Genomic DNA, 57671 nt, shown 5'->3' on the forward strand with positions numbered 1-57671 from the left:
AAACCAGTAGCTACTTTGTATATAGGTTTAATAACTACCTTACCTTCTCTATTTATATATCCAAATGGACCATTAAAGGAATTAGCAAAAACCATTACCCCGTCCCCATATTGACTTACATACCCATAATTATAAGTATTTAAAAGCTTTCCCTCTTTATTAATCAATCCATAAACATCATCTTTCACCTTAACTAGAGCCACATCATCATTAAATTCATTTGCCTCAAGTAGTTTTGGAGGAATTATCTCATTCCCTTCTCTATCAATGTATCCATAGGTATAAGAACCATCTTGATTACTAACACCTATAATAGCCCTTCCCCCAGTATAATCGCTAATAAAGCTATAGGATTTCTTGGTGATTATATTTCCTACTTCATCTATAACCCCCATAGTGCCATTTAATACATATATTGCGCGTCCTTCTTTATATGGATTGATACTATCATAAATAGGTTTTATAACATACTCTCCCTTTGTATTTATACCACCCATTAGTTTATTTTCCTGAACTATTCCTATACCTGACCCATTAAAGTCATAGGCAATTTGGTATTTAGGCTTTATAACAAAATTCCCTTTAGAATCAATATATCCATAGATAGCTCCATCTTTCTCATTCCTTAGTGCTGGATATAGTTTAATTGATTCTATTCTGATTTTATCAATATCCTTACTCTTTTGTTTTTTCCTTTGCCTTTTTTCTCTACCTTTTCTTGAACTCATTAAAATACCATCCTATTAAATTCATGATATTTTATAATATTCAAGTTAAATAAAGAGTGTGTAAAACTAAATTAAATTAGTCTTACACACTCCTTATTTAACTATTAGTTATGCAGTAGTACATACACCTTATGGTTTAAGAATTACTTTAATACATCCATCGCTTTTCGTATCAAAAATTTCGTATCCATGTGGGGCATCATCAAGATTTAGCTTGTGAGTAATAATATCACTTGGATCAACCTTTCCTTCAGAAAGAAGTTTATAAAGGGTTGGCATATAAGGAATTACAGGCGCCTGACCTGTTCTTAGATTTATATTACGGCTAAATATATCTCCAAATGGAAATGCGTTATATAAACTGCCATAAACCCCTGTTACTTGAATGGTTCCACATTTTCTCACCGCCTGAGTTGCTATAGTTATTCCACTCATAGCTCCCCCTTGAAGTTTTAGGTTTGATGCTATTTTCTCAATTGTATTAGTCTTTCCGTCCATACCTACACAATCAATAACAACATCTGCGCCACCCTTTGTTATCTCCTTTATGTATTCTCCTGTTTCTTTATATTCTTCAAAGTTAACAATCTCTACATTATTATGCTTTTTAGCATGTTCTAAACGATAACCTATGTAATCTACAGCTATAACCCTTTTAGCTCCAAAAAGCCATGCAAACTTTTGTGCTAAAAGTCCTACTGGTCCACAGCCTAGTACAACAACCGTATCACCTTTTTTAACCCCTGCATTATCTACGCTCCAATAAGCAGTAGCCATAGCATCTGACATAAGTAATAGCTTCTCATCCTCTACTTCACAGTTTTCTGGAATTTTAAAAGGAGTAAAGTTACCATATGGTACTCTCATATATTCAGCCTGACCTCCAGGATACCCACCAAATGTGTCAGAATACCCAAAGAATCCACCAACCTCACCATGTGGATTAGAGTTATCACATTGAGATGTTAAATCATGCTTACAAAAAAAGCATTCCCCACAACTTACATTGAAGGGAACTATAACCCTATCACCTTTTTTAAGCCTTGTTACCTCAGGACCTACTTCCTCTACAATCCCCATAGGTTCATGTCCTATAATATAATTATGAGGAAGATTAGGTATCATGTTATGAATTAGATGTAAGTCTGATCCACATATAGCGGTACTTGTTACTTTGATTATAATATCATCAGATTTATGAATCTTTGGTGCTTCAACATCTTTAACTTCTACATTTCTCTTTCCTTGATAAGTTACAGCCTTCATTAATATACCTCCTAAATTTTATAACATCTAAATTCTTCCCATAAGAAAGCCTCATAATACAAAAATTCCCTAGAATTAAATCTAGGGAATTTAAAATACATTTTGAAATTATTCCTTTACTCCTCCTGATGTAAGACCCTTTACAAGATACTTTTGTATAAATATAAAAATAGCAAATACAGGTATAACAGAGATTACAGATGCAGCCATCATCTTATGCCAAAATGTTTCGAATACTGATTTATATGTAGTTAAGGCAACAGATAAAGTTCTAAGTTCTGGCTTTGTTATAAAGGTCTGGGCAAATAATAAATCATTCCAAGAAACTATAAAGGCAAAAAGTCCTGCTGTTATTATTCCTGGAGCAAGTAGTGGCATAAGTACCTTTCTTATAGCTTGAAGTCTCGTACAGCCATCTATCATAGCTGCTTCCTCTAGGCTTTTAGGTATTCCCTCCATATAACCATACAAAAGCCACACAGTCATTGGAAGAGCAAATGCAGTATTAGGTATAATTAGAGCTATGTAAGTATTTAAAAGACCAAGTTGCCTAATTATTACATACATTGGTCCAATTAAAATAACAGCTGAAAACATTTGAGTTATTATTATTAAAAATAAAAATGCCTTTTTTCCAAAGAAATTAAATCTTGATACAATATATGCAGCAAGTGAACCTAAAGCTGTGCATAATATCATAGTACTTGTTGAAACTATAATACTATTTATAAATGCTTTTTTTATATTTCCATCCTTTCCCCAAACAGCAAAATAATTAGAAAAATCTAATACCTTTGGTATAAAGCTTGGAGGCCATTTTGTAACCTGCTCAAATGATTTAAATGAAGTTGATAACATTATAAAAAATGGAGCTATCATAAAAGCAATAATTATAATGACCATTATACTTTTTATAACTTTAGATATAGTTGATTTTTTTATATTTTTCATACTTTATTCATCCCTACTTATTTGTTTCCAATAAAACATACTTAGTATTGTTAAAATAACAAAAACTATAACAGATAGTGTTGCACCTACCCCAAGATTGTACTTCCCAAAGTTTTCATTATATATCTTTATCATCATAGTCTCAGTTGCACCCATAGGACCACCACTTGTTAAAACATAAATAACATTAAAGGTATTAAATGTCCAAATAGTCGTTAATGTTAATGCTATTAAAATTACTTTTTTCATACCTGGCAATGTTATATATATAAACCTTTGAATAGAATTTGCTCCATCTACCTTTGCAGCTTCATATAATGAGTCATCAATTGAACCAAGCCCTGATAAAAACATCATAGTTATGAAGGGTATCCCTATCCATGCATCTACAAATGATGTTGATATAAATGCTAGGGTAGGCTCAGACAGCCAAGGTATAACTTTATTTGCTATACCTATTTCTTGCAAATAGTAATTCAAATAACCGTAATCACCATTTAATATCCAAGACCATAATATTCCTACTACAACCTGAGGTATAGCCCATGGTATTAACATTAAAAATGTAAGTGTCTTCTTTAGATATATTTTCCCATTTAAAAACATTGCCATTATAAATCCTATACACATCTTTAAAAACACTGTTAAAATAGTCCACTTAAAGGTTAAGATTAATGTTCCGTAAAGCTTTGAATCTAATAATACATTTTTGTAATTTTCAAGTCCTACGAAGGTGTTATTAGATCCTATTAAGGATACCTGCTGAAATGAGTATTTAAATGTTAAAATAAGGGGGTATCCATATGTAACAATCATAAATATAAGTACCGGGGCTATAAGTGCATAGGGTGTTAGCTTTTGTTTATTAATATTAACCATAAGTCCTCCTTAAATAGATTTCTATTAAAAGAAGGTAGCTAAACAGCTACCTTCTTTTATTACTTTGTAGTTAATTCTTTTTCAGCACTTTCTAAGGCTTCTTTAGCTCCTGTTTTTCCAGTCATAACCTTTTGAACAGCTGTTACAAATTCCTTATTAAATGTATCCCAAACTGGAACTTGTGGTTCCCCTATTCCATATTGAATCATTTCTTTAAATGGTTTTAAGAATTCATTATTATATCTTTCTTCCTTTTCTTCCGCCTTAAGTATTGGGAAGAATCCTATTGCTTCGTCATAAGCATTTTGATATTCAAACTTACCCATGTAATTTATAAGCTTCCAAGCAATATCTTTGTTCTTGCTAGCTGATGATATTGAGAAAGAGTCCGTTACTAAAGTTTCTGCTTTGCTTGCTCCAGCTGGCAATACTGCTACCCCATAAGGAGCTTTTTCTTTACCTGCCTCTACCTTCTTTTTCTCCCATGGTCCTGAGATAAACATTGCAAGCTTACCATTTTGGAACATTTGAGCTTGATCTGATCTTTTTGTTGCAACTGGGTCTGGTATTAACTTAGCATCATTAAACTTCTTTAAAAACTCTAATGTTTTTATATTTTCAGTTGTAGCTAACTTAATGTTTCCATCTTTATCTGTTGCAGATCCACCGTTTTGATAAATGAAGTTAAATATCTCATCTGTACCTGATGCCATATCTGTAGGTACTGCAAAGCCATACATATCTGACTTCTCCTTCTTAACCTTTTCAGCAGTAGAATATAATTCATCCCATGTTTTAGGTGGTGTTTTTATTAGATCTGTTCTATAGTATAATGCCCTTGATGAAAATGCTAATGGAATTCCATATTGAACTCCCTTAATATTTGCTGTTTTTAAAACATTTTCAACACGTTCTTTTTTAAAGTCCTCTGTTATGTAATTATCTAATTTTTCTATTGCACCAAGTTCAGCAAATTGTCTAAGTGATCTTGAACCTGTAATAATAACATCTGGTGATTCATTTGCTTGTATTAGTGATATTAACTTGCTATTAGCTTCCTCCCAACCTGCTGGTACAACTTGTACATCTACATTTGGATTTTCCTTTTTGAAGCCATTAATACCTGAATCATATAATCCCTTAAATAGTTCATCTTCATAACCAGGTATGAATATTTTTATAGTCTTTTTTTCATTTGTCGCCTGTTGTTTTTCCTCTTTTTTATTAGTGCTACTACAAGAAGCTAGTAAACCTGTAACTAGTGTAGCAATAACTAAAAAAGACAACATACGAAAACCTTTATGTTTTCTTTTCATTTTCTCTCCCCCTTCAAACTATATTTACTATATTTTTTAACATATTCCTATTTGATTATACAAAAGGAGAATTATTATTACTAATATATAAAGTATATACAAAATAAGTTTATTATAGAAAATATCTATAATAACTCTAATTATTATATCTAAATATTAATCCCAAGTAGGGAAACTAAATTTTCCTACTTGGGACTTTAAATCTTACTTAACTTCTTCTATTAAAAATGTTTTTTCATTTTGCTTTTCAAAACGTAAGTTTGTTTTCTTAAGCATTCCTCTTATTAAACATTCTCTAATATCATGATAAACATCTACAGGAATTCCATAACTCCAAAATTCTTCATGAACATCAATACGTCTTTTCCAAAGAACTCTACCTTCTTCACTTTCCATAATCTCACTTACTCTATCACATGGCATACCATCTAGTAAGCTTGCCTCGATTATTTCATAGGCATCCTTTGGAGTTTGTAAATCACTAGTAGAGATTCTCTCTCCTATACTTTCAACCAAGCTGAAAATATCATCCTTACGTGATTTATCATCAAGTAACAAATGACTTACAACATAGGCTAATCTTTTTTCAGCAACACGTATTTGTTCTGAAAGCCAACCATGTATATTGCTAGTATCAATTACTTTATCTAATTTATCATTCTCAACTGTTCCAATATTATTATCTACTTCATCTTTCATATTGCTATTCCATGATTTGCTCTTAGCAAGCTCTAATATCTCCTGAGTAATATTTTCTAGCCTTTGAATTTTATCATATACTCTAAAGTGGATAGGTGCTAAAAATGCACTCATTTACTTCACCCTCTTACATAATTATTTTTCTTATCTTTTATTTTTAGTAATTTTAAATTATTTATTCTTAACTATCTTACTTTTTTGTATTCCATGATAATAGTCTTTGACTTCCTGTTAAACTTCTAATGTGAGTTACATCCTGCATCATTTCAAGTACCCCTCTAAAGTTTCCATTATCATCTCTTACTGCATTATAAATTATGTATATAAACCTTCCATTAATCTCAAGCCAAAATTCAGCCATGTCCTGCTCTCCAGACTTAAAGGCTTTAATAATCTCCTCAACAGTATCTACACTTTCTCTTGGGTGGCAGTTTTGAACCATTCTCCCAATAACTCCTGGACTTCTTGGGAATACTCTATGCTTGGTATCACTATAGAATTTGACAATTTCATCTTCATCTACAAAGGATAAATCTACCTGAAGATGTTTGAAGATAAGATTAATCTGTTCAAGTGTTAACTTTCCTTGAGCAACATCTAGTACTTCATTATTCGGTGAAGTGTTAAGCACACCGTGTTTTTGAAGTACACTAGCTAAATCCTTTAATAATTCATTGTTTGAGGCATTCTCTTTCTCCTTCTTTGCTTCTCCAAACTCAGGCGGAGTATCAATTAGACAATAACCAATTTCATCATCTCCTTGCCTCATTTTTACAAAGTCCTCATGGGAAAGAATGTCTATTGAAGTTGGAAATAGGATTTCTTCTTCCTTTACCATCATATCCTCAACCATTTCTATTACTTCATCTTGAAGCTTTAAAAATTCAATATCCTCATCATTTTCTAAGTGTATCTTCGCCTTTTTAATTATGTCTTTAATATCGTTGTCAAGTGTCCACATTACCTTTGAAGGTTTATCAAAGCCCTTATTTTCTAGCGCTGCAAATAACTGATTTTGTTTTCTTGCAAAATGAATATTGATTTCACCTAATTTATCATAAACCTCTGCCCATTGATTTTTTATAAATTTTTTATCTTGCATTCCCTTCATTTCACTAAGAACTTTTCTTATAGCCTTTACTTCATTTAAGTAGGTTTTAATTGGATGTCCAGGTGGAAATTCTAATCTTTCACCTACTAGTACTCCATCAAAGATTTCTAGGATTTCATCCATTCTTTCAGCTAATACATCATCTGAAATACCATACTGTTCAAGATATTGTTCACAAAGGGCAAATTCTTGTGCTGTCACCTTATCAAATGATACTCTCAGCTCATTTTTTGCTTCTTCTAATGAGATGTTACCTCTTAAATAATCAACTTTAATAGCGATAATTCCCTTAATTTTCTTATCATCAAGGTTTAAGTATTCGCTTATCTTCATGGTCTCTAATTCAGGCTTAGGTGTAAAGTATACATGGAACTCTTCATCACTTACTTTTTCTACCCTTTTATCAAAACCCTTTTCTTCCATCATTTTGTACATAGGAAAGGGCTCAAAATCCTTAATTATATGTATTCCTTGATTAGGCTTTAAGTCTTGAATTGCTTTAGTAATGCAATCTCGAAAAGACTCATGTTCTCCACGTCCATCTATAGTTATGTATTCAATTTCTCTTTTCATACTTTCTCTCCATTCTATATTTAAATAGTCAGTATAAAACCTTATCTTTTCTTTATCTATAGTAGGGAATTTAATTCTTATATATATACTACAATAATCTTTTATTTTGAAATATGATTTTAATCACACATATGAAAAAAATTCTCAACTATACATAAATTATAAACACGTAATCTAAAACATATACCTTTAACATACATAAAAAAGACAGCAAGCATAAGCTTACTGTCTTCTAATAACTATTTTATTTAATAAGTATATTCTAGGTTTTCTTTTATATTGAAAAAATCTGAGTAATCTATTTTAAATAATGGCTTTTTAACCTTAGAAATATCTATTTCTTCCTTAATTAATTGTGTTAATATTCCTGTATATGATAAGTCTCCTTGAATTATAGCACCATAGATTTTACCATCTTTGTGTATTATCTTTTTATAGTTATTTCCTTCTATTTGTATTTCTTCTTTATAGCTTTCATCAGGTGCATTAATCATTCCAACAGACATTGTAGGAAGTCCAAAAAAGTTCATGGTGTTTTTACTTCCAAAGAAGTCAGTCATAACAGTGTTAATCCCAGCCATGTTGCTAGCAGCTATAATTCCTTCCTTTACAGCAGTTGGCCAAATAGGATTTCTTCCTGTTACATCACCTGCGCCATAAATGTCTTTTATATTTGTTTCTCCCCTCTCATCTATAATAAGGCCAAACTTATCAACTTCTACTCCACTTCCCTCTAAAAAGGCTATATTTGCCCTAACTCCAGTAGCTACAACTACAAGTTCACAGGGAATCTTCTCTCCTGTACTTATAAGAAGCTGCTTTGGATTATTATTTTCATCAACAATAAGCTTTTCAACTTTAATGCTAAGTTTTAAGTCTACCCCTTTTTCTTTAAATAGTTCTTGGTATTTTGAAGCTGCATACTCATCAAGTTGAATACCTAAAATTCTATCATTTGCTTCAGCTAGGGTAATTTTAACACCACTATCCATAAGTCCTGAGATTGCATCAATTCCTACAAGCCCTGCACCAATTACCACTACATTTTCTACATTGCTTGCTATTTCCTTTATTCTTACTGCATCATCTAGGTTTCTAAGTCCTATAACATTATTAGCTTCTCTTAGGTTTTCGATTGGTGGTATAAAGGCTGAAGCACCACTTGAAATAAGTACTTTATCGTAATTTATCATTCTTCCATCTGAAAGATGAATTTCATGCTTTTTAGCATATAATCTTACTACTTCTACACACTTTATACACTTTATATTGTATTTTTCAAAGTAATTTTTATCGGAAAAGTTTAAATCCTCTACATCTCTATGCCCACTAATATAATGATGTAGTATACATCTTGAATAGACATATTCATCCTTTGAAATTAGTATTATTTCTGCATTTTTATCAATTTCCCTAAGAGTTTTTGCTCCATTTATTCCTGATGCTGATGCCCCTATTACAACATATCTCATCTATTCCACCTCTTCTAATGTAAGTGCTCCCATTGGACACCTAGCTACACATTGGGGAGTACCCTTTTTTGTAGAGCTACACATATCACATTTCATAATTTCCTTGTGACTTTCTTTATCAGCTTTTAATACTCCATAGGGACAAGACATTATACACATAAAACAGCTTGCACAGCGTGATTTATCATATTCCACAATACCTGTTTGTGGATTCTTTTTCATGGCACCTGCCATACAGGTATATACGCATTCAGGCTTATCACAGTGTCTGCAAAATATCGGAGCATATTTTTCATCACTGGTTATGGTAACTCTACTTCTACTATCTGATGAACCGTGGGAAGAAGTACATGCAACAGTACATGTAAGGCATCCTACACATTTACTTCTATCTATATTTATTCTTTTCAAGTAACCTCCCCCTTAGCTTTAAATCCTTTGAATATTCACTGTTACATACTTATATGATGGTTCCTTAGAGTAAGTATCAAAAACATATGGTGTTAATATATTTGTGTTGAAATAATGCATTGGTGCAAATAATTGATTCTTTTTAACACTATCACTTATTTTAGCAATAAAATTTGCACTTTCTCCATTTGAGGATGTTATTAATACCTTTTCGTTGTCCTTTATATTTAAATCCCTAGCTAATTCACTATTCATAAATACATGGGAACTTAAAAAAGTTATATCCTCAACTGTAGGGATTTCTCTAGTTCTTGTTTGTGTATGCCATTGCCCTACTGTTCCTCTTCCTGAATTTAATATATAAGGAAATTCAGGTCTTGGAATCTCTGGATAATCTACTACATCCTCATACACGAATCTTATCTTACCACTTTCAGTAAAGAATCTATTATCCTCATATAATCTTCTCTCGTTATCCTCTAATTTATCTCCTTCTCTAAATGGCCATTGGACTCCAGTAGAGTTTACTAACATATCATAATCTACACCGGTTATATCACATGGCATGCCACTACTAAATTGCTTTATTATTTCAAAGGCATGTTTTGGTGTTTTCCATTTATCTAATGCTTTTCCTACCCCAAGTGCCCTTCCTATTCCAAGGAAAATTTCATAATCAGTTAATTCTCCCTCTTCCTTTGAAAGAATCGGAACAACAGCTGATAGCCTACGTTCTGTATTTATTAAAAATCCTTCTTTCTTTAGTGATGATACAGAGGGCAAGCATAAATCACAAAGCTTTGCACTATCTGTATCACTATATAGGTCTTGAACAACAAAGAACTCTAGGTTTTTAACTACTTCTTTAAATTCCTTATTATTAACCCAGGAATCCGCTGGATTAGTTCCAACTACCCAAAGTGCTTTAATCTCTCCGCTTTTTATTCTCTTTATAATTTCATCATATGGGATTGTTGGCTTTGTTGGGATTTTATCTTCTTCAATATCTAAAATATTAGCAACATATTCTCTGTGATTTTCATTATTGTAATCCCTTCCAGCATATAGCGTTGTAGTATTGCTATACATTCTTGAACCCATAGCATTACTTTGTCCTGTTAAGGAATTAGCACCTGTTCCTTCTCTTCCTATGTTCCCAGTTATTACAGCAAGATTTATTATTGCCTGTGCTGTTCTAACTGCTTGAAACCCTTGGTTAACACCCATGGTCCACCAAAAAGAGACTCTTTTTCCTTTGTGAATCATCTCAGCTAGTTCTAGTACACGCTTAATTGAGATTCCCGTTTGCTCCTCAACATTTTCTAAGGTGTATTTTTTAACATGATTTTTAAAGCCATCGAAGCCCTCTGAGTAGTTCTTTATATAATCTTTATCAATCCATTCGTTTTCAATTAACACATTAGCTAAAGTATATAGCAGTACAATATCTGACTTTGGTTTAATGTCTATCCATATATCTGAATTAAGTACTGTTTCTGATTTTCTTGGATCTATAGTGATTACTTTTGCATCTTTGTTTCCCTTTACTCGATCCCAGGCTATAGGATGAGCTATTACTGGATTAGCTCCAATAAATATAATAGTATCTGAAAGTTCTAAATCCTTTAATGTGTATGGAGGTGCATCAAATCCAAAGCTTTGCTTATGAGCTACAATAGAGGTTGCCATGCAAAGTCTTGTGTTTCCATCACCATTTATCCCCATATGAATTCTTCCTACAAAACCTAGTAGTGCCACTTCCTCAGTAGTTATTTGACCTGTACTTAAAAAAGCTACACTTTCCTTACCATATCTTTCTTGAATTTCTTTCATCCTAGTAGCAAAGGTTTTAAAGGCTTTATCCCATGGTATTTCACCCATTTCACCTTTTTCATTTCTTAAAAGAGGTTTTTTATGGGGTTCATGCTTAGTTTGTTGTTTATCTAAATTTAGTCCCTTTATACAGCAAAATCCATTATTTACAGGATAATCACTAGTAGGTTCAACCCTCTTTATTTCATTGTTTTCAACATAAAAATTTAGATTACATCCAACTGAACAATAACTACAAACTGATTGCTTTATATCCAATACAATCATCTCCATTTCGCTTTAGTTTTCTTACAATAACCTTATATTTCTCTATAGCTAAGGATTTAATACTTATATACTATGATATAATAAGCCTTTGTTTTAAGGTGTGATTTAAATCACATATATAAAAACCTTTAAGTTAATTAACTTGAAAGCATAAAATAGCCTAGAGGCATTTACACCTCTAGGCTATTTTTTAAATTATATTAAGTCATTTAACTTATTAAAATCGTTAATATTACTTTGCTTTTAATCTATGTCTTACTTCAATTACTATTCCTACAATACCAAGCGTTATAAAAGCTGTAATTAAAACAGTTGAAAATGGGAATGCTTGAGCTTTAGCTACATTAGATTGATTAGATTGGGCCTTATCATATGTTCTTGTTAATGCGCTAGCACCAACATCTTTCAGAATATCTGATCCAGTAACTCTTCCTTGACCAAGTACAAGGTCTACATTTGTAATGCCTTGTCCACCTAAGTTTATTGATTTATTACCTTCACGATCTTCAACGTGCCAACCTAGAACTTCACCATTTTTAATATCGTCTACAGCTATTTTGAAGTATCCTTCTGGACCCTTAGCACTTTCCCCTACTGGTATAGTTATTGGTTCCTTATTAGTCCACATAATACCAAAGTTGTGTCCTGAAGGACATCCAACAGGCCAAACTGAGAATCTTTTATCGTCCTTATAATCCTCACCGTATTTGATATCAAATGTGTCCCCATAAATCTTAAGCTGTACCTTACCATCTTTAAAAGAATCCTTTGGTACTATAAATCCTGCTACATCTTTATATTCAAAAAGTATCGCTTTACGAGCAACTTCATCTTCTATAAGTCTATCTTTAAGAAGTGGTCCTAATGTCTTCTCAAAAACAACACTACCACCTTCAAGTACTTCTATCTTAGCTGTTCCCGCCTTTTCATCAATATTAGATAGACGAATTGTACGATTGCCTACCTTCCATTCTTGACCTTTACTTGCAAAACCGCTAAATACTTTTTTATTAGCCATTAGCATACGGTCAGTACGAACTCCTGAAATCCAATTGAATACTAACTTCTCCTTTGAAGCCTCACGAACTACCCCTTGATTGTATAACTGGTTGAAATGTTTTCCTTGCCACCAGTTAGTTTGTGTCTCTGAAAATACAGGCTTACCGAAAGCCCACTCCCAATCAGTACCAGCAATAGTTTTAACATCTAATGTATGATTGCTTGTAGTTCCATGACCAACAGAAGCGTAGTAATAATAAACTTGTCCACCTACAACAACACTACTTTTTGCAGGTATTGTAACATCTTTCTTAACATCTATAGTCATATCATATTCAATATATGTAGGTTGTTTACCTAGGTAGTAAATTGGCTCACCTTGAAGTGCAACTTCTCCACCCATTGTATCTTCTAAGTAAACAAGTCCTCCAGCAGGAATGACAACCTTGCCATTCTCTACCTTACTTTGGCGAATTATTATACCATCATTTTTCTTTCTTGGCTTTCCGTAATCATCCTTAACAACCTTTCCTTGTACAAGACCTGGAAGACCTGGAACATAGGCTGGGTTTACAGGTTGATCCTTTACTAGAGAAAGTGGAGGTGCAGCAACCTCCTTAGTATTTATTTTATGAGCTATTGGTAATCCCGGGCGAGCAGGGGTAAGCAATGCTGCTGCTTCAGCATCAGTTATATTAGAAGCAGCTAACCCTTTAGAAGAAAATCCAAAGCTTGCTATTATCGAAAGAGCTACAGCCCTTTTAATTGATTTTTTAAAATTCATTATACTTTATCTCCTTAATTTGATTTTGCCTGTGATTGACATATGGTTACTGGACAACATTTAGTTTTTCTAGATAGATACATAAATCCATACATAATTAAAATAAAATTACTTAGAGTTACAACCCACTTTGGTATCTCTCCCATTGCAAGTCCTAGATTCGCAAAGAATCCAATACCAACTGTTGCGAGTACTGGGGCTAAACAACTAAATGAAAGTGTAAGTCCAACTAGTAGTCCCCCACCAACTACACCACCTGTTGCAGCTTTTGCTCCTATTTGACGTATCTTTATTAAAGCAAAACCTGCAAATGTAATTGCTAAAGCAAATGAAAAACTAGATAAGTATTCCTGTTTACGTGTGAAACTTGTCCACCATGCCTCATTTACTGAATATTTAAGATGACCAGATTCATTAAAATCATTTGAAGTAAACTCACAAACTGCCCCTACAGTTGGATTTTCAGGCACCTTAAATGTTATACGATCCATGGCAACAAAACCAAGGAATCCCATAATAAAAAGAATTACGAGAAATAAATTTGCTTTTTTCATATAATACCTTTTTCCCCCTAGCTAAGCTTTAATGATAAGCCTTTACCTCATAATTAATCTCTGGATAAGGACTTTTAAGAATGCTGTTAATAACTCCTTTAACATAGAATTTATCAAGATTATTTCTAGGTAAACAATAGTTTTAGTAGGAAATAGCACATGAATTATCTATGTAACTTTAATATAAGTGTTAATAATATGCTTCCTAATCATTAATAGCTTAATTATTTTGTTAATCTTCCTCCTTCACTATTCTTAAATAAGATTAGTGTTACTTATAAAACCCCATCTGCTTTAGTATAAATTTTCAGACAAAATTCCTAAGTTATTATAGCAAAAGCTTAAATATATATGAAATAGATTTTTCCTTTAGTTACTTATTTTTACATAGATTTTATCAATACAAAGTAAAATCCACTTATAAATCTACATAAAAAATTCCCTCAAATATAAATTTGAAGGAATTAAAACATAGTTTAATATTTAATCATAAATTTCTACTTCCCTCTTTTCTCTCAAGGCTTTCAAAACCTTATCGGGAGTTGCAGGAAGTGATTTTAATCTTATTCCAGTAGCATCATATATTGCATTTAGTATTGCAGGAGCAACAGGAACTATAACAGGTTCTCCAATACCCTTGGCACCAAATGGTGCAGAGGTTTCAGGATCTTCAATTATAAACTTTTCTATTTCAGGCATATCCATTGATGTTGGTATTATATATTTGCTATACTTGTTATTTGCTATTCTTCCTTTATTGACACCAAGGTCCTCATAAAGTGCATAACCGAGTCCCATAGCAAATCCGCCATCTATCTGTCCTTCAACAAGAGCTGGATTTATTGCCCTTCCAACATCTTGAGCACACCATGCCTTTGTACACTTAACTCTTCCTGTAAGTGTATCAACTTCAACTTCTACACCATATGAGTTAAAGGTATATGGCCAGTAGGGAGCTCCATATCCATTATCATCAAGCTTTACAGTCTGAGCTGTAAAGGAATCACGAACTCTAAGACTTCTTCCTTCTTCAGCTAGACTCGCTGCTATTTGAGCTAAAGTAACCTTCTTTGTTGGAAGTATTTCAAGGTAAACTTCACCATTTTCCACCTTAAATTTATGAGCAGAATTAAGCTTTTCAAACTCAGGAAGTGGTTTATTTATAAGGCGTATAGCTTCCTTAATAAGCTCACTTTTGAATTTTTCACTTGCAAGCTTTACCGCATTACCAGTATTGTATGTTTGTCTTGTTGCAGCTGCGGTTCCTGAATCCTCACACTCATCTGAGTCCTCTGAATATATTTTTATATCATATGCACTCATTCCTAAAACCTCTGCAACTATCTGTGGCATAATTGTTCTTGCACCTTGTCCAACCTCTGCAGCACCTACTCTAAGAAGTACGCCTCCACATTTTAGAAGCTCAACATCAGCTACTGATACATCGGGAAAGCCATTTCCATAACCTGTCCCATACCAACAAGCAGCTATTCCTCTTCCCTTTTTAATATATCCATTTTCACTTTTATCAAAAGAATCTCCATTATCTAAGTTCATAGCTTTTTCCACAGTATTAAGGCATCTGTCAAGTGGACAGCTTTCTGTAATAACCTGTCCATTTGCAGTCTCACTTCCTACTTTGTATATATTTTTCATTCTTATTTCAAACTTATCCATTCCTAGCTTTTCAGCTAACATATCCATTAATGTTTCATGTACCATTGGAACCTGTGTTGCACCAAATCCCCTTAATGCTCCTGTAAATGGACTGTTAGTATAAACAGCATACCCATCTACTTTAACGTTTGGAATTTGGTAAGGTCCTGTTATATGGATACAGGCCTTTCTAGTAACATTTATTGCCCATGATGCATAGGCTCCAGAATCAGAATAAATCTCAGCTTCAAATGCAATAAGTTTTCCATCCTTATCTGCACCCATCTTAGCTTTCATTGTCATTGGATGTCTTTTGGAGTGTGCATAAAATGATTCTTCTCTAGTATAGGTTGCCTTTACAGGACGTTTAAGCTTTAAGGCCGCTAAGGCCAGATGAATCTGAAGGGTAATATCCTCTCTTGCTCCAAAGGCACCACCAACTACAGGGTTTAATATTCTAATCCTTTCCTCATCTATGTTGAGGGCATCTGCAAGCTCTATTCTGTCAAAATGCATGTATTGTGTTGAAGCTGTCATAACAAGTTTATCATCCTCATCAATATATGCTATTCCACTTTCTGGTTGAAGAAAAGCAGCATCTACAAATGGAGAGTAGAACTCCCCCTCAGCAACCTCGGCACAGTTTCTCCAAATTGATTCAGATTCAGAGTCCCCTTTTCTACATTTATATCTAAATATTAGATTAGGATATGGATAATTTTCTGGCTTTTCGTAAACCTCTTCCTTATCATCGTTATAGAAGAAAAATCTATCTGAATACTCGTTAACTATAGGAGCATCCGGCTTTAAGGCTTCCCTTGGGTCAAATACCCCAGGAATCTCTTTGTAGGTTACCTCTACAAGCTTTACCCCTTCTCTAGCCTGACTTTCTGTCTTTGCAACAACAAAAGCCACTGGGTCACCTATTCTTCTAACCTTTGTACTGCAAAACACGTTGTGATCCTTATATAAAACCCCATGTGAGTTATGACCTGGAACATCCTCTGCAGTTAATACATCTATAACACCAGGTGCCGCCTTTGCCTTACTTGTATCTATACTTAAAATCTCTGCATGGGCATATGGTGAACGAACAGTTGCGCCATATGCCATGTTATCTATGGAAATATCATCTGGATAAATGGCTCTTCCTGTAAGCTTTGCAAATCCATCGCGTCTTATAATTCTTTGTCCTAACTGCTTGAAATCCGCCACTATATCTCATCCTTTCCTGAATATGATTCCTTGGCACTTTTAATTGCTTTAAACATCTTATCATAGCCTGTACATCTACATAGGTTTCCTGAAATACACTCCTTTATTTCTTCTTCAGAGGGGTCTTTATTGCTGTCTAGAAGGGCCTTTGCTGATAGAACCATTCCCGGAATACAAAATCCACACTGCACTGCTCCATTATCAAGAAAGGCCTTTTGAACTGGGTGAAGAACACCATCCCTCTCTAGTCCCTCAATAGTCTCAACATTTTTTTCATGACACTGCATAGCAAGCATTAAACATGAGTCAACAGCTATACCATTAACTATTACTGTACAAGCTCCACACTCACCTTCTCCACAGCCTTCCTTTGTTCCAGTTAGTCCAAGATTATTCCTTATGAAGTCTAGGAGTCTAGTATCAGGTTTTATCTGTTTTTCATAGTAAACTCCATTAACATTTATTTTTAAATCAAACATTTTCTAAGCCCTCCTGAGAATTAATCTGACTAAGTGCTTTTGTAAGTGTCTTTATAATAACTCCCTTTACTGCTTCCTTCTTAAACTCTAAGCTACTTCTTCCCTTTAGTCTTTCTGAAACTATAAATGAGAAGTGTTTTGCAGCTTCATTTATTGTATCTTCGTTTAAAGTCTTTCCAATAAGGAATTTGCTCATCTTATCTTCAAAAGTAGGAAGAATTCCAATTGACCCTGATGCAACTCTAGCTTCAGTTATTATACTGCCTTCTACATTTAGACAAACCGCTGAACTTATTCTTGAAATTGCAAGGGCATTTCTTAGTCCAAGCTTATCGAAGGCGATTATTCTTGATCCCTTTCCTTGCATTGGAATAATAAACTCTTTTATTACAGAACCCTTTGGAAGTGCCGTATTCCCTTTTCCTATAAAGAAATCAGAAATATCTACTGCTACATCTCCTGATAGTGAACTAATTATAAGCTTTGCTCCAAGTGCTATAAGGGGAGGTACAGAGTCAGCAGCAGGTGATCCATTTGCTGTATTTCCTCCAAGTGTACCCATATTCCTTATTTGTACAGCACCAACCATACTGCAAGCTTCCCAAAATCCTGGAAGGGCCTTTTTGATTTCTTCTGACTTTACTATCTCAGAGAAGGTAACTGAAGCCCCAAGTGTAATTGCTTCTGATGTAATGCTTATTCCTTTCATTTCATTCACATCAGAAACATCTACAAGGATAGAGTGCAGGAGCGTGCCTTCCCTAAGCTTAATCATTAGATCCGTACCTCCAGCAATTACAGTAGACTCCTCTATATTTTCGTTAAGTGCATCGATTACTTCTTTTATTGTATAGGCCTTAATGACTTTTTTTACCCCCACATCTAATCCTTCTTTCCATAATCTTTTATTTTGGCTCGGAAATTAATTTTCCAGCTACATAACGCCTTATGATATTTCTGTCATCACCACAGTATATAAACCTTTGAAGCCTCTCCTCTATACTTCTGAAATCTTTATCTCCTAGGCTTTCATCATTTATTACAAGGGCATCCATAGTGTATCCTTTTTCAAAGGATCCAACTTTTTCAAAGAATTCTCCACCAGCCTTTGTTCCCATATAAAATGCTTCCGAGGTAGTTAGGCACTTTTCACTTTTTCCGTTATAAAACCAATTCATCTTTGAGGCTTCAATAGCCTGGCTCATTACCTTGTATATTCCTACTTGATGGCCTGCACCTACATCTGTTCCAAGTGCTACCTTAACTCCAGCATCCAAAAATCTTCTTACTGGCATTATCCCTGATGACAGGTTATAGTTTGCATTTGGACAGTGTGCAGAAATAGTGCCTCTTTTAGATAGGAGTTTTATTTCCTCATCTGTATTATGAACAGTATGTGCCATTACTGTTCTATCATTTAAAAGTCCCATTCCATCATAAATTGCTGCATATGAGTTGAACTCTGGATGAAGACTCTTAACCCATTCAACCTCTCCTTCATTTTCAGAAAGATGACTCTGAACCTTAATATTATATTTATCTGAAAGCTCTGCTAGTCCCTTCATAAGCTTTTCACTACATGTAGGTACAAACCTTGGTGTTATTATTGGCTTTACAAGCTCATACTTATCCTTTGTCTCTAGTATCCACTCCTCAGTTTTTTCAAGTGATTCATCTGTATCCTCAATATAAAAGTCTGGTGAATTTCTATCCATATTAACCTTTCCAACATAGGCTCCAATACCAGCCTTATCTAATACATCCATTAGAATCTTAGTTCCATTTTTGTGGATTGTAGAGAAAAGTACAGCTCGTGTTGTCCCATTTTTCCATAGGGCCTTAGCTACATTTGTATAAAGCCTTTTTGCATATTCTTCATTGTCATACTTTGCTTCCTCAGGAAAAGTATATTTCTCAAGCCATGGAAGCAATTCCTCATCGAGGCCAAGTCCGATATTTTGAAACTGAGGTGCATGAAAGTGCATATCTACAAAACCTGGAATTATAAGTGAATCACCAAAATCCTCAACCTCAACATCCTTAAGTTCCTCCGGAAGATGCTTATATACTCCACTAACCTTTCCATCTATCTCAACAAGATAACTATTTTCATACACCTCGAACTTTTCAGGGACAACGGTGTAAATTATATTTCCTTTTAATATTTTCAAAGGTACCACCCCATTTATTTTATAAATCTTTATAACTTCTCTTAATCCTACAGCTTATTTAACTAAATTTATCTTATTCCTAAATGTATTATGAATACCACTGCAAGTACATACATAAGAGGTTTTATTTCTTTTGATTTTCCTAAAATAAGCTTAACAAGTACATATGATATAAATCCAAATGCCATTCCTTCAACTATACTTGCAGTTAGAGGCATAAGAACTATTGTAAGAAACGCTGGAAGACCGTTTGTAAAATCATTAAAGTCAATATGAACAACCTCACCAATCATTAGGGCTCCAAGGACTATAAGTACTGGAGCTGTAGCGGCTCCTGGTACAAGTCCCGCAAGTGGAGTTAGGAATAATGCAGCTAGAAATAAAGCTCCAGTTACTACAGATGTAAGTCCTGTTTTACCACCCTCTGCAACACCTGATGCACTTTCAAGGTATGACGTTACTGTACAAGCACCAAATAACCCACCTATCATTGCAGCAAATGATCCTGCAACAAGCCCCTTATTAATTCCTGGAAGATTTCCATTCTCATCTAAAAGCCCAGCTTTACCTGAAACAGCAATTAGTGTTCCAATATTATCGAAAAGATCTACTATTGTTATTGTAAAGATTATTGAAAGTAGTCCATACCCTATAGCTGCCATAATATCAAGCTTTCCAAATGTGTCAGTTGGGAATGCAGGGATAAATGATACAAAGTCATTAATACTTGTAGGTACCTTAGTAACCCCCATAATCATTCCAATAATAGTGGTTGCAAATATTCCAATAAGGAAAGCACCTTTAACCTTTCTTGCCATAAGTAGACAAATTATAATAAGTCCAATTACAGCTAGCAGTGTTGCAGGGTTTTTTAAATTTCCAAGTGTTATAAGTGTTGATGGAGAATCAGCAACGATTCCAGAACTTTTTAAACCGATGAATGATATGAATAGACCAATACCAACTCCGATTGCAGATTTTAAAACCTTTGGTATAGATTCTATAATTGATTTAGTAACATTAGTTACTGCAAGTATTAGGAATACAACTCCTGAAACAAAAACTGCACCAAGGGCTGTTTGCCAATTAAGACCCATAGTTCCAACCATTACAAAGGCAAATACAGCACCAAGGCCAAGACCTGGTCCCATGGCTATGGGAAGATTTGCATAAAGTCCAACAAGTAAAGTAGCAACTGCAGTAGATAGTATGGTTGCAGCAGTGGCGCTTGAAAGCGGCATACCCGCTGCGCTTAAGAATTGACCTGGAATAAGAAATATTATATAGGACATTGCTATAAAAGTCGTAAGACCTGCTAAAAATTCTGTCTTAACATTAGTTTTTCTTTCACTTAACTTAAAGTACCTGTCTACAAAACTGACATTACCTTTTCCATTATTTTTCCCTAAACCTTCCATAAATTTCCCTCCTATAATTTTATTTTCCAATTCTAAAGTCTGAACCTTTTAGACCTTTCCTCTTTTGACAAGGCTTGATTATTATGTAGTTAGCTTAATGAACTAAAAAGCGGGCCCCTAAACATAACCACTACAGAATAATTCAAAGCCAGTAACTATAAGCTTCAAATTATTCTTGTAGCCGGTTTATTTACGGTACCCGCTAGAAACTCTTAGACCATATTACTAAGTATATACAAGAATCCTATTTGATTTAACTTTATTATTTAGTTTTATTATATATTCAGAATATTCCGACGTCAATAGGTATTTGATTAAATTTAAATCTTTTTATAAATTCTATTTTATATTGTTAATTATCCCTATGACTCTATATAATTAATTATTCTTATAGCTTACTTTTTCGGATTATAACCTAAAACATATAATTTTATACAGTGTATCTTATTTTATGTGTTATATAGCCTTAAAGAGCAACTCCCCTCAAACTTATAGTTCAAGGGAAGATAAAATCTACTTCATTTACTTAAAAGATCTCTAATTTAACATAACCTTCATTTCGTTTTCTCTTCATAACTTTAGTATTTAACTTTAACTCTGCAAAATCTACAGAGAATTTACCTTTATTTAAGCATTTTCTTAAATCAAAGTCGTATTTATTTTCGAAGTTTTGTTCTATAAATACTGAAAACTTCAATTCATTTATATCATATATAGTACTCCAAGCAGTTAGGCTTTCTTGTTTTACCATAGATAATATATCTATACACTCTACCTCTTTTATAACTTTATTTTTCTCTAAAAAGTCTTTAACCTTATTATAGCGAATACATTCTATTTTACTTTCAACAGATCTATTAGTTAGGATTCTATATTCTTCACTATTAAGGTTTATAATCTCCTCAAAAACATTCTCTTCATATATTCCTATATTATTCCCAGTATCTGCAAAGAAATAATGTACCTTTGGCCAACCATATTTTATTCTATAGTCTATAGTAAAACTTTTAACTATATGCATTGCCTCGGATACATTTGAAGCCCTTTCCAGTATAAACCTTACCATACTTAGGCTATTTATCTTAAGTGGAGTTAATTCCCTATCTTCCTCTCCCATTGTTGGAAGAGCTATCGTAGATACAAAAAGTCCTTTTTCATTCATTCCTTCATAGGCTCTGTCACTTCCCATTTGTTCAAAAAAGCAGCATCCTATAGTATTAACTCCATAACTTCTATAGGATGGAACAAAACATATATTTCCACCATATTGAACCCAGTCAAAACTTTTCCCTATAATTAATTTTTCATCTTGAAGTTTCCCAAATACAGTACACATAGCTATCCCCTTTTAACTTAGTTTTCATAAATCACTTTAACTGCTCTATCTATATGGTTTAATTATAATATCCAAGAAAGAAAAGTTCACCTTATTTAATTTTGAAACATATATTATAATTATTATGCTTATAATATTGGAGGTTTTATGGTATGTGTACCGCCATTACATTACAATCTACACAAAGGGAGAACTTCTTTGGAAGAACCATTGATTTTTCCTATCCCATTGAGCCTGGGCTTTACGTAATTCCGAAAAATTACGAATGGTATAGCCTTGCAACAATGAAAAAATACATTGATTACTATAGTTTTATTTGTATCGGTCAAGAAACCGATGGTATGTTAGGTTTTTTTGATGGTGTAAATGAACGAGGTTTTGCTGCTGCAGCCTTATATTTTGCAGGTTATGCCTATTATGATTTACCGATAAAGGATAAAGAGCCTATTGCTTCTTTAGATTTTCTACATTATATTTTAGGACGTTGTGATTCCATAGATGATTTAAAGCCTTTATTAGAAAAAATCCGTATTGTCGGTCTACCAGATCCAGTTACACAAACAGCCGCCCCACTGCATTGGATTGCTACTGATAGAAGTGGCAAATGTGTTGTTATTGAGCAAACGAAGACAGGGCTTAAGATAATTAATAATCCAATAGGAGTCATGGCAAATAGTCCTGATTTTCACTGGCATATGACCAATCTAAGGAATTATATGAATGCATCAATTACGCAACAAAAGGAAGTTCATTGGGGAAATGTATCATTAACTCCTTTCGGTCAAGGTTCAGGAACTCTACCTCTCCCTGGAGGCTTCACATCTCCTGAGCGTTTCGTTCGTACAGCATTTCTAAAAACACATACGCAAGTTCCAAAAAACCGACTCGAAGCAACTATGGCATTTTTTCATATTATGAATAGTGTTTCTATTCCTAAGGGTATTGTTCTAACTGATAAAGGAACCTATGACTACACGAAATATACTGCTTTTATGAACACTAATACATGTGAATATTACTTTAAAACCTATGAGAATAATCAAATCGTAAGGGCAAGTCTTTGGGACTATTATGTACCTAGTAGGCAGCCAACCTTTCTAGGAAAAATTGTCCGTCCTATGTCATTTGAAGGTTGTTAATTGTCTTTATAATTTTATGTGATTCAAGAGTTCTGTTTATAACTTACAAACATATATCCTCTAGGTGGAAATAACATATCTATAGAATAAACTAATGATATAAGGAGAAAATACTATGTAGAATACTTAGAAAAAGGTGGTATCATAATAAATGATAAAATTGGTACTAATAAGACATGGTCAAAGTATATGGAACTTAGAAAATAGATTTACAGGTTGGACAGACGTAGATTTAACTGATTCTGGATTAGAAGAGGCAAGGAATGCTGGAATAATATTAAGAAAGAATGGTTACGAATTTGATATAGCATTTACATCTGTTTTAAAAAGAGCCATAAGAACATTATGGATAGTACTCCGCTCAATGGATCTCATGTGGATACCAATTTATAAAACATGGAGACTTAACGAAAGGCACTATGGTGCGCTGCAAGGTTTAAATAAATCAGAAACCGCAGCTAAGTATGGTGATGAACAGGTTCACATATGGAGAAGGTCTGTTGATGTACGCCCACCAGCCTTAGAGAAAAGTGATAGTAGGTATGAAGCTAATAATCCAAAGTACAGAGAACTTAATGAAGATGAATTCCCACTAACAGAAAATCTTGATGACACTGAAAAGAGAGTTCTTAAATACTGGCATGAATCTATAGTTCCTTTAATTAAGGCTAATAAAAAAGTAATTATTTCAGCTCATGGTAATACAATTAGAGCACTGGTAAGATATTTAGATAGTGTACCTAGTGATGGTATTGCAGATTTAAATATCCCTACAGGAATTCCTTTAGTGTACGAATTAAATGATGACCTAAGTCCAATCAGGCATTATTATCTTGGACTTGAGGGAGAAATCCCAGCTGAAAGTATACCACGAAATATTATTAAATAATTCAAGAGTTCCCTCAAACCTACAATTTGAGGGAACTTAAAACCTCTTTAACTTAAAACCTGAATGTGGTTTACTAAAGGATCAATAGTGCCTTGTAACTCGCAATTTTCACTTTTTAAAATATTAATGTAATCTATGATTTCTTTAGTCATTATCTCACCTTCACAAATTACTGGTATTCCAGGAGGATATGCCATAACCATCTCACCTACTATCCTACCTACTGATTCTTTAAGAGATAGTAATTCTTTTTCTGAATAAAATGCTTCTCTAGGGGATACTAAACTTTTTGAATAATTAGGTATTGAATTTATAACATTATACTCCCTTATTTCACATTTTGAGGATATATCTTTTAGACTATTTATTAATAATTTTAAATCTTCAAATCTATCTCCTATACTTACTAAAGCAAGTATATTATTAATATCAGCTAATTCAATCTGTATATTATATTCTTTTCTTAATAATGCTTCTATTTCGTATCCCGTAAATCCAAGTCTTCTGACATTAATTCCTAGCTTAGTTTCATCAAAATCGAAGCAACCTGGACTACCAACTAGCTCTTTTCCAAATCCATATATGCCGTCAATCTCATTTATTTCATTACGTGCCCATCTTACCATATCTAATGTTTTTTGCAATAAATCATTTCCTCTAAGTGCCATGTGCTTTCTAGCAATGTCCAAGGAACATAATAACAAATAAGAAGCACTCGATGTAAAGATTATATCTAAAACCTTTTTAACTCTTTCTAAGGAAATTCTATCATTTGCTACTAATAAAGCAGAGCTTTGTGTCAAGGAACCTCCAGTTTTGTGCATGCTCATTGCACACATATCTGCTCCTTGTTCCATTGCTGTTGATGGTAAATCTTTGTGAAAATACATGTGAGCTCCATGTGCCTCATCTACTAGTACTGACATATTGTATTTATGAGCTAATTCTGCAATAGTTTTTATATCAGATGTAAAGCCATAATAAGTAGGATTAATCAAAAAAATCGCTTTAGCATTAGGATGAGTTGCTATAGCCTCTTTCATTTTTTCTACACTAACACCATTAGCGATTCCTAATTCCTTATTTATCTCTGGTTCCACATAAATAGGTACCGCTCCACTTAATATAATCCCACTTATTGCGGATCTATGAGCATTTCTAGGTAATATTATTTCATCTCCTGGATTACAGGTACTCATAATCATTACTTCTATACCAGAAGTAGTACCATTTACTAGAAAGAAGGCTTCCTTAGCATTAAATGCCTTTGCAAATAATTTTTCCGCATCTAAAATTACACCTTTAGGATTGTTAAAAAAGTCTAAATCCTTCATACCATTTAAATCCATTTTCAATACTTGTTCACCTATAAAATCTGTGAGTTCCGGTATACCTCTACCATGTTTATGTCCAGGAACATGAAAAGGGATTACTTCATCCTGTATATAGCTTTTAACTGCATCAAATAAAGGTGTTGAATCTTGATCTATCTCTTTCAAATATATAATCACCTTTCTTATATAATCTAGTTTTTACTTAAAAACTTTGCTTCATTTTATAATATGAAGCAAGTATTAAAAATTGAATATGCCTCTCTTTTCCTTACATAGTTATATTATTAGAAAAACAGAAGATATATTCTAAGAAATTTATTTGTTTCTTTGTATTATATAAGGCATAGGTTTATAGTAGCTAATCCCTAGATTCTTAGTTTTAGTAGTTCCATCAGGTTTAGTAATTTTCACCCATGATTTTACCGACGCCCCTTCTACTCCTTCAAGAATAACCTTTTCCTCACCCTTCTTTAAACTTGGGCTATTTTTATAATATTTAGGTGCCTTAGTTGTACTCAATACTTCATGATTCCACTCTACCTTTGGCGGCTCTTCTTTTCCATAAAGTGCAATATATAGTCTATTTTCTATACCTTCTGCCCAGATAAGTACTGGAGAGTCCGTATTATTCCTAAATTTAAAATCCTTTGCACCATAGCATACTGTTGCATCCTGCCCATTAGGTACATAGGGCACAGGCATAGAGTGATTATATCTTTCTACTATTTGTAAATTACTAAGCACCGAAACATTATACAAAGTGGAAGCAATTTTACATACTCCACCACCTACTGTTGTTGCTAGTTTAGATCCAATGTAAGTAGGGCCAGCCTTATATCCTTTTGATTTAAGGTATGGTCCAGCCTTTTTATTTTGGGAAAATACTTGGTTAGGTTCAAGAACAGTTCCTTTAATAAAGCTTGCAGCTAACTGAACATTAAATTCTTCACCTGGTAATGGATCATCTAATACAGCACAATATGCTGCCATTAAAACATTTGTATTATTTTCCTTCTGTGCCTCTAAAAATTTATCATTGTTCGCCCAGGGTAAATTACTAACTACACCTGAAACATTAGGTGTATCTACATTAATTGCTTCTGATTTTTTATCTGAATCTTGATAATTAATCTTAGCGTCAATGTGCTCTTCTTTAGTATAATATTTTATCTTTTCCACACCATTTGGTACCAGTAACAATGCGGCAGTTACTATAATGGCTATCAAAATAACATATAACTTTCTTTTCATGCTTATTCTCCTCATTAGATCCAAATTATTTAAGTTTGTTATGCTATATAGTTTTTGATATTACCTAAAAAAAATACATATCAATATTCTAATTTCAATACATAATAAGCGAATCTTAGAATACTTATAAAATTAGATATTAAGTATTTTTACTATAACTAAAAGGAGAAAAATAAAAATGGTATTTTGGATTGCAATATTTGCTATGGTATGTTGGGGAATAGCGCCAATCTTTGCAAAAATGGGATTAAGTAATCTTGATCCTCTAACTGGACTTATTCTAAGAACATTTATATCTTTCTTTCTTATGCTTGGTTTTATGGGGTTTAGAGGATTTGTAAGTTGTGATAAAATCTTAAATCAAATTATAAATATTCCTATTAAAGTATGGTTTCTAATTGCTATTGAAGCTTTACTAGCTACTTTAGTTGGTGACCTGGCTTATTATGCTGCAATTAAAAAAGGAAATGTTTCTGTGGTTACAGTTATAATGTCTAGTTCTCCTTTAGTTACTATGTTAGTATCCACAATTTTTTTAGGTGAACAAATAACTTTTACTCAAATCATAGGTGTTGTATTTGTGATAGCAGGAATACTTTTCATTGTTTAATCAAGTATAAATAAATATAAAAATACATAAAAAAGGGTTAAATTTCTTTAACCCTTTGATACTAACCTATTTCTTTTTAAGTAAACAAACTGTCTCTACATGTGCTGTATATGGGAACATATCAACGCATTGAACCTTCTCTACCTTGTATCCTCTTTCTTGAAGTACTACAAGGTCACGTGCTAGGGAAGTTGGTTTACATGAAACATATACGATTTCCTTGCACTTAAAGTTAATAATTTTGTGTATTGCCTTTGGATGTATTCCCTCCCTAGGTGGGTCAAGTATTATTACGTCTGGTTTATTACCCTTTAGATTTTCTATTTCCTTTAACACATCTCCAGCTATAAAGTGGCAGTTATCAAGTCCATTAAGCTTTGCATTTTCCTTAGCTGCTTCAACTGCTTCCTCTACTATTTCTATACCTGTTACCTTAGATGCTACAGGTGCCATTATTTGTGCTATTGTTCCTGTACCAGAATAAAGGTCAAATATTTCCTTCCCCTTTATATCTCCAGCAAAGTCACGTACTACAGAGTATAGAACCTCTGCACCCTTTGAATTTGTTTGGAAAAATGAAAATGGAGATATTTTAAAGTTAAGTCCAAGTAAGCTCTCTGTTATGCTATCTGTTCCATATAGTAATCTTGTTTCATCACTTTTAACAACATCTGATAGTGTATCATTAAGAGTATGAAGTATTCCATTAATCTTTCCATCTAGTTTAAGTGATGTTAGTGATTCAACAAGTGGAGTTAAGTCAACTTCATTTTGTGTAGTTGAAACAAAATTAACAAGCATTTCACCTGTAGCATGTGCTTTTCTAACAACTAAATGCCTTAAATACCCTTCGTGATTTCTTGTTTTATAAAATGTTACTCCCTTACCTTTAAAGAAATCTAAAGTAGCAAGTAAAACCTTCTTAAAGTCCTCATCTATTATTTGGCATCCATTAACCGTAACAACTTCATAGAAGCTTCCCTTTTTATGCATTCCAAGGGCAAGCTCTCCATCCCTTTCTATATCTCCAAATGAAAACTCCATTTTATTTCTGTAGTTAATTGGAGATGGGCTTTCTACTATAGGAAGAAACTCATAATCCTCTACAACTTCATCTATAATTTCCTTAACCTGTGACTCCTTAAGCTTTAATTGACTTTCGTAGCTAAGATTCTGATATGCACATCCTCCACAAGCTCCAAAATGTTCGCATTGCTTTTCTATTTCTAGTGGAGATGGCTCTATTATCTCTAGAACTTTTCCTTCTATTTTATCTGACCTTTTCTTAGATATTCTTATTTTTACCTTTTGTCCCTTAAGGGCACCTTTTATTTTTACTTTGCTATCATCAACATAAGCTACTCCTATATTTGGGAAAAGCATATGATCTATATATACTTCAAGTTCATCATTTTTCTTTACCATAAATACACTCCTACATATTATATTGTAAAGGGTAACCCCTTTTATATAATCTTAAAATTAATTCATTTAAGATTATATCATGTAAACTAAAACTTTTGTACCAGTTTATAGGTAGTCTTAAAAGTATAACCTAGGAAATAATCATCTCCTAGGTTACATCTGAAAATTCAATATCTGCCATATCTTTATTTGATATAAGTGATCTACTTTCTGACTCATCCTCAGCATCAATAACTCTAACTGGAAGAATTACACTGAAGGTTGATCCTTCTCCATATATACTTTCAACAGTTATATCTCCATCTAACATCTCAACTAGAGATTTAACAAGAGATAGTCCAATTCCACTTCCCTCAAAACTTCTTGTAAGAGATTTATTAACCTGTCTAAATCTCTCAAACACTACGCTTAGCTTATCCTTAGGTATACCTATACCATTATCTTCTACGTCTATTTGTACTTTATCATTTAGATTCTTGATATCTACGAATATCTCTCCACCCTCCATACTGAACTTTACAGCATTAGAAAGGAGGTTTAACATTATTCTCTCTATTTTATCCTCATCAAATGCCATTATTATTTCCTCTGTATCTGTATCAAAGGTTACATTTATATTTTTAGCGTCTGCATACTCTATAATTGCTGTTACCGTACTTTCAATAGTATCTATAATGTTGCCATTTTTCATATTTAAACTTACATATCCAGAATCTATTTTAGTTATATCAATAAGATTATTAACCAATCTTAACAATCTCAAACTGTTATGCTTTATGCCCTCTATATTTTTATTTATATCACATTTCAACGTACAGTTATCTTTACTTGATGTCTTAGATTGCATAAGCTGAAGTGATGCAAGTATAACATTTAAAGGGGTTCTTAGTTCATGTGATATATTTGCAAAGAATTCAGTTTTTACCTTATCATATTCAATTGCTTCAAAAAGCCTTTTCCTCTCGCTTATATCAGTTACTATACTTAATATGCTCTCTTCACCTTCATATGTCATAAAAGATCCTCTTACTTCAACATCAACTATACTTCCATCAAGTCTTGTAATCTTTTTCTCATATGCTATTTTACCACTTATATATTCAGACCTTTCACTTTCAACATAGGACATATCCCCTATGAATTCCTCCATATTTCGTCCAATGATTTCTGCCTTTGTGTTAGCCCCAACAAGCCTCCTACCTTCATCATTAACAAATAAAATAGTATTATCTGCTCTATGTGAAAATATTGCATCTGGACATGCCTCTATAAATCTTCTGTATCTTTCCTCATTAGATGCAATTGCTTTATTAACTTCCTCAAGTTCTCTTGTTCTCTCTGTTATCTTCTTCTTAAGACTCTTATTAATAAGTAATATTCCCACGACCACAACGCTAACTATAGAAGTGAAAATAATACCTCCACTTATTATATTTCTCCACATGCCATCGGGATAAGCAACAGGATCTCCAAACCATTTTTTGTCAATTTCTTTGTATATTCCCTTATCTTTTATTTTTTCAAGTCCTATATTAAAATCCTTAATTATATTACTTTTCCCATTAGTTGTAACAAGGGTATACTCTATATCTAATAATGTTTCACCTGTAATTTTTATCTTATTAAGTTTATTTTCCTTTTGTATATAGTATAGTCCGACGGTTTTATTACCAATAAATGCATCTACCTCTCCGTTTAATAGAAGCTCTAATGCACCTTTTTGAGTTGGCATAGTACGCAAATCTATCCCTTTTACTCCACTTACTATTTCACCACATACATCGCCTTTTTGTATAGAAACTCTTTTTCCCTTTAAGTCCTCTATACTACTTATGTAGGCAGTATCCTTTAGTGTAAATATGACCTGTTGATTAATGGTATATGGAGTGCTAAATAGAAGATTTTGTCCTCTATGTTTAGTTTTGTTGATTCCTTGAATAGCATCTATTTTCCCACTTTCTAGATTCTCAATAGCCTTTCCCCAGGTAAGAGGCTTAAACTCTACATCATAGCCTATTTCCCTTGCAACAGCTTTAACAATATCTATATTAAAGCCTTTATATACACCATTTGTATCTATAAACTCATAGGGTGGATAATCAAAGTCTCCTCCTATTCTTATAACCTTTTTATTTCTCTGAGCTCCATAAACAGTAGGATCTACCAATAAAAATATTATTAATAAAGATATAAGTCCAAAAACCTTCTTTTTCATTATAAGTACGCTCCTAATCTCAGCTTATCTTTTAAATTATATAACATATTTTGACATAATTCTATTTTTTTTATTTTTGTTTAATATTTTTTTATTTATTACACAAATTAAGTTATAATATATTTAAATAGAAAATTATAAAGGGTGATAAATATGGACTCTAAATCAGTAGTAAACGCATCAATAAAAATGGCCATATCCTCTAGGGAGGAAGAAGAACTTCTAAAGAAGGAACTTAAACATCAAAACATCATGGTAGCAGCTGCAGAATTTGGAGGAAATCTTTTAACCTCTATACCTAAAATAATGGAACGTTCAGTTGTTGCTTCTAAAAGAAGTGGATTAATAGAAGAATGTCAGGCACATGAAGGAGCTGTTGCTGGTGCAACTAAGGAAGCTTTGATGCAAGTAAGTCCAAAGGCACTTGGACTTAATGTAGGGGGTAAAATAGGAATCGCAAGGTCTGGTGTACATATCAGCGTAACTATATACCTAAGCATAGGAATGCTTCACCTTAATGAAATAACTATAGGACTTGGACATAGAACCATTTCTGAAAAATAGCTTTTTATGTTGACATATATATAGGTTGTTATTTATAATTTCAGTGACACCTAATTGTAAATACTTTGTAGAATCTTCATAATTTTTTCTATAAAGAAGTTAAGCATTTTTAGTATTATTAGTAGCATTGTAGGAGATAGGTGTTAAACTTAAATTTACATTAACTTAGTAGATTTCTCCTTATTTATCAGGGAGATTTTTTTATTTTAATCACAATAATTAATATTCTAGGAGGATGGTAGTATGGTAGGAAACTTAAAGAAGTTTTCAAGAGGGCTTGTTCTAGCTCTTGCTTCGACGCTAATTTTTGCTAGCTGTTCACCAGCAGGTGGAGGTTCATCAAAAGAAGGTAATGTTAAAACAGTTGGTGTAATCCAACACGTACAACACCCAGCACTTGATTCAGCTAATGAAGGGTTTGTTAAAGCTCTAGCTGATAAAGGCTATAAAGATGGTGAAAAAGTTAAAATTGATCAAAAGAATGCTCAGGGAGAAGTTGTTAACAACGATTCAATTGCAAAGAAATTTGCATCAGATAAGGTTGATTTAATATTTGCTATAGCAACTCCATCAGCACAAGCAGCATATAATGCTACAAAGGAAATTCCAGTAGTATTAACAGCAGTTACAGACCCAGTTGCAGCTAAACTTGTTAAATCAATGGACAAGTCAGGAACAAACGTTACTGGAACATCTGATTTAGCACCAATTAAGAAACAATTAGAAATAGTTAAGAAAATCAATCCAAATGCTAAAAAAGTTGGTTTCATGTATAATGCAGGTGAAGCAAACTCAGTAATTCAAGCTAAGGAAGCTGCAAAGGCTGCAAAGGAACTTGGACTTGAAATAGTAGAACAAACTATAACATCTACTAATGACGTTGCTCAAGCAACTGATATTGTTTGCTCAAAGGTAGATGCTTTATATATTCCAACTGATAACATGGTAGTTTCAGCAAGAGCTATTGTTGCTAAAAAGGCTTTAGATAAGAAGATACCAGTTATTTCTGCTGAAGGAAGCGTTGTAGAAGCTGGCGGTTTATTATCAGAGGGACTTGACTATAAGAGTCTTGGTTATGAAGCTGGTCTTATGGCAGTAGATATACTAGAAGGTAAGAGCAAGCCTCAAGACATGAAGGTTAAACTTGCAGAAAAGTTCACTTTAACTGTAAACAAAAAGACTTTAGATAAACTTGGAATAAAACTACCTAAGGAACTTCAAGACAAAGCTCAATTTGTAGGTGGTGAAAAGTAGTGTCATTTTTAATCTCAGTACTTGAACAAGGACTAATATATGGAATAGTTTCACTAGGAATATACATCACATACAAGATACTAGATTTTCCTGATTTATCAGTTGATGGATCATTTCCACTAGGTGCAGGGGCAACAGCTATGTGCTTAACCCTAGGTATAAATCCCTACGTTACTCTACTTATAGCGTTTGCTGCAGGAGCAATTGGCGGACTTTTAACAGGTATTTTACACGTTAAGTTTAAAATAACTAATCTATTATCAGGTATACTTGTTATGCTTGCACTATACTCTATAACATTAAGAGTTATGGGTGGTAAACCAAACATTGCTCTTTATAACGAGAAAACTGTTTTTATAGAAGGAATTCCTTCTATTATAATAATTGCAATTATTGCAGTTGTTTGTAAGATACTTCTTGACCTATTCTTTAAGACAAAGCTTGGCTTTATGCTTATATCAGCTGGAGATAACCCTCAGCTAGTAACTTCTCTTGGAGTTAATAAAGGCTTTGTTATAACTATTGGTCTTATGATTTCAAACGGTCTTGTTGCACTTGGTGGTTCACTAATCGCTCAATATCAAGGTTTTGTTGATGTATCAATGGGAGCTGGTACTATTGTTGTAGGACTTGCTTCAATAATACTTGGTACTTCGCTATTTAAGAAGGTTAACTTTATAGCTATTACAACTGTAACTGTTATAGGTGCACTTCTTTATAAGTTAATTATTGGTATTGCCCTAGCTGCAAATCTTCCACCAGAAGATATGAGACTTATTACAGCTTTAATAGTTGTTATTGCATTAGTAGCTAATAACACTAAATTTAAGTTTAAGAAAAAAAATAGAACTATTGGAGGTGATTCTTCTGCTACGTCTACAGAATCTGCATAAAACATTTGGAAAAGGAACTGTTAATGAAAACTACCTTTACAAAGGAATTTCACTAGAAATTGAAAGTGGAGATTTTATTACCATTATAGGTAGTAATGGAGCAGGAAAATCTACTCTTTTAAATATAATAGGGGGAAAAATCCCTCTAGATGAAGGTATTATTTCTATTAAAGATAAGAATATATCTGATATGCCAGAATATAAGCGTTGTAAGTTCATTGGGAGAGTATTTCAAGACCCATCTCTTGGTACAAGCCCTTCTATGACAATACTTGAGAACCTTTCAATGGCATATAATAAGGGTAAAAAATTCAACTTAACCCTAGGAGTTCAAAAAGGTAAAATAGACTATTTTAAAGGTCTTTTATCAAAGCTTAACCTTGGTCTAGAAGCCAAGCTTCATACTAAGGTTGGAGACCTTTCAGGTGGTCAAAGACAATCACTTGCACTACTTATGGCAACAATGTCTAACCCAGATGTTCTTCTTCTTGACGAACATACTGCAGCACTTGACCCTAAAACATCTGAGATAATTCTTGATCTTACAGAAGAGATAATCAAAGAAAAGAACATGACTTCACTTATGGTAACACATAATCTTAATCATGCAATTAAGGCTGGAAATAGACTTATAATGCTACATCGTGGAAACATTATAATGGATATAAAAGGTGAAGAAAAGAAAAACCTAACAATTGAAAAACTAATAGATTCATTTGAAAAGTTAAACTTTAAAAATGAACTAAGTGATAGGGCTATATTCTCTTAGAATATAGCCTTTTTTTTACTTAACAACTATGTTAAAAACACACTTAATATGTGAACTTTATCCATTAAACACTTCAATTAAAAGGAAATTTAAAATTTTTATTGAATTAAGCTTAAGTATAGCAATAGATTAAATTCCCTAGTTTCTATAGTAAATAACGATAGCATAGGTATTACCCATGATATAGACAAATCAATATAAATAGTCTATATTATATATAAGAATTTCTGTTTACGGACTATTATCTTTATATAAAAGGAATTCTTTATTTATGTCAGTGATTTTAAGACAAACATAAAGGCCATACTATAAAAATAGTACAGCCTTTTATATATTTAATCATAGTGTGGTAAGTGGTTTTTTCTATGATTCTTTTAGTTTAGTTTTAATTTCACCAAAGTTAAATAGTGTATATAGAAGTATTGAAGAAACACTAACCATGAATAGACCATTGCTTAGAAGTTGGCCCCATATTCCAGTAAGTCCAACAAATGCTTCTTTACCAGCATAATGTGCTCCTATTCCTAGTGACATACTTATAGCTAGTATAATAAAGTTCTTGTTATCAGATAGGTTTACGTTTCTAAGTATTGACATACCTGATGTAGTTATTATACCGAATAAACATACTGTAACTCCACCTAAAACAGGAGTTGGAATAAGTGTTATTAGTGTTGTTAGCTTAGGAATAAATGCTATTATAATTAGCATTACCGCAGCTGTTCTTATTATACTGTTACTCTTATACTTTGAGAATCTAAATATTGCAACGTTCTCGCTTAGGAACGCTTGAGGGAATGCATTAAAAGCTCCTGCTAAAAGCTGAGCTACTGCTTGACCTCTTAAGCCCTTTGATTTTCCTTTGTTGTTTGTTGTTTGACCTGATAAATCGTCTAGGATTGCGAATACTCCTATACATTGAACAAGGTTAATTATACAGAATATAGTCATAATTACTATTGCTTCTGTATTGAATTGTGGTACTCCGAATTTAAATGGAGTTACTATTTGGAACCATTTAGCTTCCATTAGTGGTGTAAAGTCTATCATACCCATAAATGCACCTATTATAGTACCTATAACAAGACCAAGCATTAGAGCTATTGATTTAACTATACCCTTACCAAATCTTTCAAAGGCAATAACAATTGCTATAACCACAAATCCTAGTATAAGGTTTTTAGCACTACCATATGTTGGGCTTCCATGTGCACCTGCTAATTCTCCAAATGCAACTGGTGCAAGAGAAATCCCTAGTAGTGTAACAAATGACCCCATAACTATTGGCGGGAAGAATACTAGTATCTTATGCATAAAGAAACATAGCACAAAAACTACGACTGAGGATACCATTATGGCACCGAATAAAGCTGGGAAACCATGTTTAGTTCCAACTATTATCATTGGAGCAAGCGGTACAAATGATGCACCTAGTGCTAGTGGTGCTTTAGACCCTATAAACTTACCAATACCATAAACTTGGATTAGTGCTGCTATAGCATTAGCAAATAGAGTTGACGCTACCAAAAATGCTAAGGTTTCAGGATCTGCTTTCATTGCACGTCCCACAACTAATGCAACTGTAATTGATCCTGGACAAAGAGTTAGTACTTGCTGAAGTGCAAGAATAATCTTCTCCCTTGGCGGAACTTTTTCTTCAAAAGGCGAACTTGTAACTTGTGCCTCTTTTACAACGTTATCAATCATAATAACCCCCCTACAAAATATTCCACATTATTTAGTTATAAAACAACAAAGATGCTCATATTAATTTAATAATTAATATGAAATTTTAGTTTGTAGTGCATTAACACTACGGCTTAAGATAAATTAACTTTTAAAATTAAACCTATTAACTAAAAATTTATTTTATATAAAGGTTATCTTAATTTTGCTTAAGATAACCTTTATTAAATTACTCCTAAAGACTATGCTTCTGCTGGAGCTCCTACTGGGCAAATATTTGCACAGTTTCCACATGATATACAAACTTCTGAGTCGATATCAAATTTTACCTCACCTTGTGATATACAGCTTACTGGACATTCTGGAGCACATGCTCCGCATGCGATACATGCTTCTGAAATTACAAATGCCATTGTTATTTCCCCCTTGCATTTTAAATTTATAATAGCATTGGTAATACCTTAAAACGTATTACCTTCCCTTACATTCTATTTTATAAATTTAAAAAAATCAAGTGGTAAGTTTACTTTTCAAATATTTTGTAAAATTTTAAATTAAATTAGCTATAACTAGCGCTAATTATATATCTTAATTTGCTTCATATTGAGAATATTATTCAGATCAATAATTACCATTAATATATATCTTTAATTTTATTACTATAATTAAACTAATACCATAATCATATGTCTTAGTTTTACTTTCAACCTATAACATCATTTTCATTAATACCCCACAGTTTGAATTCTTACCATATTATATATAAATTTAATTTCCTTATTAATATATATGCATATTGCTAATTTATATAATTAAGTTATAATTTTATAAAACCACCTTTTTATTGAAAATATGACTTTTCATTAAAAATTATATATAGAATTTATATAAACTTTTTAGGCATTTATTTACTACAAAAATTCATGCTATTAAGTACTCGATTATTTGGTTAATTTTCATATAATTTCTAACTATAATCACTAGTTTTAATATTTATAAAATTAATAGTTGATTATTGAATAATTATTTTTTTTGGTTTATGATAATAATAAAGGTATTATCTTATACTTAATTTATCATGCTGTGATTCTTATGTATTTAAAATATAGATAGATATGGAGGAAAGGGAATGAATATTCAAAACTACGTTATCCCACAAACTATTGAAGAAGCTTATAAGCTTGTTCAAACTGGTGGCCGTATAATCTCTGGAGGAGCTTTCGTGTGCACGTCTAATGCTAAGGTTGACACTGTTGTTGATCTTCGTGATTTAGGTCTTAACTTCATTAATGAATATGAAGACAGAATCGAAATTGGACCTGCAACTACTCTAAGAGAAGTTGAAACTAGCAAAATACTAAATGGTAACTTCAATGGTTATTTTGAAAATGCTATAGGAAGAATACTTGGAATACAACTTAGAAACCTTGCTACTATAGGTGGTAGTATATGTGGTAGATATGGTTTCTCTGATGTTATATGCTCACTATCAGCACTAAATGTAACACTTGAATTCCATAATTATGGAGAAATATCTCTAGATGATTTCATAGCTAGACCATCAGTAAAAAGAGATATTCTTAAGAAGATAATAATCGAAAAAAATAACATTAAAGCATCATATGAGGCACTTAGACATTCAAACGGGGACTTCCCAATGATTACATGTAGTGTTTCTAACCTTAATGGCAAATACAAGGTTATTGTTGGATGTAGACCTCTTATAGCTGCTCAAGCTGAGGATTGTATGGCAATTCTAAATAGCGGAAAGGAATTAACTGAAAAAGTTATAGATGAAGCTATGCTTGCTTTAGATAACCTAGCATATGGAAATAACTATACAGCTACAAAGGAATATAGACAACAAGTTGCTAAGGTAATAGTGAAAAGATGTTTAATGGAGGTTATGTAGTATGACTGGAACTATAAATATAAATGGCAAAGATGTAGTAGTTGAATATGAAGCTGATGATAAGCTACTTGAACTATTAAGAAAACTTGGCTATGCCAGCGTAAGAAGAGGATGTGAAACTCTTTCATGTTCTGTTTGTACAATACTTGTAAATGATGTACCAGTAAACTCATGTGCTGTACATGTTGCTAGAGTTGTTGGCGGAGGCCAAAAAGTTACAACGGTTGAAGGTGTTCCTGAAGAAGCTAAAAAAGTAGCTGAAGCTATGGCAGAAGTAGGGGTTGACCAATGTGGATACTGTGCTCCAGGATTCGTAATGACAGTTCTAGGTATAGAGAAACAAATCGAAAATCCTACAGATGAAAAGATCGTAAAATATCTAAGAGGAAATCTTTGCAGATGCTCAGGTTATGTAAGTCAGCTTAGAGCGATCAAAAAGTATCTTGGTATGGAGGGTTAAAATATGTACGCTATTAAAAAATCAATTCCAAAAGTTGATGCAATGGGTAATATCCTTGGAGGACATGTATATGCTGATGACGTAGCTCCAAAGGATGCACTAATTATTAAGATTCTTAGAAGTCCACATGCATTTGCAAAAATAATTAACATAGATACAACTGAAGCTTTAAAGCTTGAAGGTGTTGAATGTGTTCTAACATATAAGGATTGTCCAGACATTCGTATTACAAGAGCTGGGCAAGCATATCCTGAAGAATCACCATATGATTTTAAGATTCTTGATCAAATCGTAAGATATGTTGGTGACGACGTTGCACTAGTTGTTGCTAAAACAGAAAAGATTGCTTTAGCAGCAATGGAACTTGTAAAGGTTGAATATGAAGTATATGAGCCAGTTCTTGATATGGAAAAGGCAATTGATCACCCTTCAATAATTCACCCTGAGGATGATATAGTGGTACATCAAGATACTCACTTTAATCCAAAGAGAAATATTGCAGCTCAAGTTGATATAGCTAATAATGGTGATATGAAGAAGACTTTAGAAGAATGTGATATAGTACACTCAGGTACTTACTATATTCCTGCTTCACACCAAGGTATGATGGAAACATTTAGATCATCTGCTTACATTGATCCAAAGGGTAGACTAGTAATTACATCATCTACTCAAATTCCTTTCCACAACAGAAGACAAGTTGCTAGAGCACTTGATATTCCTGAAAGCAAGGTTAGAGTTATAAAGCCTCGTATAGGTGGAGGATTTGGAGCTAAGCAAAACTCAAATACAGAGTTCTACCCTGCACTTGTTACTTGGATTACTAAGAAGCCAAGTAAGGTAACTTTCACAAGAGAAGAAACATTCGAATCAGGAAGCCCAAGACATCCAATGAAGATCGATGTTACAATTGGTCTAATGAAGGATGGAAAACTAAGAGCTATCGACATGGTTGGTCTTTCTGACACAGGTGCATTTGCTGAACATGGTCGTGCGGTATTCCTACAAGTTGGTATGAAATCAATCGGTATGTACAATAAGTGTGACGCTGTAAGATTCCATGGTGACGTTGTTTATACAAACCACTTAACTTACGCTGCATATAGAGGATACGGAGCAACTCAAGGGGATTATGCTCTTGAAAGCTGTATAAATGAAGCTTGTAAGAAATATGGTATTGACCCAATTGAATTTAGAGTTAAAAACGTTGTTCGTGAAAACGAAACAGCTGTACCATTTGGATTCTTTGGTCAACCAGCTCCACCTAAGGGATATGCACTTGAAAGCTGTCAATTAGTTGCATGTATCGAACGTGGTCGTGAAATAATTGAATGGGATAAAAAATACGGAAAGAGAGAAATCTCACCTACTAAGAGACGTGGTCTAGGTATGGCTTGTGGAAGACAAGGTTCAGGTATTCCTGGTGTTGACATGGCATCAGCTGTTCTTAAGCTTAACAACGATGGTTCATTCCAACTACTAATCGGTGCAACTGACCTTGGTACAGGTAGTGATACTATTCTTTCACAAATTTGTGCTGAAGAACTAACAGTTCCATTTGAAGCAATTAACGTATTCTCATCTGATACTGACTTTACTCCATATGACTGTGGTGCTTATGCGTCAAGTACAACTTACGTATCAGGTAACGCTATTAAGAATACTGCAACTAAGATGAGAGGCGAACTTATTAGAGAAGCTGCTGTTATTCTTGATGCTAAGGAAGAAGATCTATTCATCGAAGATGGTCAAGTTAAGAGCAAGGTAGATGATAAATCAATTACATTCCAAGGAATAGCATACAAACTTGGATGTTCATGTAAGCAATTACTAACTTCTGACTCATTCACTGGAAAGGGTTCACCAGTTCCATACATCGCTGGATTTGCAGAAGTTGAAGTTGATATAGAAACTGGTAAGATTGATTTAACTCAATTTGTTGGTGTACTTGATGTTGGTACAGTAGTTAACCCTGCGCTTGCTAGAGTACAAGCTGAAGGTGGTATCCTTCAAGGTATAGGTATGGCTCTTTGGGAAACTGTTGTTCATAACGAAAAGGGTAAGATGTTAAGTAACAACTTCCTTAAGTATCCAATGCCTGTAAGAGATAACTTCGGAACTATAAAGGTTGACTTCGTTGAAAGTTATGAACCAACAGGACCATTCGGTGCTAAGTCAATAGGAGAAGTTGTTCTAAACTCTTCTGCTCCAGCTATAAGAGCAGCTATTATTGATGCTGTAGGGCCTATTCAATTAGATCATATGCCTTTCACTCCATCACTAATACTTTCAGAAATCAACAAGCTTAAAAAACAAGCTTAATTAAATAAAATATTAATGCCTAGGCTAAAGCCTAGGCATTTTTTATTTGCATTATGAACAAAATTATTTGAGGTCTTTATCCATGAGTTTAACTGTTGGATAAACTTTTCTCCTGTTTAATTTCATGCTTTCTTTGTTTGAATCTTGTTATAAATTGAAAAGCTGCAGTTACTGTCATTATCCCGAATGCAATTGCTCCAGCCACAGCTGCTGTTTCAATTCCTTTATTTAAAGCCATTGCCAAATCATCTTCAACTATATACTTTACAGTATTATAAGCTGTTATTCCTGGTACTAGAGGATATATACCTGTTATCGAAAATATTGATGCAGGAGTCTTTTTAACCCTTGCCATAATTTCACTATAAACCCCTATACCTGCTGCCCCTACAAATGTAGCCATTGCAGGAGATGCTGTAGCAGCTTTTACTATTGCAAAAAGTACCCATCCTATAGAACCTGAAATTCCCGCCCAAACAAGATTTTTTCTTTCTATATTAAAAAGTACCCCAGGGAAAAAACTCCCTAAAAACGCAAATACTATTTCTATTAATAATCTTCCACTTAACATTTCAAGCTCTCCTTACATTATATGGGTTCCAAGAACCAGCATAATACCTACGCCTACTCCAAGTGCTGCAGCGGTTAAAATTCCTTCCATTAACCTACCTGAACTAGATATAATATCTCCATTTAATGCATCCTTAATTCCACTTGTAATAGCAACACCAGGAAGTAATAGCATTATAGCTCCAACTATAACCTTATCGATATTTAGTGTTGGAATTCCCATTTTAAAACCTATAGTCATACCACCAGCTATAATACCAGCTAAGAAAAGCTGTAGGAACTCAAAGAATCCAAACCTTGCCATATACTCTTTAATACTATAAATAACCATACCTATAATAAAAGCTACTATCCCATCTATGGATGTACCTCCAAAAAGGCAACTAAATACATATGCATTAAATGATGCTGCAAATAACATTGTAGGAAAATTAAAATATGGTCTCTTTTTTATCTCTTCTATTTTCTTAAGTGCTTCATCATAGTCTATGTCACTTACTTCAATTTGTCTTGAAAAAGCATTTACTAATTCTATTTTGTGTAGATCCAAAGTCCTATCCTTTATTCTTCGAATTACAGTAAGAGAATGTTTATCATTCTTTGTACCTTCACTTGATATAAATATCCCGGTTAATGTACAATAACAATCACACTCTATATTATATCTTTTGCAAACACGTCTTATAGTCTCTTCTACCCTATACACTTCTGCTCCACTGGTTAGAAGTATGTCTCCTAGGTTTAAGGCTATTTGAAGTATTTTCCCAGTATCCATAAAATCACCTCGTCCCTATTGAAAATAATATATTTTTAACAAAGTATATATAACTTTTTTCAAGTTCTATATTATTTATATTCATTCTATTATCCATCATTACTTATTATCCTACAAATTTTACTTTTGTAAATAGCTATTATATAGCTATTATAGTATTTTAACAGGCTATTTAAATTATTTTAACCTAGTTTTTACTTGTACACTTTTACAATTTATTAGATGCCTTGTTATAACATCTCAAATCAAGTTTAATATGATTGCAAAATGTTTAACAACCTTTATTATTATATATGAAAACCTTCTCTATATCAATAAATCATTTTGATTTATTTGGCAAATACTTCATTAAACTCATATAATGTTATAAATACTTTTTTAGGAGACAATATGATTAAAGTTATTATTATAAAAAGTAAATTTAGACTTTATGTATATAAGGATAATGTTCTTATACGAAATTATCCTGTAGCTATTGGTAAACCCTCAACCCCTACTCCTGTAGGAAATGCAAAAATAATCAATAGAGCCCCAAATCCAGGAGGACCCTATGGTGCCATGTGGCTAGGCCTCTCCATACCTCACATCGGAATACATGGTACAAATGCACCATTTTCTATAGGAAAAACCGTTTCTCATGGATGTATTCGTATGCAAAATAAAGATGTACTTGAGTTAGCCAGACTAGCTCCTATTGGTACCCCAGTTACTATTACTCCTTAAATATAAGAAGATATAAAGATAGCTTAGGTAGCTGTCTTTATATCTTCAATCTTTCCATTTCTAATGTTATAAATATCTTCGCAAATATCATCTATATACTCAGCACTTCTACATCCTAGAATTACAGTAGTATCCCTTCTCCTATTAATATCTTTAAATACAAGCTTTATGTTTTCTATTTCTTCTTGAGTTAAATACATAAATGGTTCATCAATTATTAATAGCTTTGGCTTTTCCATTATTGCCTGCGCTATTGATAGCCTTTTTTTCATTGAAAGATTAAATTCTCTAACCCTATCCCTTGATAAGGACAGTAGTTCTACAGTAGATAATGCATCTTTAACCTCCATATTATCAATCTTTCCTTTTATTGAAGATAATATCTTGAGATTTTTATATGCAGAATACTCTTCAATAAAGCCACTAATACCAAATGACATTCCAATATCATCGTTATATCCTGTTTTTTTGGCTAAAACACTACCAAATATTTTAACCTCTCCTTCATGTTCTCTCATAATTCCAGATATAATCTTTAAAAGCTCTAATCTCCCTGAAAAATTATCACCAACTATACCATAAATACCACTTGATTCAAGACTTAGACTTATATTATTTAAAACTTCAATCCCATTAGTATTTTTACTAACATTATTTAATTCTACTGCTATCATTATTTTCCTCCTTAGATTTTCTCTTTAATATATTTTTCTGATACTAATTTAGATATCACAAAGAGAATAATTAATGCACTTAATATATATATTAAAGAATACCTAAGACTTGGATATTCTGAAGCTTCATTTAAAGAATGAAATGCCAGTATAGTATTTATACTTGGAATAGCTCTATATAGCCAGCTTATTTTAAAAAAATAAGTTACTCCTCCAATAAGAAGAATAATAAAATTTACAAATACTCCTCCATAAGTATTATGAAATATACTACATCCAATATAAAAGCAAAGTCCTATAATAAAAAGACCCATAGTGTACATAGAGCATGAGATAACTATACTGCTTACCGGTGTTAATATATCCGTTATTAAACCTAATCCATTACTTCCATGTAACAGGGTTTGTACTACATTTCCCCATTGAAAACTATAGTCTTTTATAAGTGCTGCAACTATTGAAACAGTTAAAACTACAAGCGTCATAAAAGTAATAGTAGCAATAAAAACAGTTATTATACAAGTTTTCAAAAAATCACTTCGATTTTTAAGTCTTGATATGTACATATAATTTATATCATTATTGAACATAGAGGCTATAAAAATAGTATATAGTATGTTTAAAAATACCCCTGAAATATTAAAGTCATTAAAAAAGTATAGTAAAAAATCATTTGAAGTATACTCTACCTCAAAATTAGACTCTTCAACTAGGAAAATTGTTGCTGCATAGCCTACAAGAAATGCAAGTCCAATTCCAAGTCCTATGATTGACTTTTTATAAAATGCCCTTTTAACATTTTCGAATGCTAAATAAAGAATTCTTTGGTTCATATTATCACCTTCTTAAGTTTTTATGGCTTACTAAAACATTTCTATGAATTAAAAAAACTTATTAGAACGATAATACAAATATAAAAAAGCCACCTTACTCTCGAAAGGGGAATAAATGAGAGTAAATATGGCTTTTATGTTTCCCTCTGATTTTCAAAGGCTCCATGTGTATTTTATACCAAACTTCTTGCTATTAGAACTCCATTGGCACTTGCCTGCATAAGTCCTCTTGTGTGACCTGAACCGTCACCTCCAAAATATAATCCTTCTATATTTGATCTAAACTTACTATCTGTTATAACTTCATTTGAGTAAAACTTAACCTCAACTCCGTAGATAAGTGTATCATCTGATGCCATTCCCTTAAATGGACCATCTAATGCTTCAAACATTTCAATTAAATCCTTCACTACTCTGTATGGAAGTGCAAGGCTTAAATCTCCTGGATAAGCATCTACTAAAGTTGCATTTACTTTACAATTTTCTATACTTTCATGGGTTGATCTTCTACCTTTTTTCAAGTCTCCTAGTCTTTGAACTATAACCCTATTTCCTGAAAGCATATTAGCATTTCTTACGATGTTTTTTCCGTAATCAATAGGAGATTCGAATGGTTCTGAAAGATTTAATGACACTAAAAGAGCAAAGTTCGTATTGGTAGTCTTATATTCCTTCTCCTTATAGCTATGTCCATTTGCTACTGCTAAGTTATCCTCATAGTATTCTGTGGAAACAATACCCGATGGATTTTGACAGAATGTTCTAACCTTATCATTAAATGTTTTAGTTTTATAAATTATCTTACTTTCATATAGGTCTTTATTAATATTTCCAAGAATCTCATCATGAGTCTCAACTCTAACACCTATGTCTACAGTAGAACTTCTCTTCTCTATTCCCTTTTCTGTACAAAGTTTAGTTAACCAGTGAGCACCTTCTCTACCTACTGCTACTACAACCTTATCTGACAGATACTCTTCCCCCTTAGAAATTACACCCTTAATCTTCTTATCCTCTATTATGATATTTTCTACAGGTGATGAAAATCTGATATCTACTCCACTATCCTCTAAGTCTTGTTGCATTTTTTTATATATATCAAATGATTTTTCCGTCCCTAAATGTCTAAGTGGTGAGTATACTAATTCTAAATCATGCTTTGAAAGATCTTTTTGATATTCTAAGAATTTATCATAAACCTCTTCAGCTCCATAAACAGCTTTGTCCGCTCCATATGATAGATACATATCATCTACATAGCCTATAACTTCCATTGCTTTCTCCTCGCCGATATATTCAGCAATTCTTCCACCAACTGCAGTTGAAAGAGTTAACTTTCCATCACTAAAAGCCCCTGCACCTGAAAATCCTGTTGTAATATTACATGGACTACATCCTACACATTTTTTAGTTGTTCTCTTTGGACATACTCTATTTTGTAGCCCTCTGCCTTTTTCAAACATAATAATTTTTGAATTTGGATTCATTTTCTTATATTCTAAAGCTGTAAAAATTCCGCATGGTCCTGCCCCAATAATAATTACATCGTACATATAAACACCTCACACATCTATTAAATTTCCATAATATATCAAGTCAATTTAGATATAACATTCATCTACTACCGAATATTATATCTAATATTATTTTTTTCATTCCCTACATTCATATAATATCAAATACTTTTATAAATGTATAGTCCTTTTTCGAATTTTTACATATATTTATTTTATATATAATTTAATATTACGTATTTATACTTACCTTTTCAGTTATAAACCATTTTAATATTCGCGTTTATTATCTATTATTCCTTATTTAGGAAATAAAAAAGGATAATCCTAAACTTAAGAAGTATCCTTTAAAGTTTTAACTACTTTAATAAATATTTATCATAACGTTCCCAGAACCTATGGGACATATTTAATATCTTATTCATTAAAAACTGAACAAAAACTCCAATAACCATGCTAATTACTGTTATCATATTAAGACTTTTCCTATCTTGAAGACTTTCAACAACTAAGGTCCACTCTCCAAATGATAAGTTATAATAACTTCCATATACATTATCACCATCATAATTCCTATAGTGTGTCCTAGGAGCATAGTCTATATTGGTTTTTAATTCACTAATATTTATATTATTCTCTCCAATTTTTCGCATATTACCTTTGCCAGATGTTAGATAATAGCCCTCTTTATCTACTATATAAACTTCCATACTTCCATCTTGATTTTCAAATCTTAGATGATCTGATATTTCCTCTAAAGATATCCTAAGTGATATTATTCCTATTTGTTTTTCACCATTAATAATAGGACTTACAAAGTCTACATACCATTTTCCTTCAATACTAATCGCATCTGATATGCTTGGTTTCCCCTTTAATGCCTCTAGAACATGTTCACTATACATATATTCCTTAACATCACCTACATATCCGTTTAGAATTTCTTTTTTATTATTGATTACTATAATATCCTTATAATCACTTTTATAGTATTTTATAAAATCTATTCTCTTTGATATTTTAGACTTATCCATTGATATGATATCATTATCCGTACTAAATTGTATTAGATCATATTTAAAATCATTTAGTAAACACTCAAACATATTTTTTTGCATGCTGCCTACTATTTTAATTGATTTTAAAGTCATTGTAGAAATATGATAATTTAGTAAAAAATATATGATCCCAAATAAGAGTACAAAAAATAATATGTTAAATACATGTATATACACAGTTTTATATAGTAAAATTACTTTTCTCTTCATTCTCCATATCACATTTCTACCCCCTATCCCCTTCCTCAGAAGCTTTAAAAACATCTTCTTCAAATTCATCTAATTTAAATTTTTTTCTACAATACACTTGAATAAAAAATACGAAAACTCCTTGAAGTCCAACGGTTATTTGCCCTATAATCTTACTTTTTTCTTGCTTCATTTGACTATATATATAATCATTCTCTATAATTAAGGTTAATTCAGTTCCTTCAATAGGAAAATATCTACCAAATACTCTAGTACCGCTATAATCTTCATATGTGTTTGTTTCTGAATAATCAACACTTAACTTTAAAGCATTTAAGTTAACCTTAACTTTTCCTATAGCATCAGGAATAGACTTTGACTCTGTAAGCATTACCCCTTCTTTATTAACGATATAACTTTCAGTTCCTTCATCACTTTTTATACTACTAAGAATTTTTACTGCTTCATTCATTGTCATATTAACAAATATCATTCCAACAGGAGAATTATTTCTACTATAAATTGGACAAAATACTTCAATATTATATTCCTTAGAAGCCTTTTTTACATTAGAAACAATGTTTTTGGTTGCTATTGCTTTTTCGAAGGATGAACTTTCATAGATTAACTCAGGTTTTTCTATATAACCATAAACTACATTTCCCTTTTTATTCATTATCACTAGATTCTTATATCTATCCTTAGTTGCCATAAGGTAACTTGATATTCTTACTATTTCTTCACTATTCATTTCCTGTATACCACTTAAATTACTAATAAAACTTATTTCATCTTTAACTTCATTTATAAGCCTCTCTATTGAATCTCTTTGCTCTTTACCAATCAAATATAATTTATTTGATATTTCCTTTTCATATTGGTTAAGTGTTGTAAAATACATTACTAAATAAGAAGATATTGATACTAAAATAGATACTATTGTTGTTAGTAGTATCTTTTTCATGTGCTTAGATATATTAATCCTTAGCATAAAAGAACCTCCTATATAGGATTTATAGTATAAACTATTCAAATCCCACAAAGGAGGTTCTTTATATTAATAAATTATGTTGTAACTTTTTCTGATATTTTATCAACAATAACCGCTATAGCTCCATCACCTGTAACATTGCAAGCAGTACCAAAACTATCCTGTGCTAAATGAAGAGCAACAATTATTGATATTATATTCTCAGGTAAAAGTAATATGCTCTTCAAAAGTCCTATAGCAGCCATAACAGCTCCACCTGGAACTCCAGGTGCTGCTACCATTGTAACTCCAAGCATTAAAATAAATGGGAAAAACCTTCCGATAGATATATCTCCTCCACTCATAACTACAACAGCCATTGAACATGTAGTAAGGTTTACTGTACTTCCTGCAAGGTGTACAGTTGCACATAATGGAATCACAAAATCAGCTATTCTATTCTTTACTCCATTTTTCTTAGTTCTCTCAAGGACAACTGGAATAGTTGCCGCTGAGGATTGAGTACCAATTGCAGTTACATATGCAGGAAGCATATTCCTAAGAAGTCTAAAAGGATTCTTCTTTGACACTATACTTGCTATTGTATACTGAATTGCAATTAGCAAGAATTGTAGGCTTATAACCATTATAATAACCTTAGCAAACATAGTAATTATACTTACTATTTGCCCTGCAAATGTCATATTCGCAAATATACCTAATATGTAAATAGGTAAAAGTGGAACTATAATCTTTGCTATAACCTTAACTATAATACTAGAGAATTCCTTCAATCCCCTTAAAAGAACATCTTCCTTACTTGATGCTATTCCAAGACCTAGAATAAACGCCAAAACAAGTGCTGCCATAACATCCATAATAGGAGGAATACCAATAGTAAAGTAAGGCTTTACCAAGGCGCCCTTTGGACTGGTTAAGGCTGTTAATGTTGCACTTTGTGTTAATATTTTTGGAAAAACAAACCGCCCTGCAGTATAAGCAAGTGTTCCAGCAAAAATAGTAGATATATATGCTATTCCTGCAGTTATTCCAAGAAGTCTTCCTGCTCCCTTTCCAAGTTCCCCTATACCTGGGGCTACTAGTGCAATAATTAGTAGTGGTATTATGAAGCTTAGAAAAGTCGTAAATAATCCATTAAATGTAGATAATATCCCTATAACCCACCTAGGTGATACGCTACCAATAATTAAACCTAATATAATTGATAATATAATTCTAGGTAATAGTCCAAATTTCTTCATATAAAAACACCTCTTTTAGTACAAGTAAAACTAGTATGTACTAAAAAGAGGTGTTTTATGAATAATTTCTAGTCCTCATAAACATCTAGGAATGAGTACTTTTCTCCGTCTTTTTCCCAACCTAGAATTGAATTCATATTTACATTTTCTGCTGCTTTAAATATTGATTTATCAACATCCTTAAAGTTTTCTTTAAGCTTTGCTATCATATCCTTTATCTCATATCTCTTATTTCCGATCTTCTTAGCTGCTACCATACAAGCGCAGTTAAGAGGGAATATACCACTACTTTGGGTAAATCTTTGTATATGAGTTTCCTCAATATAATACATAGGTCTTATAAGCTGTATTCCTTCAAAGTTATTTGCATGAAGCTTTGGCATCATTGTTTTGAAGTTTCCTGTATATAAAACATTTAGCATTGTTGTTTCTATAACATCATTAAAGTGATGCCCTAGTGCAAGTTTGTTACACCCAAGTTCTTTGGCCCTACTATAAAGTGCTCCTCTTCTCATTCTTGCACACATGTAGCATGGATAGTCCTTAGCTATTTTATCTATAACCTCAAAGATTCCCGAATCATAAATCTTTATAGGAATATTTAAGTAACTACAGTTATCCTCCATAAGCTTTTTTACATCTGGATGATATCCTGGGTCCATTACTATATATTCAAGTTCAAACTTAAACTTACCATGTCTTTGAAGTTCTTGGAATAGCTTTGCCATTAGCATACTATCCTTTCCTCCAGAGATAGCAACTGCTATTTTATCTCCTTCTTCTACAAGCTTATAATCATTAATGGCCTTAATAAACTTTGACCAGATATTTTTTCTATATTTCTTTATTATACTTCTTTCAATTTCCTCAAGTGGTCTTCTCTCATTAAAAGGAATTAGAACCTCGCATCCTTCTCCTGCTATACCTGACATATAATCACCTCTTAAAGTATTATACATCGAAATAAAGTTTTTTTCACTTCCATATTTGAGGAATTGTTTACTGGTTCATTAATTCTATTGTCTTTGATTTTATGTATTCTTTAATTTCTATATTATCTATAGTTAACTCTTCACTTCCATCAAGTGATGGTCTCACCTTAAAAAAGTTTATGACTAATTTATTACCTGAAATTATGTAATCCTGCATTGAAAGAGGTGAAAATCTAACTTCTATGTCTTCATACTTAGACTTTTTAGCTTCATCACCAATCATTTCTAGAACATCATCAATATTAAGCTGCTTTAAAGGTGCAATCATCATGTTTGTATACTCTAAATCCTCAAGCATCCACATATTAAAATTCCAAAGTCTAGCTTCACTTTTCGTTTTTTGTGAAAGAATTTCTCTATTTGTTATAGAGCTAAGTACTTTCCTAACTCCCTCACTTGTAAGATCACTATCTATTTTATAACTTAGTTTAAGTCCTTCCATGTTTGATATTTCAGTTAAATAAACCTCTGAAACCTTTTCCTTCTCACTTGTAGCTTGCCAAAAATATAACATTGATTCTAATTCCTCAAGATTTAATTTTAATCCTTGAAGCATATAATCATCTCCCTTTTTTGTAGTATCTACTTGTAAATATTATACAATATAAATTATATATTAAGAAGGACATTTATATAGATATAATCTATTTTAACATTTTCCAATTTTAGTTACTGTAGGAATAAAAATATTTAGAAGAAGTTTTCCACATTATCCACAAATTATTATTCCTTTATAACACATGCAAACTCTGCACTAATTGCTTTCTTTAAGTCATCTGGTTTTAATTCTATTTGCAGACCTACTTTTCCACCACTAAAAACCATAGTTTCAAGATTCATTGCATTCTCTTGAATAAACGTTTTATATAGTTTTTTCATTCCAATTGGTGAGCACCCTCCTCTAATATATCCTGTATATTTTAGAAGGTCATTTAGTGGTAACATGTCTATTTTCTTTTCCCCGGCTACTTTAGCTGCCTTTTTAAGATCTATTTCCTTATCTACTGGAATTATAAATACATATAATTCTTTAGTAGCACCTATTGTAACTATGGTTTTAAATATTTCATTTTCAGCTCGTCCAACCTTCTTAGCTACTGATACACCGTCTATTTTCCCATCGCTTGTATCATAAACCTTTGTAATATACTCTATTTTTTCCTTATCTAATATCCTCATTGCATTTGTTTTTTGTATTTTAGCCATGAAATCTCCTCTTTTCCTTAACCTTTGTTTAAAATGTTACACTTTTTATGTTAACTTTATGTAAAATATCACCTAAATTTGTGCTTTTATCATTAAAACCTAGGTTACGAATATCTAAGTTTATTAATATAATATATCAACAAAAGGAGGTAACCTAGATGATAAGTAGTATTGACTTAAGTCAAGATATGGTTAACATTTGTAATAGTCAATATACTGAGCTTCTTTCTCTACCTGGGGTTGTAGGAATTGCTCTTAGTTATAAAGTGATAGATAATCAGACTACTGATATGCAGTGTATTCAAGTTTTAATTGAAAAAAAACTGCCTTTAAATAAGCTAAGTATCCATCATATGATTCCTAAAACTTACAAGGGATTTATAACTGATGTTTTCGAAACAGGTATAATTGAATCATATTTAAATAGTAGTTATATGAGACCCTTTAATTGTGGATATAGTGTAGGTCTATCCCATATAGGAAATACAGGAACAGCAGGTGCTATAGTTAAATCTAAATTAGATAAAGATGATAACTATTATGTTTTAAGTAATAATCATGTACTTGCTCGAGAAAATACTGCTCCTATTGGTTCATCTATACTTCAGCCTTCACAATCAGACGGTGGTTTGTATCCTGAGGATATAATTGCTAATTTAAGTAGGTTTATTCCTATAGAATTTATAAATAATAATTATACTCCTACAAACACTGTTGATTGTGCCATTGCAGAAATAAATAATATTTCTCTTGCTTCTCCATATATATCTGGTATAGGTTTGCCCCGTGGAATAAGACATCCATTTATAGGCCAACTTGTAAGGAAATCTGGAAGAAGCACAGGATTAACCCATGGTATGGTTATGTCAATTGGTGCTACCATAAAGGTTAATTATCCCTATACTAAAAAAAAGGCACTTTTTAAAAATCAAATTATAACAACCCAGATGAGTTTAAAAGGAGACTCAGGAAGTCTTCTTCTCGATAGATATGGAATGGCTATAGGCCTATTGTTTTCAGGTTCTAAAAACGTTACTTTGTATAACAGGATAAATGATGTGTTATCCGCTCTTAATGTAACACTTGTTACAAATTATGATTTTGCCCTTTAAAGAATTTTATATATATATTACTAATTTTTAAGGCCCTGTGTGAGAGATAGGGCCTCTTTTTTAACTTACCTCATATTTATTATTATAAATGTACATATATAAGGATGAAGCAAAAATAATTATATATCCTATAATACTCAAATAGTCTGGAATTTGATCAAATAAAATTACACTAAATATACCTGAGAAAACTACAGTGAAATAATTAAATATAGATATCTCCTTAGCAGGGGCAAACTTATATGCAAGTGTAATTCCAAACTGACCAATACATGCAAACACGCCAGCAAGTGTTAAGTATATTATCTGAGTAGTAGACATTGGACTATAATTAAACACTACAAATGGAAGCAGTGCCACTGTAGAGAAGAAAGAAAAGTAAAATACAACAGTATAATATTCCTCCTTGTCCTTCAAAACTCTAACTACAGTATATGCACCAGCAGCAAAAATTGACGACAAAAATCCTATCATATAAGGAATAATACTTAGTGAAAGCTGAGGCTTGATTATGAATAAACATCCTATAAATGCTATTGCCAGTGCTATACCTTGCATAGGCTTTATTTTTTCCCTTAGAAAAATTGCACAAAAAACTATAACAAAAAATGGACTTAATTTATTTAGCATTTCTGCATCTGATAAAACCAAGCCATCTATAGCATAGAAGTATAATATTACTCCTAAAAGCCCAAGTGTAGACCTTAATATAAGGTACTTCTGACTCTCCCTTTTACCAAAGAGACTTGAACCATAATATTTTACAAGTCCAAATGCTATAATTACTGACACTGCATTTCTAAAAAGAGCCTTTTGCATTGTCGGAATATCTCCAGACAACTTAACGAAGGCGGACATTATAGCAAAACCTAACGCTGATATTATTATTGCTAATATCCCCTTATTTCTATCTGTCATTTAATCACCCATCCCCTTTACCTTATTATATAAAATTAATTATACCATCACTTATAACTTTACTTAATATATATGCAATATATGGTGGATACTTTATTAAAATAAACTTTGATTATAAAAATATAGTAAAGGGTAAGTAACCTAAATATTCCAGGAAGTTTTTATTTATAACTATTGAAAATTATTATCAATTAGGTTATAATGTTAATATAATCCCTAACTACTATAGACATACTAAAAATTAATACTAAGAATCAATCCCAAACTGATTGAATAATCCAAGGCCCCCCTTGGATTATTTTTTTATAAATTAAATTTCTTAATTATATAGGAAATTTAATTTATATTATTCTTTTAGGGTCTATGAGAAATAGGGATAAGTCGGATAAAATATATCATTATATATTTATTGTGTAATTTTTCAAAATTATACATAAAAATTATTGACATATTCATTATAAAATATTATCATTAAGAACTGATATACATCTTTATTTTGATTATCAAAGTATTAAAGTGAGGTAATTTTATGGAATTTAAACCATTAAAAATTGGAAACCTAGAGGCTTCTATTCCTATAATTCAAGGGGGAATGGGTGTAGGAGTATCTTTATCTAAATTAGCAGGTGCTGTTGCTGCCTGTGGAGGCATAGGAACTATTTCCGCTGCCCACCCGGGGTATGATGAACCTGACTTTGAACAAAATCCATTAGAGGCTAATCTAAGAGCCCTTAAGAGACACGTTAAAGAAGCTCTTAAGAAGGCTAAGAATGGTTTAGTCGCTGTTAATATTATGGCTGCTGGTAACGATTACGATGAGCTAGTAAAGGCCTCAACTGACGCTGGAGCTAATCTTATTATATCTGGTGCAGGACTTCCTATGTCCCTTCCTGCCCTATGTAAAGGAACTGCTACTAAAATAGCACCTATTGTATCATCATCAAAGGTAAGTTCTCTTATTCTTAAGATGTGGGACAAAAGACATGGTACTACAGCAGATGCAGTTGTATTCGAAGGTCCAGATGCTGGTGGTCATCTTGGATTCAAGCTTGATCAAATAGATTCTGCTAGAGAAAATTTCTATGATGAAATAGTTAAAATATTAGAAACTATAAAACCTTATGAGGAAAAGTATGAGAAAAGCATTCCACTTATAGTAGCAGGTGGAATATTTACAGGTGAAGACATTGCAAAGGTTATGAAACTTGGTGCAAGTGGTGTTCAAATGGGTACAAGATTTGTTGCAACTCATGAATGTGACGCCCACGAAAACTTTAAAATGGCATATGTAAATGCTACAAAGGAAGATGTTGGTCTTGTAAAGAGCCCAGTTGGACTTCCTGGCCGTGGAATAAGAAATAGATTTGCAGTAGAAATAGAAACTGAAAGAAAACCTGTAAAGAAATGTTACAAGTGTCTACAGATGTGCAACCCTGCTGAAATTCCTTATTGTATTTCAGGTTCACTATTATCCTCAGTAAGAGGAGAAACTAAGGATGCTCTTGTATTCTGTGGTTCTAACGCATATAAAATAGATAAAATAGTTTCTGTTAAAGAGCTTATGGACGAGCTTGTTGAAGGAATTAAAAAGGCTTAAGTTACATAGAAAATTAAACGACGTATCACCAAAATGATACGTCGTTTTTACTTTAGTATAATAATCATATTTGAGTTACTTTATTCTAAAAACTAATATGTATAGCAATGAAAATTATTGAACGTTATACATTCCTTTGCTTTCCATATACTGAAATATAGCTTCTCCGTGCTTTTGTTCTTCCTTTTGAATATGATTTAATACGTCACGAACGCTAGTATCTCTAAATTCAAAAATTGAAGTATTGTAAGTTCCTGAAACATACTTTTCAGTCATTAGTAAATCTGTACACATATCTTTATCAGATAAATTAACTCCACCTGATTGTGAACTACTCATACTACTTGAAGCTTGGCTTCCCATACTTTGGCTTGAACTTTGTGAGCTTTGACTTCCCATTGATTGGCTTGAGCCTTGTTGGCTTTGTTGTTGGTTCATTTGAGGAACTGTTCCATTTAGTAATTGATTAATGCTATCAAGATGTGTTCTTTCTGATTGTGCATTTGACGTAAATATTTGCTTTAATTGGCTACATTGTGTTTGATTTGCATACTTTGTATACTTTTCTATACAAAGTTCTTCATGACTCTTTTGGTCTTCTAGTAACATTCTTTCTTTTTGTGATAAATTAATTTGCATAATATAACACCTCCGGATTTATCTGTTCAAATATTATTTTGGTCAAATATTATTATTTTATACCTTCAGTTTTTTAAATTGATCTCATCACAAAATAAAAAAGGCCACCTAAGTAGCCTTTCTTGTTATTTAATTATAACTGTATTTTCTCCCTTAGGAAGCATTATAGTATATGTTCCATTGATTTCCTTTATATTAGGCGTTATTATCTTTCTATTAACTTCTATTGATGTAGGCTTTTTATCTACATTTATAAAACATCTTCCAGCTGCATTATAGTCTATCTTAATTCCATTTAATTCAACTGTAGCATACTTTATGTCTGAATTAATGTCTGTTATACGAATCCCCTTATAGCTTGCATCTTTGATTTCTACCTTATGCTTTCCATATGGAACTATTACTGTATTGTCAGTATATACAGGATATTTCTTACCATCCATATAAACTTCCTTATTCTTCATATCTACATGCCAGATAAAGTTTTGTTTTGCATCAAACTCATATGTGTTTAGTGCAGTTTCTTTTCCTACAACATCATATGCATATGCATATGGTGCAAGTGTCATATCCTCTTCTTCAAGTGTTGCAAGTGCATACATTATAACCTTATCTGTGTACTTACTTGCATTATGAATCAATGAATAAACCTCTGTACCTCTTTGTTTCTTAGTTGGATAGTTTTGTCCGTATCTATCTATTATATTAATATCAATAAATAGCTTATCCCCTTTGTTCATAAGCTTTCTATAGTTTTCTCCTATAACACTGTATCTTTCAGGTCCAAGACTCCAAAGTGTAAATGGATCTTCAATCTCCAGTATAAATTTATATTTCTTTTGAAGGTTTACTATTTCCTTTGCATCAAGTCCAATATTCTCCCTCATTCTGTTATCAGCAATACTGTCAATCATAGTAACATTTGTTTCAAGGTATGGCCTATCTTTTTTCATTTCCTCAGATAGCTCTAACATCTCCCTATGTTGATTAGTTATTAAGCTAATTCTTTCCTTTATAAGATTTTCCTTGGCCTTTTTGTTACTCATCCAATAATTCTTTGAGGTTACCTTAAATGATTCCTTAGGGTCATATCCATATTTTTTCTTAAAGTCATTTCTAAATGCATCGTTCATAGGGGTAAATAAACTTGAATCCATAAACCCCTTACCTGGAGACTCATAGTATATTTCAGCTATATCTATACCATCAAAGTCAAATCTATTCATTATACCCTTAACATACTCCTTAACTGCATTAAAGCAATCTCTATTTTCTAAGGCCATAAGATATCTCCAGTCTAGATGCGCATCCTTACCATCTGCGGTTTTTTGTCTCCACTCAGGGTGTGCATTCCAGAAATCAACACTTACCATAGGAAGTTCAAACCAAGCAAAAACCTTTATTCCCCTTTTGTGTGATTCCTCTATTAATCCCTTATAATAGGCAATATTATCATCTGTCATAGAGGCCCATACCCCTACATTTATCTGATCATATCCCCATTCTTTAGCCTTATTAGCAACCTGTGCTGGAGTTTCAACTCCTAAATGATATCCAATATCTATATAAATAGCTCCATTATTTCTTGAATATACTGGTGCTAATTTGAATTCCTTACTAAATACATCAAGTAAAAATGGATAGTACTCATATCCTGACCCTTCACTTGGGGCTAGTTCACTTCCAGAGTAAATGACTCTACCTTTACCCATATTTCCTACTACCATTAAATCTGTACCGTCAATTGAATTAATAGCAAGCTTTTCAAATCCAGATGGTGCCTTAAATTGATATGAAG

Annotated in this window: 51 protein-coding genes and 1 riboswitch (2 of these 52 cut by a window edge); of the genes, 13 read left to right on the forward strand and 38 right to left on the reverse strand. The window is 32.5% G+C overall.

The window, feature by feature from the left end; translation table 11 throughout:
* From CLCY_RS06065 to CLCY_RS06145, 18 genes are all read right to left on the reverse strand, one after another.
* On the reverse strand, positions 1-728 hold the 5' end (the start) of the coding sequence (locus tag CLCY_RS06065; protein ID WP_048570232.1) for a WG repeat-containing protein. The gene continues 1093 nt to the left of window position 1, outside the view; the window shows 728 of its 1821 coding nt (coding positions 1-728); its start codon is at positions 726-728; the stop codon falls past the left edge of the window.
* Positions 729-857: 129 nt separating this feature from the next.
* Positions 858-1994 carry a zinc-dependent alcohol dehydrogenase gene (locus CLCY_RS06070; protein WP_048570233.1) on the reverse strand — a complete coding sequence of 379 codons (1137 nt, stop codon included), beginning with the start codon at positions 1992-1994 and terminating at the stop codon, positions 858-860.
* A 108-nt stretch (positions 1995-2102) separates the two neighbouring features.
* Positions 2103-2945, reverse strand: coding sequence for a carbohydrate ABC transporter permease (locus tag CLCY_RS06075; protein WP_053083278.1), 843 nt, complete (start codon positions 2943-2945; stop codon positions 2103-2105).
* A gap of 3 nt (positions 2946-2948) precedes the next feature.
* A complete protein-coding gene (locus CLCY_RS06080; RefSeq protein WP_048570234.1) occupies positions 2949-3824 on the reverse strand; it encodes a carbohydrate ABC transporter permease in 876 nt (291 codons plus the stop codon).
* A 59-nt stretch (positions 3825-3883) separates the two neighbouring features.
* A complete protein-coding gene (locus tag CLCY_RS06085; protein ID WP_242844945.1) occupies positions 3884-5140 on the reverse strand; it encodes a sugar ABC transporter substrate-binding protein in 1257 nt (418 codons plus the stop codon).
* A 204-nt stretch (positions 5141-5344) separates the two neighbouring features.
* Positions 5345-5953 (reverse strand): hypothetical protein, encoded by a 609-nt coding sequence (locus CLCY_RS06090; protein ID WP_048570235.1) that lies wholly within the window; start codon positions 5951-5953, stop codon positions 5345-5347.
* A gap of 76 nt (positions 5954-6029) precedes the next feature.
* On the reverse strand, positions 6030-7523 hold the full coding sequence (locus tag CLCY_RS06095; protein WP_082141734.1) for a DUF438 domain-containing protein: 1494 nt from the start codon (positions 7521-7523) through the stop codon (positions 6030-6032).
* Between the two features lie 248 nt (positions 7524-7771).
* On the reverse strand, positions 7772-8995 hold the full coding sequence (locus CLCY_RS06100; protein ID WP_048570236.1) for an NAD(P)/FAD-dependent oxidoreductase: 1224 nt from the start codon (positions 8993-8995) through the stop codon (positions 7772-7774).
* Positions 8996-9406 carry a 4Fe-4S dicluster domain-containing protein gene (locus CLCY_RS06105; RefSeq protein WP_048570237.1) on the reverse strand — a complete coding sequence of 137 codons (411 nt, stop codon included), beginning with the start codon at positions 9404-9406 and terminating at the stop codon, positions 8996-8998.
* Between the two features lie 18 nt (positions 9407-9424).
* Entirely contained in the window at positions 9425-11506 is a 2082-nt protein-coding gene (locus CLCY_RS06110) for a molybdopterin oxidoreductase family protein (RefSeq protein WP_048570238.1), read from the reverse strand.
* 232 nt (positions 11507-11738) lie between these two features.
* Positions 11739-13289, reverse strand: coding sequence for a hypothetical protein (locus CLCY_RS06115; protein WP_053083279.1), 1551 nt, complete (start codon positions 13287-13289; stop codon positions 11739-11741).
* Positions 13290-13303: 14 nt separating this feature from the next.
* Positions 13304-13843, reverse strand: a complete 540-nt coding sequence (locus CLCY_RS13325; RefSeq protein WP_053083280.1) for a hypothetical protein — start codon at positions 13841-13843, stop codon at positions 13304-13306.
* Between the two features lie 483 nt (positions 13844-14326).
* Complete coding sequence (locus CLCY_RS13475) at positions 14327-16714, reverse strand: xanthine dehydrogenase family protein molybdopterin-binding subunit (RefSeq protein ID WP_082141735.1); 2388 nt, start codon at positions 16712-16714, stop codon at positions 14327-14329.
* Positions 16714-17193: a (2Fe-2S)-binding protein gene (locus CLCY_RS06125; protein ID WP_048570239.1), complete on the reverse strand. Its 480-nt coding sequence runs from the start codon at positions 17191-17193 to the stop codon at positions 16714-16716. Before CLCY_RS06125 ends, CLCY_RS13475 begins: the two co-directional genes overlap by 1 nt.
* Positions 17186-18073, reverse strand: coding sequence for an FAD binding domain-containing protein (locus CLCY_RS06130; protein ID WP_048570240.1), 888 nt, complete (start codon positions 18071-18073; stop codon positions 17186-17188). Before CLCY_RS06130 ends, CLCY_RS06125 begins: the two co-directional genes overlap by 8 nt.
* 25 nt (positions 18074-18098) lie before the next feature.
* Entirely contained in the window at positions 18099-19373 is a 1275-nt protein-coding gene (gene guaD / locus CLCY_RS06135; RefSeq protein WP_048570241.1) for a guanine deaminase, read from the reverse strand.
* A gap of 59 nt (positions 19374-19432) precedes the next feature.
* Positions 19433-20782: an NCS2 family permease gene (locus CLCY_RS06140; protein WP_048570242.1), complete on the reverse strand. Its 1350-nt coding sequence runs from the start codon at positions 20780-20782 to the stop codon at positions 19433-19435.
* A 158-nt stretch (positions 20783-20940) separates the two neighbouring features.
* Positions 20941-21041, reverse strand: a riboswitch (purine riboswitch).
* Between the two features lie 267 nt (positions 21042-21308).
* Positions 21309-22118, reverse strand: a complete 810-nt coding sequence (locus CLCY_RS06145) for a linear amide C-N hydrolase (RefSeq protein ID WP_048570243.1) — start codon at positions 22116-22118, stop codon at positions 21309-21311.
* A gap of 152 nt (positions 22119-22270) precedes the next feature.
* Here CLCY_RS06145 and CLCY_RS06150 point away from each other — a divergent pair, with 152 nt between their 5' ends.
* Both CLCY_RS06150 and gpmA read left to right on the forward strand, forming a co-directional pair.
* Entirely contained in the window at positions 22271-23257 is a 987-nt protein-coding gene (locus CLCY_RS06150; RefSeq protein WP_048570244.1) for a choloylglycine hydrolase family protein, read from the forward strand.
* A 151-nt stretch (positions 23258-23408) separates the two neighbouring features.
* Positions 23409-24146 carry a 2,3-diphosphoglycerate-dependent phosphoglycerate mutase gene (gpmA, locus tag CLCY_RS06155; protein WP_048570245.1) on the forward strand — a complete coding sequence of 246 codons (738 nt, stop codon included), beginning with the start codon at positions 23409-23411 and terminating at the stop codon, positions 24144-24146.
* Between the two features lie 47 nt (positions 24147-24193).
* Here the strand turns inward: gpmA and CLCY_RS06160 are convergent, their stop codons facing one another.
* Both CLCY_RS06160 and CLCY_RS06165 read right to left on the reverse strand, forming a co-directional pair.
* Positions 24194-25645, reverse strand: a complete 1452-nt coding sequence (locus CLCY_RS06160; protein ID WP_048570246.1) for an aminotransferase class I/II-fold pyridoxal phosphate-dependent enzyme — start codon at positions 25643-25645, stop codon at positions 24194-24196.
* Between the two features lie 150 nt (positions 25646-25795).
* Positions 25796-26731, reverse strand: a complete 936-nt coding sequence (locus CLCY_RS06165; RefSeq protein ID WP_048570247.1) for a VanW family protein — start codon at positions 26729-26731, stop codon at positions 25796-25798.
* A 178-nt stretch (positions 26732-26909) separates the two neighbouring features.
* On the opposite strand from CLCY_RS06165, the gene CLCY_RS06170 reads away from it, so the two are divergent.
* Entirely contained in the window at positions 26910-27341 is a 432-nt protein-coding gene (locus tag CLCY_RS06170; protein ID WP_048570248.1) for an EamA family transporter, read from the forward strand.
* Positions 27342-27407: 66 nt separating this feature from the next.
* On the opposite strand, the gene rlmD is transcribed toward CLCY_RS06170, so the two are convergent.
* Both rlmD and CLCY_RS06180 read right to left on the reverse strand, forming a co-directional pair.
* Positions 27408-28766 (reverse strand): 23S rRNA (uracil(1939)-C(5))-methyltransferase RlmD, encoded by a 1359-nt coding sequence (rlmD, locus tag CLCY_RS06175; protein ID WP_048570249.1) that lies wholly within the window; start codon positions 28764-28766, stop codon positions 27408-27410.
* Positions 28767-28914: 148 nt separating this feature from the next.
* The gene (locus tag CLCY_RS06180) at positions 28915-30981 is read right to left on the reverse strand and encodes a transporter substrate-binding domain-containing protein (RefSeq protein ID WP_048570250.1); all 2067 of its coding nucleotides are present in this window, start codon (positions 30979-30981) and stop codon (positions 28915-28917) included.
* Between the two features lie 147 nt (positions 30982-31128).
* Between CLCY_RS06180 and CLCY_RS06185 the strand changes: the two genes are divergently transcribed.
* From CLCY_RS06185 to CLCY_RS06200, 4 genes are all read left to right on the forward strand, one after another.
* On the forward strand, positions 31129-31545 hold the full coding sequence (locus tag CLCY_RS06185) for a HutP family protein (protein WP_200899969.1): 417 nt from the start codon (positions 31129-31131) through the stop codon (positions 31543-31545).
* 243 nt (positions 31546-31788) lie between these two features.
* On the forward strand, positions 31789-32799 hold the full coding sequence (locus tag CLCY_RS06190) for an ABC transporter substrate-binding protein (RefSeq protein WP_053083281.1): 1011 nt from the start codon (positions 31789-31791) through the stop codon (positions 32797-32799).
* Positions 32799-33692, forward strand: a complete 894-nt coding sequence (locus CLCY_RS06195; protein WP_048570252.1) for an ABC transporter permease — start codon at positions 32799-32801, stop codon at positions 33690-33692. The genes CLCY_RS06190 and CLCY_RS06195 overlap by 1 nt, the downstream gene beginning before the upstream one ends.
* Positions 33667-34461: an ABC transporter ATP-binding protein gene (locus CLCY_RS06200; RefSeq protein ID WP_048570388.1), complete on the forward strand. Its 795-nt coding sequence runs from the start codon at positions 33667-33669 to the stop codon at positions 34459-34461. The genes CLCY_RS06195 and CLCY_RS06200 overlap by 26 nt, the downstream gene beginning before the upstream one ends.
* A gap of 363 nt (positions 34462-34824) precedes the next feature.
* On the opposite strand, the gene CLCY_RS06205 is transcribed toward CLCY_RS06200, so the two are convergent.
* A complete protein-coding gene (locus CLCY_RS06205; protein WP_048570253.1) occupies positions 34825-36168 on the reverse strand; it encodes a uracil-xanthine permease family protein in 1344 nt (447 codons plus the stop codon).
* 221 nt (positions 36169-36389) lie between these two features.
* Entirely contained in the window at positions 36390-36560 is a 171-nt protein-coding gene (locus tag CLCY_RS06210; RefSeq protein ID WP_048570254.1) for a DUF362 domain-containing protein, read from the reverse strand.
* A gap of 716 nt (positions 36561-37276) precedes the next feature.
* Between CLCY_RS06210 and CLCY_RS06215 the strand changes: the two genes are divergently transcribed.
* From CLCY_RS06215 to CLCY_RS06225, 3 genes are read left to right on the forward strand one after another with little or no spacing between them, the layout of a single operon-like run.
* Positions 37277-38059, forward strand: a complete 783-nt coding sequence (locus tag CLCY_RS06215) for an FAD binding domain-containing protein (RefSeq protein ID WP_048570255.1) — start codon at positions 37277-37279, stop codon at positions 38057-38059.
* Between the two features lies 1 nt (position 38060).
* Positions 38061-38519: a (2Fe-2S)-binding protein gene (locus CLCY_RS06220; protein WP_048570256.1), complete on the forward strand. Its 459-nt coding sequence runs from the start codon at positions 38061-38063 to the stop codon at positions 38517-38519.
* Positions 38520-38522: 3 nt separating this feature from the next.
* Entirely contained in the window at positions 38523-40841 is a 2319-nt protein-coding gene (locus tag CLCY_RS06225; protein ID WP_048570257.1) for a xanthine dehydrogenase family protein molybdopterin-binding subunit, read from the forward strand.
* Positions 40842-40929: 88 nt separating this feature from the next.
* On the opposite strand, the gene CLCY_RS06230 is transcribed toward CLCY_RS06225, so the two are convergent.
* Positions 40930-41412: a threonine/serine exporter family protein gene (locus CLCY_RS06230; RefSeq protein ID WP_048570258.1), complete on the reverse strand. Its 483-nt coding sequence runs from the start codon at positions 41410-41412 to the stop codon at positions 40930-40932.
* A 12-nt stretch (positions 41413-41424) separates the two neighbouring features.
* Entirely contained in the window at positions 41425-42186 is a 762-nt protein-coding gene (locus CLCY_RS06235; protein WP_048570259.1) for a threonine/serine exporter family protein, read from the reverse strand.
* A 390-nt stretch (positions 42187-42576) separates the two neighbouring features.
* On the opposite strand from CLCY_RS06235, the gene CLCY_RS06240 reads away from it, so the two are divergent.
* A complete protein-coding gene (locus CLCY_RS06240) occupies positions 42577-42909 on the forward strand; it encodes a L,D-transpeptidase (protein WP_048570260.1) in 333 nt (110 codons plus the stop codon).
* A 23-nt stretch (positions 42910-42932) separates the two neighbouring features.
* Here the strand turns inward: CLCY_RS06240 and CLCY_RS06245 are convergent, their stop codons facing one another.
* From CLCY_RS06245 to ybaK, 9 genes are all read right to left on the reverse strand, one after another.
* Positions 42933-43583, reverse strand: a complete 651-nt coding sequence (locus tag CLCY_RS06245; protein WP_048570261.1) for an ATP-binding cassette domain-containing protein — start codon at positions 43581-43583, stop codon at positions 42933-42935.
* A gap of 11 nt (positions 43584-43594) precedes the next feature.
* Entirely contained in the window at positions 43595-44416 is an 822-nt protein-coding gene (locus CLCY_RS06250) for a hypothetical protein (protein ID WP_048570262.1), read from the reverse strand.
* A 173-nt stretch (positions 44417-44589) separates the two neighbouring features.
* The gene (locus tag CLCY_RS06255) at positions 44590-45969 is read right to left on the reverse strand and encodes an NAD(P)/FAD-dependent oxidoreductase (RefSeq protein WP_048570263.1); all 1380 of its coding nucleotides are present in this window, start codon (positions 45967-45969) and stop codon (positions 44590-44592) included.
* A 320-nt stretch (positions 45970-46289) separates the two neighbouring features.
* Positions 46290-47048 (reverse strand): cache domain-containing protein, encoded by a 759-nt coding sequence (locus tag CLCY_RS06260; RefSeq protein WP_161797111.1) that lies wholly within the window; start codon positions 47046-47048, stop codon positions 46290-46292.
* 166 nt (positions 47049-47214) lie between these two features.
* Positions 47215-48168, reverse strand: coding sequence for a cache domain-containing protein (locus CLCY_RS06265; RefSeq protein ID WP_048570265.1), 954 nt, complete (start codon positions 48166-48168; stop codon positions 47215-47217).
* 74 nt (positions 48169-48242) lie between these two features.
* Positions 48243-49409: a dicarboxylate/amino acid:cation symporter gene (locus CLCY_RS06270; protein WP_048570266.1), complete on the reverse strand. Its 1167-nt coding sequence runs from the start codon at positions 49407-49409 to the stop codon at positions 48243-48245.
* A 68-nt stretch (positions 49410-49477) separates the two neighbouring features.
* Positions 49478-50341 carry a tRNA 2-thiocytidine biosynthesis TtcA family protein gene (locus tag CLCY_RS06275; RefSeq protein ID WP_048570267.1) on the reverse strand — a complete coding sequence of 288 codons (864 nt, stop codon included), beginning with the start codon at positions 50339-50341 and terminating at the stop codon, positions 49478-49480.
* A 67-nt stretch (positions 50342-50408) separates the two neighbouring features.
* Positions 50409-50957: a TDE2712 family protein gene (locus tag CLCY_RS06280; RefSeq protein WP_048570268.1), complete on the reverse strand. Its 549-nt coding sequence runs from the start codon at positions 50955-50957 to the stop codon at positions 50409-50411.
* A 167-nt stretch (positions 50958-51124) separates the two neighbouring features.
* Positions 51125-51607: a Cys-tRNA(Pro) deacylase gene (ybaK, locus tag CLCY_RS06285; RefSeq protein WP_048570269.1), complete on the reverse strand. Its 483-nt coding sequence runs from the start codon at positions 51605-51607 to the stop codon at positions 51125-51127.
* 158 nt (positions 51608-51765) lie between these two features.
* Between ybaK and CLCY_RS06290 the strand changes: the two genes are divergently transcribed.
* Positions 51766-52719 carry a chymotrypsin family serine protease gene (locus tag CLCY_RS06290; protein ID WP_048570270.1) on the forward strand — a complete coding sequence of 318 codons (954 nt, stop codon included), beginning with the start codon at positions 51766-51768 and terminating at the stop codon, positions 52717-52719.
* Between the two features lie 60 nt (positions 52720-52779).
* Here the strand turns inward: CLCY_RS06290 and CLCY_RS06295 are convergent, their stop codons facing one another.
* A complete protein-coding gene (locus CLCY_RS06295) occupies positions 52780-53637 on the reverse strand; it encodes a DMT family transporter (protein ID WP_048570271.1) in 858 nt (285 codons plus the stop codon).
* Between the two features lie 529 nt (positions 53638-54166).
* On the opposite strand from CLCY_RS06295, the gene CLCY_RS06300 reads away from it, so the two are divergent.
* Positions 54167-55234 carry an NAD(P)H-dependent flavin oxidoreductase gene (locus CLCY_RS06300; RefSeq protein WP_048570272.1) on the forward strand — a complete coding sequence of 356 codons (1068 nt, stop codon included), beginning with the start codon at positions 54167-54169 and terminating at the stop codon, positions 55232-55234.
* A gap of 114 nt (positions 55235-55348) precedes the next feature.
* Here CLCY_RS06300 and CLCY_RS06305 read toward each other — a convergent pair whose 3' ends face one another.
* Both CLCY_RS06305 and CLCY_RS06310 read right to left on the reverse strand, forming a co-directional pair.
* Positions 55349-55873 (reverse strand): spore coat protein, encoded by a 525-nt coding sequence (locus CLCY_RS06305; protein WP_048570273.1) that lies wholly within the window; start codon positions 55871-55873, stop codon positions 55349-55351.
* 125 nt (positions 55874-55998) lie between these two features.
* On the reverse strand, positions 55999-57671 hold the 3' portion of the coding sequence (locus tag CLCY_RS06310; protein WP_048570274.1) for an alpha-amylase family protein. The gene runs 514 nt beyond the window's last position; the window shows 1673 of its 2187 coding nt (coding positions 515-2187); the start codon falls outside the window, past its right edge; its stop codon occupies positions 55999-56001.

It is taken from the genome of Clostridium cylindrosporum DSM 605 (assembly GCF_001047375.1).
Classification (GTDB): Bacteria; Bacillota; Clostridia; order Clostridiales; family Caloramatoraceae; genus Clostridium_AB; species Clostridium_AB cylindrosporum.

Bases quoted from the DNA above. Each gene is read 5' to 3' on its own strand.
- CLCY_RS06070 (WP_048570233.1), bottom strand. From the start codon at position 1,994: ATGAAGGCTGTAACTTATCAAGGAAAGAGAAATGTAGAAGTTAAAGAT.
- CLCY_RS06075 (WP_053083278.1), bottom strand. From the start codon at position 2,945: ATGAAAAATATAAAAAAATCAACTATATCTAAAGTTATAAAAAGTATA.
- CLCY_RS06080 (WP_048570234.1), bottom strand. From the start codon at position 3,824: ATGGTTAATATTAATAAACAAAAGCTAACACCCTATGCACTTATAGCC.
- CLCY_RS06085 (WP_242844945.1), bottom strand. From the start codon at position 5,140: ATGAAAAGAAAACATAAAGGTTTTCGTATGTTGTCTTTTTTAGTTATT.
- CLCY_RS06090 (WP_048570235.1), bottom strand. From the start codon at position 5,953: ATGAGTGCATTTTTAGCACCTATCCACTTTAGAGTATATGATAAAATT.
- CLCY_RS06095 (WP_082141734.1), bottom strand. From the start codon at position 7,523: ATGAAAAGAGAAATTGAATACATAACTATAGATGGACGTGGAGAACAT.
- CLCY_RS06100 (WP_048570236.1), bottom strand. From the start codon at position 8,995: ATGAGATATGTTGTAATAGGGGCATCAGCATCAGGAATAAATGGAGCA.
- CLCY_RS06110 (WP_048570238.1), bottom strand. From the start codon at position 11,506: ATGATTGTATTGGATATAAAGCAATCAGTTTGTAGTTATTGTTCAGTT.
- CLCY_RS06115 (WP_053083279.1), bottom strand. From the start codon at position 13,289: ATGAATTTTAAAAAATCAATTAAAAGGGCTGTAGCTCTTTCGATAATA.
- CLCY_RS13325 (WP_053083280.1), bottom strand. From the start codon at position 13,843: ATGAAAAAAGCAAATTTATTTCTCGTAATTCTTTTTATTATGGGATTC.
- CLCY_RS06125 (WP_048570239.1), bottom strand. From the start codon at position 17,193: ATGTTTGATTTAAAAATAAATGTTAATGGAGTTTACTATGAAAAACAG.
- CLCY_RS06140 (WP_048570242.1), bottom strand. From the start codon at position 20,782: ATGGAAGGTTTAGGGAAAAATAATGGAAAAGGTAATGTCAGTTTTGTA.
- CLCY_RS06145 (WP_048570243.1), bottom strand. From the start codon at position 22,118: ATGTGTACTGTATTTGGGAAACTTCAAGATGAAAAATTAATTATAGGG.
- CLCY_RS06150 (WP_048570244.1), top strand. From the start codon at position 22,271: ATGTGTACCGCCATTACATTACAATCTACACAAAGGGAGAACTTCTTT.
- gpmA (WP_048570245.1), top strand. From the start codon at position 23,409: ATGATAAAATTGGTACTAATAAGACATGGTCAAAGTATATGGAACTTA.
- CLCY_RS06165 (WP_048570247.1), bottom strand. From the start codon at position 26,731: ATGAAAAGAAAGTTATATGTTATTTTGATAGCCATTATAGTAACTGCC.
- CLCY_RS06170 (WP_048570248.1), top strand. From the start codon at position 26,910: ATGGTATTTTGGATTGCAATATTTGCTATGGTATGTTGGGGAATAGCG.
- rlmD (WP_048570249.1), bottom strand. From the start codon at position 28,766: ATGGTAAAGAAAAATGATGAACTTGAAGTATATATAGATCATATGCTT.
- CLCY_RS06180 (WP_048570250.1), bottom strand. From the start codon at position 30,981: ATGAAAAAGAAGGTTTTTGGACTTATATCTTTATTAATAATATTTTTA.
- CLCY_RS06190 (WP_053083281.1), top strand. From the start codon at position 31,789: ATGGTAGGAAACTTAAAGAAGTTTTCAAGAGGGCTTGTTCTAGCTCTT.
- CLCY_RS06205 (WP_048570253.1), bottom strand. From the start codon at position 36,168: ATGATTGATAACGTTGTAAAAGAGGCACAAGTTACAAGTTCGCCTTTT.
- CLCY_RS06210 (WP_048570254.1), bottom strand. From the start codon at position 36,560: ATGGCATTTGTAATTTCAGAAGCATGTATCGCATGCGGAGCATGTGCT.
- CLCY_RS06215 (WP_048570255.1), top strand. From the start codon at position 37,277: ATGAATATTCAAAACTACGTTATCCCACAAACTATTGAAGAAGCTTAT.
- CLCY_RS06220 (WP_048570256.1), top strand. From the start codon at position 38,061: ATGACTGGAACTATAAATATAAATGGCAAAGATGTAGTAGTTGAATAT.
- CLCY_RS06225 (WP_048570257.1), top strand. From the start codon at position 38,523: ATGTACGCTATTAAAAAATCAATTCCAAAAGTTGATGCAATGGGTAAT.
- CLCY_RS06230 (WP_048570258.1), bottom strand. From the start codon at position 41,412: ATGTTAAGTGGAAGATTATTAATAGAAATAGTATTTGCGTTTTTAGGG.
- CLCY_RS06235 (WP_048570259.1), bottom strand. From the start codon at position 42,186: ATGGATACTGGGAAAATACTTCAAATAGCCTTAAACCTAGGAGACATA.
- CLCY_RS06240 (WP_048570260.1), top strand. From the start codon at position 42,577: ATGATTAAAGTTATTATTATAAAAAGTAAATTTAGACTTTATGTATAT.
- CLCY_RS06245 (WP_048570261.1), bottom strand. From the start codon at position 43,583: ATGATAGCAGTAGAATTAAATAATGTTAGTAAAAATACTAATGGGATT.
- CLCY_RS06250 (WP_048570262.1), bottom strand. From the start codon at position 44,416: ATGAACCAAAGAATTCTTTATTTAGCATTCGAAAATGTTAAAAGGGCA.
- CLCY_RS06255 (WP_048570263.1), bottom strand. From the start codon at position 45,969: ATGTACGATGTAATTATTATTGGGGCAGGACCATGCGGAATTTTTACA.
- CLCY_RS06260 (WP_161797111.1), bottom strand. From the start codon at position 47,048: ATGCAAAAAAATATGTTTGAGTGTTTACTAAATGATTTTAAATATGAT.
- CLCY_RS06265 (WP_048570265.1), bottom strand. From the start codon at position 48,168: ATGCTAAGGATTAATATATCTAAGCACATGAAAAAGATACTACTAACA.
- CLCY_RS06270 (WP_048570266.1), bottom strand. From the start codon at position 49,409: ATGAAGAAATTTGGACTATTACCTAGAATTATATTATCAATTATATTA.
- CLCY_RS06275 (WP_048570267.1), bottom strand. From the start codon at position 50,341: ATGTCAGGTATAGCAGGAGAAGGATGCGAGGTTCTAATTCCTTTTAAT.
- CLCY_RS06280 (WP_048570268.1), bottom strand. From the start codon at position 50,957: ATGCTTCAAGGATTAAAATTAAATCTTGAGGAATTAGAATCAATGTTA.
- ybaK (WP_048570269.1), bottom strand. From the start codon at position 51,607: ATGGCTAAAATACAAAAAACAAATGCAATGAGGATATTAGATAAGGAA.
- CLCY_RS06290 (WP_048570270.1), top strand. From the start codon at position 51,766: ATGATAAGTAGTATTGACTTAAGTCAAGATATGGTTAACATTTGTAAT.
- CLCY_RS06295 (WP_048570271.1), bottom strand. From the start codon at position 53,637: ATGACAGATAGAAATAAGGGGATATTAGCAATAATAATATCAGCGTTA.
- CLCY_RS06300 (WP_048570272.1), top strand. From the start codon at position 54,167: ATGGAATTTAAACCATTAAAAATTGGAAACCTAGAGGCTTCTATTCCT.
- CLCY_RS06305 (WP_048570273.1), bottom strand. From the start codon at position 55,873: ATGCAAATTAATTTATCACAAAAAGAAAGAATGTTACTAGAAGACCAA.